This window comes from Paenibacillus sp. NPDC056722 (assembly GCF_042790635.1).
Taxonomy (GTDB): Bacteria; Bacillota; Bacilli; order Paenibacillales; family Paenibacillaceae; genus Paenibacillus_AQ; species Paenibacillus_AQ agri.
Genome location: NZ_JBHTYV010000022.1, coordinates 1 through 48,389 on the forward strand (window position 1 = coordinate 1; position 48,389 = coordinate 48,389).

Genomic DNA, 48,389 nt, shown 5'->3' on the forward strand with positions numbered 1-48,389 from the left:
ATATTATTCTTTATTTTTTTATTAATAAATTTAAGAAATGGTTGCAGAAGTGCTATCATTAAGAAAATGCGTACAATCCAACCATAACCTATAGCACTTCCAGAAGTGGTTAAGGCATATGATAAAAGCACCTGATTTAAGCTCCACAAATAATTTCGATTAAGAAGAAAACATAGAACATATACTCCAAAAAAGATCAGACTTAATACTATATACGTTGGAATTAACAGTTTTTTAACTCTCTTCCATAAATATCTTCCGAAAGAAACCGTTCGTATTTGTGATTCATAACTCATTGAAATTCCAGATAGAAATATTAGAACTGTAACGTCAAATGTCCTCAAATTAAATAGTAAATTCGGTAATTCAACATGAGCTAACATTATAAGTAAGGTACAGATAGATCTCATTATATCTATTGATGTATTTCTTTCAATTTTTTTCTCCAAGAAAATCCTCCTTATGTATAAGCAACTCTATTTCTTTGTATAATTAGAAGTTTTTTTCTTCCTAATTACTAAGTTCAAATATAAAAATGAGAGTGCATAGGCTGATATAACGAATTGCCAACGAACCATTGATGTTAATACACCTTGCATTATTAGTAGATAAATAGCTATGTTCTTGATATTAGGTCTGTATTTAACGTAACTATAAGATAATGAACAAATAATCCCGTATATAGCGGAAAATATAATTACTCCAAAAAAACCAGCATCTGAGTAAAAATAAAAAAACGGAGTCACAAATGCATTAAATGTAAGTTTCTCTCCTATGTTTACAAAATTATCAACATTCAATAAATCTAAAGAGTTCAGGAAAGACTGCGGATAGCTAAACAATCCAGCACTATTCATCACATGAAAAAGAGGTTTTAAATATCCGTTAAAAAAAGCCCAGCCATGTGTAGAAGAATTGGTAGAATCTATTATATATAATCTATAATCTAAATGTGGTATTGCACCTGCTAAGTATAAATACAACTGTTGAATGATAGATACTGAAGGCCCTCTCATTTTGGTTATAATATACATAGCAGATACTCCGAAAACTATTAAAACTATAATGATTCCTTTTATTTTTCTACTGATATTCAAACGTTTTTTGTATATTACAGCTGCGATCATAAAATGAATAAAGATATAATAAAATATAACTCTCCCGCCATCTCCAAAAGCTGATAGGATAGCGACGAAAATTGATAACACCAATAGTTTCTTGTCTTTTTTTCCAGCAAAGAAGTCAATTGCAGCAATAGGCATAATCATAAATATCAGGGCTTTATTAATATAGTTTTCGTAAATAATTGCCCATGTAGATGAACCCAATACTTCACTACTAAATGAACCTCTTATTTCACCTAGCGAATATCCTTGAGTCAAAAGTAAAATTACGTTTGATAACCGAAAAAGCATATATACTATTGTCAGAAAATAAAGAAAATAAAGAAAACCATATTTTAGTTCATACTTAACATTAGAATCAAAATAGTCCTCTTTGTTTTTAGGAAATATTAAGCTCATGATGGCATAACCCACCAGAAAGCTTAATAACCCAATAGATAAAACGTTATATGTATGCTCACGTACAATATACAAGTTATACAAACCCATGGATGCAAGTCCTATCATAAGAGCAAAAAATGCAAATAATATTGATATAGGATTAATTACGTTTTTGTGCATCCTACTAGTAATTATTGATATTCCCATACATGCAAAAGCGATATAAATCCCCAAAAAAACCTCTCCTTTTAAACAAAGCCAGAAAACTCAAATATAATTAGGCTCATTTAGTGCCTCAAGAACAAGCTCTAAAACTGTATTGCTACATTTTCCTTTTGTAAAATTATCAACAGCATAATTATATCCATTCACAGAAATCCTCTCCATTTCTGATCTGGATTCATAAAGATACTTAATATTTTCAGCTAGAGCTTCAATATTTCCGGGCTCATACAATAATCCTGTCTCATTATTTTTTATAAGTTCACTGGTACCAGCACTATTCTGACCTATCATTGCCAATGAGCTAAGCATCCCTTCAACAGTAACTCTTCCAAACGCTTCACTTTTTGATGTCACTAAACCAATATCCATAGACTTTCTTAATTCATTCATATCCTTTCGAAGTCCATGGAATATCACATTTTCACTCATATTATTATCAAATACATAATCTTCTAATATTTTGTAATATTCACAATCCGTATTACCAGCGATGTTTAAAGTAATCTCATATCCACCATCTAACAAAATCTTCAATGCCTTCAAAGCTTCTAATTGTCCCTTTCCCTCGCTCAATGTTCCAGCAATCAATAATTGAATATTGGATTTAGATAAATTAAATTTTTTTTTCGGGTTAATATAGCTTGGTGATATATCATTATAAATAACCTGTAATTTTTCAGGTTTTATATATAACTGATTTTTTTGAAACATACTCTTAGATAAGACAATTATCTTATTCGCATATTTATTTGCAAACTTATAAAAGTATTTTTCACCAAAAAAGAAATCAATTTGCTGATCTTCTCTTCTAAACTCACGGAAATGCCAAATATGGGGGATCTTAAAGAACTTATTCAAAAACCCCCCTACAAAAATAACACTTGTATTCGTGTAAACTGCGTCAAATTTTAAATCACTAATTAGACTTTTTAAACGGTATATGCTGATTATTGATATTAACATTCTTGCAAATCTATATGGAAATGCTACGATCTTTTTAATTAATGGTTGATTTATAGAAGCAACTAATTCTGTATAAAAGCAATTAATAACTTTTATATCTTTTCGAAGCAAATAATCTATCGCAGTACCTTCTGTTTTGGGGAACAACGTAACAATGTTAACTGTTTTTTTGTCCAGATAACTTTCTATAATATCTATTAATGAACGAGTTGCGCCACTATAATAATCAGAATTGTGGAATACAAATAATACTGTAGGTATTTTTTTAGATTTCAAGTTTTCCATGCAAAATTAATTTCCTCCACATTATTTAATAGCTAATCTCAATATTTATCATTCTTTCTCATCAGTTTCAATAAGGGCTTCATTTAGTGCCTCTAAATAACCAAATTTATATTTTTCATCCGGCTCCAAATATCCGCCTTCAGCCCACTCGTTCCATGCAAAGAGAAATATTTTGTCCGTATTATAATGATCTCTCGCATTCTCAATTTGCTTAACCATATATTCTTTAAACAATGTTGGCGTGCTCCCAGTATATATGCTTCCATTTGCTCGTCTGGGAGTATTATCCCAACCTACAAATGCTCCTGGTATTGACTTGTTATTTGTTGGGCGACGATTAATAATTTCTCTCCAAGCTTCATTAAAATCTATCAAGCTCAATTTTTTACCAGCGAATTTTGCTGTAAAGTTTGTGTTAAATGTTTTATCTATTTTATTGATAACTTGACGTATAGTGGTTCGGTATTTGTACATTGCACTTGATTTGTGACTGCTATTTATCTTCAAGTCATGCAATGCATAACCTGGTTGGTATTCTATATTGTATCTAAATCTACTATCGTCTTTATCTTTCATTAGATAGAAAGGCAGTTGTTGATAAGCAAAATTGATACCGTTGAATCCATTAGCCAATGCTAGTTCTTGCCAATAATCAAGCATATCATTTAAACAATCTATTATCTCTGGTCTATAGATAACAAAAAGTGGTTTTCCCTCTTCCTTTATATAGTTATCGTCTAAGAAGTAGGGCAACAGATAATCGAAATGTTTCTTCCATTCTGGTTTTTGACCATATTTTTGAGCCATTAATGTTTTAGGATCTTTATCAGCGACCCAAGCATTTGTCCAATTTTCATTAGCCCAACATATGCAATATGGGTGATTCAATTCAGAATTATCTCTAAATTGTTCTAGTGGTTTTTCTAAAAGCAGCTTCCCATCAAACCAATAATGGTAAAAACAGAATCCGTATACTCCGTATTCTTTCGCCAAAGAAATTTGCCATTTTTTCACTTCATCATCAAGTAAATTATAATAATTTCCATTCAAAGGAACTCTGGGTTGATAGTGATCTTTAAATAATGGCTTCGCCTTCTTCACATTTACCCACTCTGTAAACCCTTCACCCCACCATGCATCATTTTCTGGAATCGTATGGAATTGTGGTAAATAAAACGCTATTATTTTCATTAGATTTCTCTCCTAAGCACTTTGTCCCATTTATTCATAATATCTTCGTTACACCATTCTTCGGCAGTAAGTTGTGCATTTTCACCCAATGATTTCAGATAATAACTTTTGTCATTCAACAGTATAGCCATTTCTCTCTTGTATTCCTCTACGTCATAAGGCTGAATTAGAACTCCATTTTTTTTGTGTACGATCAAATCCCTGGGTCCACTTGGGCAATCAAAGGAAATACAGGGTATCCCGAACGACATTGCTTCTAACAGCACCATGCCAAATCCTTCAAATTTTGAAGTAAAGGCAAAAAGTGATGCTTCTTTATAGAATGTGTCTACACTTTTGGTGGGGGGTAAAATCTCAACACAATTTTGAAGATTATTGGATTCAATATATTTCTTTAAACTAACCTCTTCTTCTCCTTTGCCAACTATCCTTAACTTCCATCCATTTAACATTTTTTCTTTTTCAAGCTCATTCCAAATCTTAAGGAGTAGAAGCTGTTGTTTGTCGGATGTTAATCTTCCAATATTAAGAACTACCTTAGAATTCAAATTATTCCGATGTACAACTGGAAACGTAGAGAGATGCGGAATATATATAGCATTACTCCCCTCTTTAATGTACGCCTTTGTATCCATTGTTGTGGGAACAGATATTACATAAGATTTAGGGTATAAGTATTTTTTTAATATTTTATAGATTTTATTGTAAGCAAATTTTGATCCATGTTCACTGATAATTAATTTTCGTAAATGCTCCCTTCCTGAAAGAAAGATTTCCAAAGCATTAAATGGGGATGTAACATAGATGTAATCAAAATCACCTGAATTAATATATGCTCGTAGACTAATATTTCCTTTGAATAAATTTATTATGAGGCTATACAATCGTTGTATTCGCATATTCATATTCAATTGAAGAGGGGTATCTAAGCTATCAATTTTCACATTAGTATTAAGTTCATAGAACGAATTCACATCATCCTTAACCAAAACAGTAACCTCATACTTCTCACTAAAACTATTTGCTAAATTTGCTACAACTCTTTCAATTCCACCAGCAGGCTGCATACTGTTAATGAAAATCAATATTTTCTTCACTTATTTGTCTCCTGTTGTATTATATTTTCAAGAGTTATGTTTATGTAATTTAGTTAATAATATTCTTCTAATGTATTTTGCCCAATAGAAGAACCTTAGAAAGGTATAGAATGTTCCACTAATTAATGAATCCCTTTTTAATTCTCTTATATTCTTTAGATTACCTAAGTACATACCTTCGAGATTTGCCGAAAGTCCACTAAAGCCGAAAGCAGGCTTACCCCCACCGTAGTATACCATCGGTATAGGTAGATGATAGTAATTATAATTAGCGCATATTTTTAAGAAATAATTACCGTCTTCCGCATACTGCTGTGTTTCATCATATCCGCCAATCTGCTCAAAAATACTTTTTTTAAAAATTGCCACAGAAGTCTGAGGAAACATTTTGAGGCAAATATCCTTTACATTGGCCTTATACAGCCCTTCGATTCTTCTGAATAATATCTTAAGCCCTTTCTCATCTATATCTCCACCCAAAAAGTCAATCTCTGGGTGCTTCTTTATAGTATTAACCTGTATCTCTATTTTCTTTGGCAACCAATCGTCATCTGAATCTAGAAGAGCAATCCAATCTCCCTTAGCTTCTTTCATGCCTAAGTTACGAGCTGTAGAAACCCCCCCATTAGGCTTATCTCTAAGGATGATTGGCATTTCACTGTTTTCCTCGGCATATCTCTCGACCAAATTTAGAGAGTCATCTGTTGATCCATCATTAATTACTAATATCTCTAGGATATACTTAAATGCAGTTTGATTTTTTATGGAATCTAGTGTGCTAATAATTGTCTCTCTACTGTTATACATCGGAATTACAACCGATATTTTCATATTGTTCACCTATTTTAATTTCATGTTTTATTCTCTTATTGAATAAATAATTAAAAAATATATTAAGATTCCTTCTTTTCAACGGTTCCCCATACATTTAAGGAAGCATCCCATTTTTTAATCACCCTTGCTGGTGAACCAGCGACGATACAATTGCTCGGTATGTCTTTATTAACCACGGAATTGGCTCCAATTATGCACCCATTCCCAATAGTAACCCCGAGAAGTATACAAACATTTTCGCCTATCCAAACGTTATTTCCAATGCTAACAGGTTTAGTATATAGAGGTCTCTCATCTGGTGGAGTGTCTGGCCCTGAATCAAGTTCAGCTTTTGAATAATCTCCATGACTCGTGTCACTTATAAATATCTTTGAAGCCATTAAGCAGTTATCGCCAATTACAACCTTTTCACTCGCAACAATATGAACATTATCGCCCAGTTTACAATTCTCCCCTAGAATAAGTTTCTTCAATGTTTTATCGTTCTCTGTACCAAGTAAATCAAATCTGCAATTATATCCTGTAGTAAGTCCCTGAGCAAATTGCAGTCTTGACTTTCCTCGACAATAGAATGGCCTTCTGACTAATCTAGCTCCTCTATAAAACAACTTTGTACATATCAATGCATATGCGGTTGATATAGTCTCTGATAGTGAATACATATTTCTCATAGACTACCTCCATCTAATACTCTCTAAAAATCCCTTTTTAAATATCCATTATCACTTCGGTCTGAAATAATAGTTTCTATCCAACTGTGTAAACTATATTTTCGATAAATATCCTGATCAATGGGTTCATACTCATGCTTCAGAAATATCTCTATAACGTTTAAATCATACTCTTCCAGTACAAGAATATTTTTTTCGTTATAAAAGTCATACTTCTTAACATTAGTGTTAGTTGTAATTAATTTCCTTTTTGCACCGAGTGTTTCGATTGTTCTCATAGTTAAGCCACTCTGTTTATTATGTTGTATATCGAATACTGTGTTTGATTTTTTAAGAACTTCTATATTTTCCTTTTCTGACAATGGTACAAACTTAAATTCGCTACTTTTAGCATCTTTAAAGGCAGGTAAAAAGGCTTTATTATAAAGATATTGCAACTTGTTCAAAAACATATATGAGAAGATACGGATACCCTTAGAATCCAATCGCGGAAATAATTCCTTCAATATACTGTAACGATTTGGATGGGCCGTACATACACTTACGATGTCGTATTGCCTTTCACTGACAACTTCCTTCCCTACATTCTCATAAGTCTTACAATAGAACAGCGGCAAAAAACTTAATCCTTCCAGAGTGTCACAATCATCAGAATCAAAAGAATAGGCTCTATCAAAAAGAGGGATCAGATCTTTGCTATTAGGGTAAAGAGTTAATGAATCCCACATGTACAAAACAAATCTAGCACTCTTTTGACTGTCTTTTAATTTCCGAATCATCAATGGTGTGAACACCTTACAGTTAACAATGAATACTAAATCGTAGCTTTTGTTTTGAGTCTCAGCCATGATTTTATCAAAATACTTCTGTATTAAAGAGTTCAACAAACTTCTTTTGATTTTGATTAACCCTTTCGTTAACGCATTTTCACTGGGTCTGTCATTATAATGATCAATAGAGTAACCTTGTTTCTCGAACTCCTCTATGATCTGTTTATAATATCCAAAAAATGGAGTTCCAATATATAGAATATTCTTATTTCTCATCTGTGCCTAACCCTCAACCTGAACTAACATTCCTGTCGCCTTCATTTCCTCTAGTGAAAGTTCAAAACGATCATTGGATTTCTCAAGTTTATTTCCTTCATCTTGCCCTTTAACCCATGCAGTAAATTCCTCCATACCCTCTTCAAATGTATAAGAAGGTTTGAAATCAGATAGTTGTTGCGCTCTGCTAATATCAGCAATATTGTGTCTGATATCACCAATTCGGAAGTCACCGGAAATCTTTATCTCCGAATTAGAATCATATAATCGCTTCAATGTTTCTGCAACTTGAATAACAGAAATATTCTCACCACTACCTACGTTAATATATTGATTATTAGTTAACTTGTTCTCAAGTGCATCACAAGTGATGGCAGCTACATCCCTAACGTGGATAAAGTCTCTGCTTTCGTTACCATCCTCAAAGATGTTAATGTTCTGATTCTGTAATAATAACTTCGAGAAAATAGAAAGGATACCAGTATAGGGGTTGGTAAGAGATTGGCCTGATCCATATACGTTTTGATATCTAAAAATTGTAAACGGAATATTCATGGTTGGGCACATAACTTCTAGCATCTTTTCTTGCGCAAGTTTAGTATATGCATAATAGGAGATTGGAGATAAGGAACTATCTTCCGTTGTTTTACTTAGTTCGACTTCCCCTCTACAAGCAGGGCACTTCACTTCAAAATCTAAGCTCAACATATCATCAACATTTCTTGATTTTGGTACGACACTCCCATGTTGTTTACAAATGTACATACCTTCACCGTACACTGAACGAGATGAAGATAGAATAATTTTCTTAATAGAAAGCTTATTTTTCAGGATACCTTCTAGAAGATTGGAAGTTCCCTTGATATTAACATCAGTATACCTACTCATTTCGTACATGGATTGACCCGTACCAGTCTCCGCAGCAAGATGTATTATGTAATTGACATCTTCCAATGCCAACAGTACATCTTCATAGTTACGCACATCACCTTTAATCACCTTACATTTATCTTTAATATTTTGATATAAAAACGATTCTTCGTAGTGATCACCATGTATTTGTGGTGAGAAATTATCCAGCACTACAATATCATACTCCTTATAAATCCTATCGATGATTTTACTCCCTATAAAACCTGAACCACCTGTAATTAGTATTTTTTCCATAATTCAATGAATTCCCTTCAGTATTTTCTACGTTTATATTGTTCAACTTCTATTTTAATCCCCTCACTAAGGGGCATTGGATTATAGCCAAAATCTTTAGTCGCATCCTCATGAGGAAAGCTTCGATTCTCTCCCATTCTTTGAACTCTTTCTATATAATCAACTTTGCCAATTGTAACTCCTTTTAACGATTTCGCTAAAAACACACCAAAAGCTAAAGGAACACTAATAAATACTGTTTTTTTATTCAAATTATCGCTAATTAATTTGAATGCATCTATCATTCCAATAGGCTTTTCACCTGATAATACATATTCTTTTTTTGCAACTTCGACTGGCATGCACAAAACTTGATAATAAGCCTTACCAAGATCTCTTGCATTTACCGGTTGAATTAAACTATGACCCTTATCAATCACAGGGAAAATCCTTAAATTATCGACCATTTTTATAAATTTGCTAATGTTAAGATCACATATATCCCCATAAATCATAGTAGGTCTTAATATTGTTACATTAAGTTTTTCACTCTTGTTAACGATTTTCCCAATCTCGATTTCGATATTCTTGTATTCTTCCGAAGCCGACTTAAACTTCGAATAAATTCCAGTTGTATGCACCAATATGGCTCTCTGCACGCCATTGTTTAATGCAGCCTCCATAAGACCCTGAGATTTTTGAATACCAGCAATATGCATTACAGTATCTATATCCCTCATACAAGAACTCAGAAATTCTTTATCTGTAATATCGCCAATAAATTTTTCTATTTTTAAACCGCTGTTATCCAGCATGCTTGAATCAGAAGTATCTCGAATAACAACACGAATAGTATCTTTAAATTTATTGTTAATCAGTTCCTGCAAAAAATATTTCCCCGTATGGCCTGTAATTCCCGTAACTAACAACATTCTTTTAACCTCACATTCGTTGATATCTTCATAAGAACCGATTGTTAGGGCTCAGGCATCGTTATATATCACTACTCTCTAAGTTTCTCGTTCCCCCTTCAACGACCCCATCACTTTTCAACACACTTGATATTGTTATAAAAAAACATTTCAAATCCATTGAGAATCCTTTTTTTCGAACGTATTCTCCATCTAGTTGTGCTTTAATAGCAATCTTCAATTCATCTCTACCATTAATCTGTGCCCATCCTGTTAATCCTGGTTTAATATCATTAGCTCCATATTTATCACGCTCCGCAATCAAGTCATATTGATTCCAAAGCGCAGGCCTTGGCCCAATAATGCTCATGTCGCCCTTTAGAATATTAATAATTTGAGGCAGCTCATCCAGGCTAGTTTTCCGCAGGAACTTCCCAATCTTAGTTATGTAATACTCAGGATCTTTCAGCAAATGCGTGGGCATATCCTTGGGAGCATCTGTCCGCATTGTTCGGAATTTTAGGATATAGAACTCACTTTTGTTCTTCCCTAACCGTTTTTGCTTGAAGAAAACAGGGCCCTTGGAGCTTAGTTTGATTGCCAGGGCAATGATCAAGAAAAAAGGCCATAACAGGAGCATCCCGATTAAAGCCAGTACAAAATCAATTATTGGTTTTATAAAAGTATAGGGTCGCATTCCTTCACCTGATCCTTATTTCTTTGTCTTTATTCTGTCCCCTACTATCTTCTATAGAGTTGAAGGGGACAGCCTTATTCATCCGTTAGATTAACCCGCCAATCCTTCTGCCAATGCCAATCCTTGTTTCAAAGTCGCCTCAAAAGCACTTCTATATTCACTAATGATCGCTGTACTGTAACCGTTCGCGTTCAGTTTTTGTTCAGCATCTGCAATTATGCTATTGAATGTTGCTTTGAAGGAATTCAGTTGCTGCACGCCCTTTGCCTTGATGGCCGTTTTCTTCTCGGCATCATCTTTGGCTGCGATGTACTCCATAGCCGTACTGAATAATGCAGATTCACTCTCAGCTTTGAGCGCATTCAGCTTACCTTCCGTTGCGCTAGTAATGGATTCATAGGAAACTTTATCGCTTCCTGTTCCTCCACCACCTGTACCGCCGCTACCGCCTGCATTACCTGCAGCTGCGCCTGTTGGAGCTGGTGTTGCAGATGGTGCAGTACTCGCTGTAGGGGATTTGGTGCTAGCAGGCTGATTGGAGCCTGGGTTGTTCTTGCCCTCTTGTTCGTTGACGCCTGAAGATGCAGCGGTAATCGTCTTTGTTTTCTGATCCCAGCTAATAGATTTACCGACAGATTCCGATAAAAAACGTAGTGGTACATATACGGAGCCATTCAGGATATAGCTGGATTGGCCCGCAGGCAATTTCTTGGCTGAACCGCCAAATACATAACTTGCATCGATGCTATTTAAAGTAATATTTTTTGCAGCTGCGGAACCGGTTTGATTGCCAGATGCATTCATCAAGAACTCCTTGATGACCACCAACTCAGAACTACTTGGTTCAACTACAGTCACCTTCAGGTTCTTGGCATCCCAGCTCACCGATTTTTGAAGTGCATAAGACATGAAGCGAAGTGGTACATAGGTAGAGTTGTTGTACATGAATACATATTGTCCTGCTGGCGGTTGCAGGGATACGCCGTCAAACACCATTTTCACATCAACAGTCTGTACTTTAATGGAACTAGTCTTGGTTGTTGTGGATGCCGCAGCTACCGAAGCCGGGGCGGATACAGACAATGGTGCGACATTAATTAACACTGCCAGGCTCAACATAACGGCTGAAACTTTTAATTTATTCACTCTTAGTCACGTCCTTCTCTTCTTGGATGACTTGATCACGGGTTTTCCCTTGGCTAATCCCGTATTTCTTGGCGATTTTCGACAGCTCATTGTATTGTTCTTCGCTTACTTTACCAAGAATAATGCTGCGTGCTTCCTTCTTCTTTTCGACGGTTAAGCCGCCTTGTGCAAGCTCTTGCAGCCGTTTAATATCTGAGGCACTGAGTTGACCGAGAACAATAGTAACGACATCGGCTTTATCTTTCACAGTGATACTCTGCTGAATTTCCTTAGCCTTGTCTTTGGAGACTTCTGCGGTATATCCATCTTTGTTTGTTCCAGTAGTACCTTTGTCTCCAGCTGAACCTGTCCCTGAAGCACCTTCAGCAGGCTTCTTCGTTGGCTCAGTTCCATTTCCTCCCTCGGAAGGGCTTGCATTAGAAGAGTCTGTTTCCTGTGCTGGAACGCTAGTGTTAGCTGAGTCAGGCACATCTGGTGATTTATCGTTACCTGATCCATCAGCTACAACAGGGTCTTCTGCATCCAGATCAAATCCATCTGCCATGGAATTCATAAGCTTGTCAACGGCATAATTAGCTGCGAATGCGCCACCAACACCTAGTACAATGATTATGGAGAGAGTCCAGAATACAATTTTCTTCCACTTCTTTTTCTTTACCATATATGGGGTTCCCCCTGCTTTGAAATAGATTAGTCAACTAATCGCCGCTTGTGCGACCGGCTGCATGGGGACAATCTGGTTAATGACTTCCCGAATGGCTTCTGGCTCCTCGGGCAGTACACGCTCCAGCCGCTTGAATTCAAGCTCAAGCTGGTTCTGGTTCATAATCTCCGGTTTTCCTATGAAAATCCGGTTATGCTGGGTCGCGCCCAGATTCTCTTCATCTGTCAGGAGTTCTTCGTACAGCTTTTCGCCTTCACGAATTCCTGAGAACTTAATCTCAATATCTACATACGGCTCGTACCCGGATAATGTAATTAAATCTTCAGCTAAATTAAGAATCTTCACCGGTTCTCCCATATCCAGGACAAACACTTCTCCACCTTTGGCAAAAGCCCCGGATTGGATGACGAGCTGTACAGCCTCCGGAATGGTCATGAAATAACGTACCATCTCGGGATGCGTTACCGTTACCGGTCCACCTGCTGCAATCTGCTGCTTGAATGCCGGAATCACGCTGCCTCGGCTACCTAACACGTTACCGAAGCGCACTGCCGAGAACTTGGTCTGACTCGTCGCACTCAGGCTCTGCACATACATCTCTGCAATCCGCTTGGTCGCTCCCATTACACTGGTTGGGTTCACGGCTTTGTCTGAAGAGATCATCACGAAGCGCTGAGCGCCATATCTGTCGGCACAATCTGCCACGTTGCGTGTGCCGAACACGTTATTCTTGATCGCTTCAGAAGGATTCCGCTCCATCAAGGGAACGTGTTTATGTGCTGCTGCATGAAAGACCACTTGCGGTCTATGACTGCGGAAGACATCCATCATCCGAGTTCGGTCCTGTACATCCGCAATGATTGTAATGATCTGTGCCTCGGGAAAGCTCTTGCGAAGCTCCATCTCAATGGTATAGATACTGTTCTCTCCGTGCCCTAGTAAGAGTAGCTTGTCCGGTGAGAAAGGCAGGATCTGCCTACACAGCTCCGAACCAATCGACCCGCCTGCTCCGGTAACTAATACGGTTCTGCCATAGACATACCCCAGAATACCGTTCATATCTGCGACAATTGGCTCCCGCCCCAGCAAATCCTCTACACTGACATCACGCAGCTTCTTGACAGATATTTTGCCAGCGATGAGATCATTGAGTGCAGGGATAATCTTCAGCTTCGCGCCTGTCTTCTTGGCAATGTTAATGATTTCGGAAATCTCCGTGCGAGAGACGGATGGCATAGCAATGATAATCTCATGGATATTTCGTTCTTTCACGATGCTAGGAATGGAATAACGATTCCCCAGTACAGGAATCCCCAATATCGACATATGATATTTATTCATACTGTCGTCAATGAATCCCACTATTTTGCTGTGAGCAAACATTGGGCCCATCATTTCCCGGGCTATAAGCGTACCGCAGTCTCCTGCGCCTACAATGAGGGTGTGTGTCTGCGTGTCCTTATAATTGATTCGCTCTCTATGAAACATCCTCCATAAGAAACGCACACCGCCTACCAGAACCAAAATGGTCTCCACCGAACGAACTTCCACGCCAAATGGCACACGTTCCGGTAAAATGATGAAGGCTATGCCGTAAGAGAGCAGCGCCCCTACCAGAATAGCCTTGATGACTGATATGATTTCTCCGATGCTGGCATACTGCCACATTCGCCGATATAAGCCAAAGTAAATCAGGCTCCCGCCGAAGGTTACGGTAGAGATCAGCCCGTATTGATACATTTGAATGTAATATTCCCGAGGCATATCATCATAAAAACGGAACAGATAGGATGTCACAATACTGAACCAGATGATGGCAAGGTCTACGAGGAATAATACAACTATTCTAGTTTTCGCTGTCATTTTCAGTGCCTCCAAAAATAACATTTTCCCTACGACTCTGGTCAATTTCCGTAATAGTAATAGTAATAACCCTCGCTGGCCTTGCGTTTGACGTTATTCAACACGACGCCCAGCATTTTCGCCCCTACCCGATCCAGGCCGGACTTGGCTTTCATCGCAATATCTCGTTTAACCTTACCGTAGCTAACTACCATGATTACGCCATCGCTCTTCGAAGCCACAATCTGCGCATCGGTCACTGCCAGTAGTGGAGGCGTATCGATAATCACAATATCAAATACTTCACGCATTTCCTGAAGCACGGTGGTCATGCGGTTGGAGGCCATCATCTCAGCCGGGTTCGGCGGAAGTGGTCCTGATGTGATCAGGGATAGGTTAGGTACACCCGACTCCTGCACTACCTCCTCTAGATCAGCTTGCTTGGACAGTAGAGACGATAGTCCATAGCGATTGCTGAGCTTAAATGTCTTATGGGCGGTAGGCTTACGCAAATCGCCATCAATTAACAGCACTTTCTTGTCAGACTGCGCATATGCGGCAGCCAGGTTGGCCGAAACAGTGGACTTACCTTCTTCCGGACCGGAGGAGGTAATCATAATGATCTGGATCTTCTCATCCACCGAAGAAAAATCAATATTCGTACGCAGCGCGCGGAATGCTTCCGATATAGGCGAGCGCGGATTGGTAACGGTAATGAGGTGACGTTGTTGATTATTTGGTGACTGTGACATGTTCAAGGTCCCCTGCCTTTCCAGAAGTTTGGACTTGAGCCTGTCTTGAAGTGGGCTTGGCACCATTCTCTTGTCCCACTCTTGTAATCATTGCAATTGTAGGCAGACCCAGATATTTCTCAATATCCGCTTCCGTCTTGATGGTATCGTCCATGTATTCGAGTAGGAAGGCGATGCCTAATCCAATCATCAACGACACTACAAAAGCGATGGCGATATTCAACAACACATTGGGTTCGACCGGTCCAGGTTCAACTGGAGGATTCACTTTAGCTTCATTCAAGATCGATACGTTCTGAACATTGAATAGCGATGGAATTTCCTGCTTGAACACAAGCGAAATGGCGTTCACGATTTCTGCGGCTTGTGTGTAGGAATTATCTCGAACGACAAGTGTCATCACCTGCGTATTGTTGACGGAGCTGACATTAACCTTTTTCAGAAGCTCTTCGGTAGTAATGTTGAACTGCGGATAATTCTTGATAACGGTATCCAGAATAGCCGGTGTTTTGATAATTTCTTTATACGTATTAATCAGTTGAATATTGGTATTGATCTGATTAAGATCAAGCTGCGTCATCGCCGACTGGGTCGGAGTCTGGTTGACGATAATTTTGGTGGATGCTTCATACACCGGTTTCTTGATATACAAGCTGTATACCCCGGCAAGAGCACACACGATTACAACAATACTGACGATCATCCACAGTCTCTTCCTGACGATCCGGAAATAATCGCGAAGATCCAATTCTTGTGATGACAAGTGAAATTACCTCCAAGTTGTTTCTAGAATATCCCAGAGAAGGACCTCCTCTCATCTGCATGAAAGGAGGTTCTCCAATTTACTATATTATTTGAAGTTAATAGTGCGGTAGATGATTACAGCTGCTTCAGCGCGAGTAGCTGAATTGTTAGGGTTGAATTTACCAGCATTGCCGATGACCAGATCATGGCTTGCTGCAAAAGCAACGCCTTCCTTCAGAGTAGAACTGATCTTGGCAGCATCACTGAATGCGCTCAGGGCCGACAGCGAAGCTGTGTCCTTGATGTCCTTCACAGATTTCAACGCACGGGAGATCATCGTTGCCATCTCAGCACGGGTAATCGTTGCATTCGGATCGAACTTGTTATCACCACGACCATTGATAATGCCCTTCTCAGCAGCAACTGCTACATAAGGTGCGAACCAGTCGTTAGCTCTTACATCGCTGAAAGATTGGGTAGCAGAGCTGTTCTCCAGGTTCAAGCCACGGATAAGCATCTTCGCGAATTCAGCGCGAGTCACGTTGCTCTTCGGAGCAAATTTACCGTCGCCTACGCCTTCAATCGCGCCCTTGGCAGCTACAACTTGAATTTGTCTTCCAGCCCATGCCTGAACACTTGCAATATCGCTGAAGGAGACTTTGTTCTCAAGTACTGCATAAGAAGAGAACGTATCACGCGGTTCTACGATGTAATCTCCGTCAAGTACACCACCTTGGAATTGGAGACTGTTATATACCAGCTTGGTTACGGAAAGAAGCTCTTTGTCCAGACCTTCAGTATTTTTCAATGGCAGCTTCAGTGTAATCGGTTGTTTGAAAGTAGTTACGGCTTTACCGTCTACAGTCAATCCGAATTCATATACGCTGGAAGCCAGTTTCAGTTTGGTTACGGAAGTTACGACTGCATCGTCAGCATTGGAAACTGTCAGCGCAATTGCAGCATCGAATTGTCCTACAGGAATCGTCACAGTCAGACCGTTGAACGTTACTCCAATGTTAGCGATACCTTTAGCTTTTGCTGCATCGATGATCGCTTTGGACAGCGGCACTTCTACAGTCTTAGCATTCACAGTACCCAGATCCAGAGTCAGTGTCAGATCCTTAGCTTCTTTACCTGCGGCTTTAGCTGCTGCAACAAGTGCGTCAAAGGCTTTCAGTACATCAGCGTCAACCAGCTTCAGCGTAGCTTTGCCGTCAACAATGGATACCAGCTTGGACACATCGTAGACACCGCCGTCTTTAACAACAACTGTAACAGCAGGTGTGCCAGGGGAGCTGTCTCCACCACCAGGGTTAGTTCCAGGAGTTCCTGGAGTTCCAGGATCAACAGGTCCACCATTACCTAGTCCAAATGCGCGAATATATGCCAATACTAGTGATTGTACTGCAGGTTTAGCAGATTTAATCTCTGTATTGAAAGTCTTCAAAGTTGCTTTAACATCAGCAGAAGTGATATTAAGGTTGTAAACAACTTGACTTACTGTTGCTGCACCGGTAGAGCCAGTTCTGGTGTTCAGAACTTTATCAATAGCTTCGTTAAACAGTTCTTCCTGTCCAGCAGGATTCGTTGCAATCGCAATCAATTCCTCTTTGGTTTTGCTGCTTACGAGGCTACGAAGTGTCGCTTCCACACCGTTCTCACCAAAGATGAAATCTACTACATCGTCAAAAGTTAAATCGGCAACATTTGCTTTAACTGCAATTTCCTTCAGCAGTTTAATGTTCTCGGCATTCGTGCGAATCTCTTTAATTTTGCTATAATCGCCATCATATACATCGTAGACAACGCTGGATACACCAACAAATGCTGTATACAGTGTATCTTTGTTGTCTGCACTCAGGCCCAGTTTCTCATTGTTAAGGAATGCAGAGAAGATATTTTCAAATTGAGTTGTAGTAATGCTGCTTGCTTCGGTTTGGTAGGCGAGCAAGTTTTTTCTTCCTGCCTCATCAAGCTCGGCATAAAGTTTCTTGATCTTATCTTTCACAGTATCTTGGGTAACTGCTGAAGCCGCCGCTACTCCTGTAAATCCAAGCTGCTTAGCCAGCCCCTCGCTGCTAAACGGAATTCCTGCAAAAGACGCTGCAGCCAAGCTGACTGCCAAAGTCGATACTGCCAGTTTCTTTTTCAAAGTCACTGTTCATCCACCTCTTCTTATGTATTTTTTTAATTGGTACAACTGGAAAAATCATGGTGTCTGCAACCCAATAAAAACCATTCTACCATCATTCCAGCAATTGGTCAGCCCTTTCGGGAAAAAAAAGCGAACAATTTCTGACGCTTTGTTCGTATTTTTACAAAATGCTGTTGAAATACCTGCTCATTCATGACAATTTTCTGCGTATTTTCACGGAAATAGTCGCAGACCTCTACACCCATTTCTGCCTCCAGTTTCCTGTATGCCTCACTGAGGCCGAACGGGCGGTGCACGCTGTCATGGGCATCGGAGGCGATCATATGCACAGCCCCCATACGGCATAGCTCTAGCGACAGCTTTTGCAGCTTGCTCCCAAAGGTACCCGCAAGACTCTGCGCAGTCAATTGACCCAGCACACCTATTTCAGCCAGTTTTTGCAGTTTGGCTGGCTCTGCCGCAACCTCGGCATTGCGCTCCGGATGTGCAATAATCGGAACGATTCCCTGAATGATCAGTTCATGGCAGACTTCCTCCATGTTGCGGGGGATTCGTGAGGATGGCATCTCTAGCAAAAGATAACGGGAACCTGCCAAAGTTAATAGCTCTCCCTGCTCCAGATCAGCCAGAAGATCACCATAAACACGGACTTCCTGACCCGGAAGAACGTTAAGCGGGTTCCCGGCCCGCCGAAGTCTCTCATTCAGCTCCTCCACAGCTAGCAGTGTATGACTTGCAGGGTTCATATATTGTCCGTTGGCATGATGTGGTGTGGCGACTACACTGGTGATTCCATCCGCCAGGGCATCACTCGCCATCGCTAGCGCAGCATCCCAGTCACTAGCTCCGTCATCCACGAAGGGTAAGATGTGGCAATGTATATCTATCATAAGTTCTCTATCGGTCCTTTCTTCCTATATCTTTAGTTTTTCGACAAAAAAATACAACCATTTCGCTTGGAAATGATTGTACCTTTCAGTAACACTTTCATTAGGCTTCCAATTGGAAAAACCTTGCGGCAGCAGCGCTCAATTCACCATCAATCTCTGCAATCCGGGACAACGATCCCGCGTCATTGCGTGCATCCAGCAGCCTATCCACTTGCCGCCTGAGGCTAGCAATCTCCTCTTCTACGAGGTTGGAATGATACATTTTCAGCATTTCCGCAGCCGTATGCTTGTGCTGGTAGATCAGCTTGCTGCCACTAGACGTAATTTCCGAAATTTGGCGGACAGAGCCAGCCACATAGTAATACATCATCGTGAAGCCCTTGTATATTCGGTTCACCGTTCCTGTTCCCTTGTAGGTCACGAACAGCTTGCGGACCGCATTATTCAAATGGGGGTTGACCACCCTGCAGGATAACTTGCAGACATAAATGCTACCTTTGCGTTCAAAGGACAAATGAACTTCCTCTCCACCAGCTTCCTCCAGCACAATCTCCTGTTCTCCGCCGCCGAGCACTTTCACACGGTGACTGATATAACTGGTATCTGCCGAGAGTAGGAACTGATTCATCTGAAATTCCGTCATTTGCAAAGTCGCATTCACATATTCCGTAGCCAGACGCTGAGCCATCTTGATCCCTCAATTCTTGGTAACACTGTTTAGCAAGATTATACAATGAACACGAGCTTCATTCCACATCTACTCTGCACGCTCTACGCTTCGGAAGCTTCACCAGCATCCGGCTCTTGAACGGCAGCTTCATCCTCTACCACTTCTTGCTCAGTAGACTGGATATACTCGGCGACCAGTGCCCACAGCTCCTCACGGCCAAGTCCGATTTCCGATGAAAATGGAATGAACAGATCACCAGGCAGTACGCCCAGTTCCTGCTTCATGATCTTGACATGCTTCGGCCAGCGCGTCTTCGGAATTTTGTCCGCCTTGGTGGCTACCACACAAAGTGGAATGTCATAGTGCTTCAGCCAGTCGAACATCATCTTGTCATTGCTCGTAGGCGGGTGACGCAGATCCACGACGAGCAGGACGAGCTTCAGCGTATCCCGTTCGGCCAAATATTTTTCCACCATTTTGCCCCAGGTCGCACGCTGGGTCTTGGACACCTTGGCATACCCGTATCCTGGAAAGTCCACAAAATACATGTTCTCATTAACTAGGTAATAGTTCATATGTTGCGTCTTACCCGGGGTAGAGCTTGTCCGGGCCAGATTCTTGCGGTTAATCATACGATTGATCAAAGAGGACTTTCCTACATTGGAGCGCCCTGCCAGAGCAATCTCTGGCAAGGCGTCATCAGGGTATTGATCAGGGCCGACGGCACTGATAATAAATTCGGCATTGTTAACTTTCATAGGACTTCCTTTCTAATGCACACTACTTCGTGGCTCACTGCTGATTTTCAGGTCTGATGCTCGACAAGCGCATGATGCAGCACCTGGTCCATATGGGACACCGGCACGAACTCTACATCTTTTTTGACGCTGTCGGGAATTTCTTTCAAATCGCGTTCATTGTCCTTAGGCAGCAGAATCTTCTTGTACCCGGCACGATGCGCCGCAAGCGATTTCTCCTTCAATCCACCGATCGGCAGGACACGGCCGCGGAGCGTAATCTCACCGGTCATGGCAACATCCTTCGAGACATAGCGTTTGGTCAACGCAGAGATTAGCGCCGTGGCGATCGTGATACCTGCGGATGGTCCATCCTTCGGAATGGCACCTTCCGGGATGTGGATGTGAATATCATTTTTCTCGTAAAAATCAGGCTCCAGCCCCAGCTCCACCGCTTTCGAACGGGTGTAGCTGAAAGCAGCTTGCGCCGATTCCTTCATGACATCCCCTAGCTGTCCGGTCAGGATCAGCTTGCCAGCGCCCGGAACTACCGTCACCTCAATCAGCAGCGTATCTCCGCCAACCTCGGTCCAGGCCAGACCTGTGACCGTTCCGATCTGGTCCTCTAGCTCGGCCATGCCATAACGATATTTGGAGGTCCCCAAGTAATCCTTGAGGTCTTCCTCAAGAATGACTACAACATCCTTCTCTGCCGAGACCAGCTGCTTCGCAGCTTTGCGGCACAAGGCGGCAATCTGCTGCTCCAGGTTACGCACCCCGGATTCCCGCGTATATTCGCGGATAATCTTAAGCAGGGTCTCCTCCGGTATGCTCAGCTGATCTTCTTCCAGACCATGATTCTTCTTCTGCTTCGGCATAAGATATCGACTGGCAATCTGCAGCTTCTCCAGCTCCGTATATCCTGGAATAAACAGCATCTCCATCCGGTCCAGAAGCGGACGCGGGATGTTGTGCACCGCATTAGCTGTTGTGACGAACATGACGTTGGACAAGTCAAATGGCAGCTCGACAAAATGGTCGCTGAACGTATTGTTCTGCTCCGGATCTAACACCTCCAGCAGCGCGGCTGAAGGATCGCCGCGGAAGTCCGCAGCCATCTTATCGATTTCATCCAGCAGGAAGACCGGATTCGTACTGCCGGCTGTCTTCATGCCTTGAATGATACGACCTGGCATGGCACCGACATACGTGCGGCGGTGGCCGCGAATCTCAGCTTCATCCCGCACACCGCCGAGCGAGATGCGGACGAATTTGCGATTCAGAGAACGGGCGATCGAGCGGGCCAGCGATGTTTTGCCGACACCCGGAGGCCCTACAAGACAAAGAATAGGTCCCTTAAGCTTCTTAACGAGCTGTTGAACCGCCAGATATTCCAGCACCCGCTCCTTCGGCTTCTCCAGACCATAATGGTCGGCATCCAGCACCTCTTCAGCCTTCACGATATCAAGATCATCCTCGGTCCAGTCATTCCATGGGAGGCTAAGCAGCCAATCCACATAGTTGCGGATTACGCCACCTTCTGCGGAACTGGCTGGCATTTTCTCCAGACGGTCGATCTCCTTCTCGATCTTCTCTTTGACACGTTCCGGAAGATCCTTCTCTTCCATCTGGGCCCGCAACTCTTCCGCTTCCCCTGCCCGGCCTTCCTTCTCGCCAAGCTCTTTCTGGATCGCTTTCATTTGCTCGCGCAGGTAATACTCCTTCTGTGTCTTCTCCATCTGCTTCTTCACACGCTGGTTGATCTTGCGTTCCAGTTCCAGCACTTCACGCTCATTGTTGAGAATATCGAGCAGCTTCTCCAGACGTTTGCGAACATCAATGGTCTCCAGGATCTCCTGTTTATCCTTGATCTTCAGCGCCAAATGACTGGTGATCACGTCAGCCAAACGCCCAGGCTCTTCAATATCCGACACCGCAGCAAGCGTCTCTGGCGTAACCTTCTTGGAAAGTGTGATATAGTGCTCGAACTGATTCAGAACAGTGCGCATCAGGGCATCGCTCTCCTGATCGGCTCCCTCTTCCTCTGGCAGCTCGCGCGCCATTACTTCATAATACTCTTCATTATCCGTATAATGAATGATTTCGGCCCGTTCCACACCTTCTACCAGCACACGGATTGTGCCGTTTGGCAGCTTCAGCATCTGCCTTACGTTGGCGACGGTACCCACCCGAAAAATATCTTCCTGACCCGGTTCCTCAATATTCACTTCTGATTGAGAACAAAGGAGGATTAAATTATCTTCAACCATAGCCTTCTCCAGCGCTTTGACTGACTTCTCGCGGCCCACGTCCAGGTGAAGCACCATGCTTGGGTACACAAGAAGGCCTCTAAGCGGCAATAAAGGAAAACGACGACCTTTCGATTTGTTCTGTATCATCGCTTTCACACCCCCAATGGCTCTCAAGTAATGTCATATGCATTCATTTTAACAAAAGCAGCATCAAAACACCAACGGGCCGCTTTTATGCGGCCTGCCGGTGTTTGCTATGTTTGTACATCAATCTATTTTGCAAGCTACTGGCGGTGATATTGGATCTGCAAAATAAAAAAATCTACAGATTGGCGCTTTCGCCGGAAGCATCGGCTTTAAGCAGCGAGGGCGCTCCGGAGAATGTTTCCCCGGATACGGCCGGCAGTCTCACATCGGCGATATGTGCGCCGAAGAGGTGACGGAACACTTCCTCCACGGTCTCCACGGGAATGACCCGCAGTGGCGAGAGATCCTCGAACAGGGATTGCCAGTTGTCCTTGGGAATCAGAACCGTGGTGGCTCCAGCCTGGAAGGCGGCTTCCACTTTGGCAATAACGCCACCGACCGGCTTCACCCGGCCATGAATCCCAATCTCTCCGGTAATCGCCACCGTGTTGTCCACGGGCAGCCCCCGGATAGCCGAGACAATTGCCACAGCCATCGCCACCCCGGCGGAAGGCCCGTCGATGGGTGTGCCCCCCGGGAAATTAACGTGTAGATCATAGCGATCCGGCTCCAGGTTCATGGTACGCAGCACGGTCAGGACATTCTCCACCGAGCCCTTAGCCATACTCTTGCGCCGGATCGTGCGGGAGCCACCACGTGTCTCTTCTTCATCGACAACGCCGGTAATGTTGAGCCGGCCCTGACCACCCGTAGCGGGTGCCGCCGACACTTCAATTTCCAGCAGCGTACCCATGCCCGGCCCGTAAACAGCCAGCCCGTTGACCAACCCCACTTGCGGAGCTGTGGGAATCTTGCGCTCGGTGCGCAGCGGGAGCTGGCTGCTGCTTGCCACCCACTCTACATCAGCCGCGCTTAGGGTTTCGCGCTGCTCTGTCAGTGCAAGACCAGCCGCCAACTGGATCATGTTGACGGCTTCCCGACCGTTGGTAGCATATTGCTGGACAACGGTGACCGCCTCAGGGCTCGGCTTCAGCCCGATTTTCTGAATAGCATCACGGGCAATGACGGCAATCTCCTCCGGCAGCAGCGGCCGGAAATAGATCTCCATGCAGCGCGAGCGAAGCGCAGGCGGAATTTCCTCCGGCGAGCGCGTTGTTGCGCCTACCAGACGGAAATCGGCCGGCAGGCCATTTTGAAAAATATCATGAATATACGCAGGTGTATTACTGTCTTCCGAATTGTAATAGGCGCTCTCCAGCAGCACCTTCCGGTCCTCCAGCACTTTGAGCAGCTTGTTCATCTGGATGGGATGCAGCTCCCCGATCTCGTCGAGAAATAGAATTCCCCCATGTGCCTTCGTGACTGCACCAGGTTTGGGCTGCGGCACTCCGGCCACACCCATGGCCCCGGCTCCCTGATAGATAGGATCATGCACGGAGCCGATCAGCGGATCGGCAATTCCCCGTTCATCAAAACGGGCCGTAGTAGCATCAATCTCTGTGAATTTGGCATCGTTTTTAAACGGGGAGAGCACGTTCTTCTTCGCCTCTTCCATCACTACACGCGCTGCGGCCGTCTTGCCAACACCCGGCGGCCCGTAAATGATGACATGCTGCGGATTCGCACTGCACAGCGCGGCCTTCAAGGCCCGCAGGCCATCCTTCTGCCCGACAATATCTCCGATAGAGGCCGGACGTGTCTTTTCCGATAACGGCTTGGTCAGCGAGACCATCCGCATTTTGCGCAGCTTATCCAGCTCTTTTCGCGATTCCCGGTCTACCGCCGTCTTATTGGTCTTCTGTCCCCGCAGCAGATTCCAAAAATAAACGCCGATAACCAGCGCGAAAAAGAGCTGCACGATCATCAGCAATATACTTAATTCCATAGGTCATCCTCCTGTTCGTTCTGAATACCTCTCTTGCACCCTTGGCTACTACTAGGTAGTATAGCCGTTTCGGTCATTCATAAACGCTCGGAGGAGATGATTTCTGTATGCAACTCTGCTTTCCGGTTATATCCGTGCCTATTATCTGTCCTAAAGTCCGACTGGCGACGAAGTGCTCGTGTCCCCTTGTGATCTCTGCTTCGATTTCGACCTGCCCCAGTGCCACTACAGTTCAAATCAACTAGATTATTCGCAGCTCCATTAACGCCAATACCATTAGCCACAGCATCATTATTCACAGACTCTTTGCTACCCCATCACTATTCGTAAACCAGTTACTTCCCACCATTAATCCCAGTAATAAAAAATTTCACGCCCTAACGCATACTCTACGTTTCGTATCCCCTCTCCCTTTTTCACCGGAACGAGCCAACCCTTGACACTTAATTCTGACAGCAGAGTACGCGCCCGCCTTGAGTCCAATGCAAAAAAATCAGCCACCGTCTTAGGTCGAACTCTTCCTCCTTGCCCTACCACAAAACGCATGATTTCTTTCTCCAGCAGACCCATTCTACCTTCAGGTAAACTTATCGTCTGATGGCGGCTTAATGCTAATTTTAATAGGGTGATACAAAGCTCAGGGCGCTGCTCCACATCATCATAAGCAAATGAGAGCACCTGATAGCCCATTCCATACAGAAAAGTCTCTCTGTTCAGCTCATGACTATACTTTTGACGATCCATGTCTCTCACGTGCGCCGCGTATCCTTTAATCTCGAACAAAAGCTTGACCGCTCCGGGCAAGTAGGCAAAATCCGCAAAATAAGAGCGCCCCCGCCAGTCCAACACTTCATATTCCGGATGCAAATGGACAAAATCTCCTCTCAGTGGCCACCATACATTCTGAAGAAACAGTTTCTCAGCATGCCCATACCCCCGCTTCAGCCGTCCAAGCCGCTCACCCGAACGTGCAGCTAGATGGCTCGTCAAAAACATTTCTTGCGCTTGCTCATAGTCCATCCCAATTACCTCCTTATTGTAATATAAAAAAACGCCCCGCTTGCGCCGCCGGATCATTCCGGAGTGCGTGCAGGGCGTTCTTCGCCTCTAGCTATCTCGCTATAAAATTAGCCTAAACTTTAAATAAGGACAAAAATGTACCTTAATTCCATTATAATCATGCATATTATTAATATAAGTGCATTTTTGTATCTTATTTGAGACCAAAACTCTCTAATCGGGAATAATGGACAAATTAGAGTACAAAAATGTCCTTATTTCCCATTCACCGCGTTTCTAATCCAAATTAAGGTACAAAAATGTCCTTAATTAGAATGGCGGGACAGTCTTTAACAAAGTAAGTATGGGTAGCTACTGCAGACGCGATCAGTTACTGTTAGCGCAGCCGATTACTGTTAGGTGATCTGCTACTGCAGACGCGATCAGTTACCGTTAGCGCGGTCAGCTACTGCTGGCGCAGCCGGTTACTGTTAGGTGATCTGCTACTGCAGACGCGATCAGTTACTGTTAGCGCGGTCAGCTAATGCTGGCGCAGCCGGTTACTGTTAGCGTGGACAGCTACTACTGGCGCGATCAGTTACCATTAGCGCGGTCAGCTACTGCTGGCGCGTGCCCCCCTATAGTTACCTGACACCGGCTGAGAAATTACCCTTTCAGCCTATTATGCCGTTTCAATCGGCCCTAATTGGGCATGCTTGCGGCCAGGGATTTCCCCGGTTCTTTCAAAGTGCTCGACGATGACATCGATCTCTTTCTTCAATTCATCGACGAGGTCGGCTTCAGGCACTTTGCGGATCATCCGGCCGTAGCGGAACAGCAAGCCTTCTCCGCGCGCACCGGCAATTCCGATATCCGCTTCACGCGCTTCGCCTGGACCGTTAACGGCGCAGCCCAGCACGGATACTTTGATCGGCACCTTAAGCTTGGAGATGTACTCTTCCACTTCGTTGGCAATCGAGAACAGGTCGATATCCAGTCGTCCGCAAGTCGGACAAGAAATCAACGTGGCCGCATTAGAGATCAGACCGAAGGTCTTCAGCAACTCACGCGCTACCTTGACTTCTTCCACCGGATCGGCGCTCAGTGAAATCCGCACGGTGCTACCAATTCCCATGGAGAGCAATGCGCCGATTCCGGCGGAGCTCTTCACTGTTCCGGCGAACAACGTGCCGGATTCAGTGATACCAAGGTGCAGCGGGTAAGGGATGACTTCTGCCGCCTGGCGATAGGCTTCGATGGCCATCGGCACATCAGACGCCTTAAGCGATACGATAATATCGTGGAAATCCAGCTCTTCCAGAATCCCGATATGATACAAAGCGCTCTCGACCATGGCTTCCGGCGTTGGATAGCCGTACTTCTCAAGCAGGTGATTCTCCAGCGAGCCGGCGTTTACACCAATCCGGATCGGAATCCCTTTTTCCTTACAAGCCTTAACTACCGCTTCAACCTTCTCACGGCGGCCGATGTTACCCGGGTTAATCCGCACCTTGTCAATGCCGTTCTCAATCGCCATGAGTGCCAGCTTATAGTTAAAATGAATATCCGCTACAAGCGGAATATGAATCTGTTTCTTGATTTCCTTGATGGCCTCAGCAGCTTCTTCATTGTTAACGGTGACGCGCACCAGCTGACATCCGGCTTCCTCAAGCCGCAGAATTTCCGCTACAGTAGCTTCTACATCCGCAGTTTTGGTAGTACACATGCTTTGAATCGCAACCTCGTTATTACCGCCAATAATGACTCCGCCTACATTGACGGGACGGGTCTGGTGTCTCAAGAACATGATTTCTCCCCCATAACGCCAAAGCTCCACCCCTTCGCTCCCGCCAGTGAAGCGGGATAAGCGGAAGAAAGGTGGAGACGATGGCATGTATTGTTAAAGAAGCGTTACGCGCTTTCCTCTTGTTTCTTGTCTTTCTTAACGTTCAATTCCGGCAGAGCCTTCTCTTGAACTACCTGCTCGGTAATGACACAATCCTTGATGTCATCGCGAGAAGGTACTTCGTACATCACGTCAAGCATAATGCTCTCGATGATGGCACGCAGGCCGCGGGCACCAGTATTGCGTTTGATAGCTTCCTTCGCGATCGCTTCAAGCGCTTGTGGCTCGAACTTCAACGCAACGTTATCCATCTCCAGCAATTTGATGTATTGCTTGGTGAGTGCATTCTTCGGTTCGGACAAAATCCGTACCAAAGTCTTCTCATCCAGCGGCTCTAGAGTCGAGATGACCGGCAAACGGCCTACGAACTCAGGAATCAGACCAAATTTGAGTAGGTCTTCCGGCAATACCATGGACAGGTATTCTCCAGGTTTCAGATCTTTTTGACCTTCAGCTGCAGCGTTGAAACCAATGACCTTCTTGCCGATACGGCGCTTGATCATTTGCTCCAGGCCATCAAAGGCACCACCAACGATGAACAGGATGTTCGTAGTGTCGATTTGGATGAATTCTTGATGTGGATGCTTGCGTCCGCCTTGCGGTGGAACAGAAGCTACTGTGCCTTCAAGAATTTTCAGCAGGGCCTGCTGTACACCTTCACCCGAAACGTCACGGGTAATGGACGGATTCTCGGATTTACGTGCCACTTTATCAATTTCATCAATATAGATAATACCGCGTTCGGCTTTTTCCACATCATAATCGGCCGCTTGGATCAGCTTCAGGAGAATATTCTCCACGTCCTCACCAACATAACCGGCTTCGGTCAAAGAAGTCGCATCGGCGATAGCAAAAGGTACGTTAAGAATCTTCGCCATAGTCTGTGCCAAGAGGGTCTTACCGGAACCTGTCGGACCAAGCAATAGAATATTACTCTTCGTCAGCTCGACATCTTCCACCTTGCTCTGACTGTTCACACGTTTATAGTGGTTGTATACCGCTACCGACAGGGATTTCTTAGCTTGCTCCTGACCGATAACATATTGATCAAGAATATCGCGAATTTCCTTCGGTTTCGGAATATCCTTCAGATCCAGCTCTTCCTCATGACCGAGCTCTTCTTCCACGATTTCCGTGCACAGCTCGATACATTCGTCGCATATATAAACGCCAGGTCCGGCTACTAGTTTGCGTACCTGTTCTTGCGATTTACCGCAAAAAGAACATTTCAATTGTCCTTTTTCATCATTAAACTTAAACATCTAACCACCCCTTTAAGATTTGATCGGTGAAGTGAGGACCTGGTCAATAAGCCCGTATTCCTTTGCTTCTTCCGCGCTCATGAAGTTATCGCGGTCGGTATCCCGTTCGATTTTTTCAAGGGGCTGACCTGTGCGATCTACATAAATTTGATTCAGCTTCTGTCTGGTCTTAAGAATCCAGTCTGTGTGAATCCAGATATCGGAAGCCTGGCCTTGAACGCCGCCCAGCGGTTGGTGAATCATAACCTCGCTGTTAGCAAGCGCAAAACGTTTACCCGGCGCACCCGCCGTCAAGAGCAGCGACCCCATACTTGCGGCCATGCCCACACAAATCGTTGAAACATCCGGTTTGATGTGCTGCATCGTATCATATATACCCATGCCGGCTGTTACAGAACCACCGGGTGAATTGATGTACAGGTGTATGTCTTTTTCGGGGTCATCCGCAGCCAGAAACAGCAACTGGGCGATAACCAGATTGGCGACATCATCGTCAATCGCATTGCTCAGGAAAATGATGCGGTCCTTAAGCAACCTGGAATAGATATCGTATGAGCGTTCGCCCCGACTTGTAGATTCCACAACCATTGGTACCAGACTCATGTCACCAACCTCTTTTCTCTGTATAGATTAGTCTTTCCGTTTCAGAAATATTTTAACACGTTCAAGGCGCGATGTCATTTTTTCACTGCCGTGGTCCATTACAATGCTTAAGTGTATGACATTACCTCGCAATTATATCCGTATTGACAGGGTTTCATAACCGCATCCCGAAGCTTCTGAGAATTATAATCTCTGACAGGCAGTGAAAAACATGTCATATGTAAAAAATAAGGCACGTAGCTAAATATACGTGCCTTATCTTCTGTGTATGAAGGCCTGCTAACAGGCCATTATAGGTAGATCAGTCCGCGCGGGAATTACTCAGCGCTTTTATCTTCAGCTGCTTCTTCAGTAGCTTCTACTTCTACGCTGCTCTCAACAAGCAAATCAATGGTTTTGCGCAGGGAGAGCTCTTCGCTCAAGCTGCCCAGGGAACCGTTCGCTGCAAGAATGCTGCGGATTTCCTCAGGAGTACGTTTGAAGGATTCAGCCATAGTAGCCAGCTCTTGGTTAACTTCTTCTTCGGACACTTCAATGTTCTCTTGCTTCGCGATAACTTCCAGAACCAGGTTGTTGCGAACGCGTTTTTCAGCATCGCCCTTCATTTGGTTTTGCAGGTCTTCACGAGTTTGGCCGGAGAAGCTCAGGAACATGTCCATGTTCATTCCTTGTTGACGAAGACGGTTGTCGAAATCGCGAACCATGTTCTCAACTTCGCTAGCGATCATCGCATCTGGAATTTCAACTTCAGCGTTAGCTGCAGCTTTATCAACAACAGCGTTCTCACGAGCGCCTTTCAGTTCATCCGCTTTACGGGATTCCAGTTGTTTCTTCAGGTCTGCTTTGTACTCATCCAATGTATCGAATTCACTTACATCTTTAGCGAACTCATCATCCAGAGCTGGAAGCTGTTTGCGTTTGATTTCGTGCAGCTTCACTTTGAATACAGCAGCTTTACCTGCAAGGTTCTCAGCATGGTAAGCTTCAGGGAAAGTTACTTCAACATCTTTGAAGTCTCCAGTGCCCATGCCTACAACTTGCTCTTCAAAACCTGGAATGAAGGAATTGCTTCCCAGTTCCAAGGAATGACGCTCAGCTTGTCCGCCTTCGAATTGTACGCCATCAACAGAACCGTCGAAATCAATCACGGCGATGTCGCCCAGAGCTGCTGTTTCGTCTTCAACGACAACCAGCTCGGCATGACGCTCTTGCAGACGAGTCAATTCTGCATTCAGCTCATCTTCTGTAACTTCAGCTTTTTGAGCTGGAACTTCCAGACCTTTATATTGACCAAGGACTACTTCTGGTTTCACAGTGATTTTCGCTTTGAAAATGAAGGATTGACCTTTAGCGAATTGCTCAATGTCCACTTCAGGACGGTCTACAGGGAAGATATCGGTTTGTTCAACCGCTTCACCGTATGCTTCAGGAAGAAGGATGTCAATTGCATCCTGGTACAGGCTTTCTACGCCAAAACGGGATTCGAAAATCGGCCGTGGCACTTTACCTTTACGGAATCCAGGCACGTTTGCCTTCTTTACTACTTTATTAAAAGCTTTGTCGAGTGCTGCAGCTACACGGTCTGCTCCGACTTCGACTTCAAGAACGCCAAGGTTCTTCTCTATCTTTTCCCAAGTTGCTTTCATGTTATACTTTCCCCTCCAAAAATAGGTTCACAAGTTTACTCAAATATTCACGCAGTTCACGCACAGAATAACCATTATATTATATACAACATCACTTCATTTATCAAGTAGAGAAGTCTTTACAAATCCTTTCAGAGTGCGGTACGCTCCTTCAAATTGAAAGCGCATGCTATCTGTGATCCCGTACATGGCCCGGGTTTCCTCTTCCTGCCGAGCGCCATTCAGACTCTCGGAGACCATCTGGTGCAGCGCTCCGGCCCATATGTCCAGCATGGCGTACTCGCCTTCCAGCAGCGTCCGGTAATCTCTGGAGCCATAGATAGACATCACGAACTGTCCCCAGAGCTCCTGGGCAAAATAATACAGCGTAGGCTCATGTACCTCGGCCTGCTCAGCCACTCGTTCCAGAACCTGACTTATCTGCGGCGGGAATTCCTCGTTCTGTAGCGGCACACTCTCGATCTCGACAACGGCCGTTTCCGAGCCCCGGACCAGATGGATGCTTCCCTGGGCGCCACGTCGGCGCAGTGTCTGCAGCGTACGGAATTGCAGGAGTGGATGGACATTGCTCTGCTGAAGCCAATGACTCAGTGCCTCATCGATTCCTTCCCCTTCCAGATAGGAGAGCTGTTCCAGCGCCAGAATTGTCGATTCGGACAGTGGTTCTTCCATAATCTTTCTCAGTAGCTTGATGGGGTAGTCAGCATCTTCCTCCAGCTTGGATCTCGCCAGCACCCGGGCCATATCCTCTTCCTGGAGCTCTTCCTCTTCTTGCCGGGAACTGCTGTCCGATTCTCCGCTGCCGGAGGCATAAGGAAAAGCTGCCACCAGCCAGTCAAGCAGGGACTGCCATTCCTCATAGTGCCGCTCTTCCTGTCCCTGGCACTGCAGCAAAAACCGCAGCAGCTCCATTGCTTCCCCGTAACGCTCACTCTCCAGCATGACTGTCAGCTGAATCTGGTAATAATCCAGCGTGCGCGGAAATAACACGATATTGTCTTTGGCAGGGGAATTTGATTGTTTAATGAGGGCACCTCCTTTTTTTCAAAACGATATCTTGGTTGATTATAGCATATCCTTGGCCACGTTTAAAAAAACCGCTTGAAAAACACTCTTATGTATGATAACATAATTTTTGCTTGCTTTTCACTCATTAGACGTGTCCCGGTAGCTCAGCTGGATAGAGCATGCGCCTTCTAAGCGCACGGTCGGGGGTTCGAATCCCTTCCGGGACGTCATGCAGAAGCCTTCCTTTACGGAAGGCTTTTTTGCGTTCTCATTCAGAAAACCGACAAAAAATGCCCGGGTTGCCCCGGGCATTACCAATAGATCTGCTATTGTAGCAACGTTGTACTAACCGCTTAAAACAGCAGGTCTTGTGAGTAATTCTCACCTTCCAGAATATCGTACTCCACAAGCCGATAATCCTCTAAAAGCGCCTTCTGCTTCTCATTCAAATCCTTAATAGGATCGGAAGAACCGATGAGCACACTTTTACTCAGGCCCGGAATCTCTGCCTGCACCTCTCGCAGAAGCTTATAGAATACCGGCATCTCCTGACCCGACAACTGAAATACCGTGGGCCCGATGAACGCAGGGCTCATCGTTCCCGCCGATTCTTTTCCAATATCAAAATTAGCCAAGTAGATTAGCTTCGTCTCATGCTTCAACCTCGGATCGTTGTCCCATCCCGCCTGGGTGTAAATATCAGCCGACAGCGCCGGCAGGTGATCGCCCCAGAAAGCAACGATTGTCGGACGCTGGATTGTCTTTAGCTCCTTGGCCAGATAAGCCACCGCCTCATCCGTCAGCTTCGTGTCATGGACATAGGTCTCCAGTTCGTCCTTCCAGGCCGGCTGTGTGCCGCCTACACTAATGGTATTCTCTCCATTTAATCCTTTAATAAAGGGAAAGTGATTCTGCATGGTTACAAGATGCAGGAAGGTCGGCTGCTTCGCTGCCTTCAACTTATCCACGGCCTCCTGAACGGCAGACATATCGGAAATATAGCCGTTTGGCGTGATCCGCTCTGAGTTCTCCATTTCCTTCTCACTGGTGAATTCGTCGAAGCCCAGGATCGGATAGACCCGGTTTCGATTATAGAAGGTATCGTCAAAAGGGTGAACGGCAAGCGCCTGGTAGCCTCTGTCCTTGAGTATGCTAACAATGGAAGGCATCCCTGACATTTTGACAATCTTCTGTTGATAGGGAATCGAGCCGTCTTTAAGAAAATACATCGACAGGCCGGTCAGCGCCTCAAATTCGACATTGGCTGTGTTCCCGCCAAACTCTGGCGAGAGCAGGTAACCGGACGGTGTGTTCTGCCCCTCCTGATGAATGTACGCCAGCGGATCTTCACTGAAGGTGAAGCCCGGCAGACGGGTCACATCAAAGAACGCTTCGTCCATCATGTACATGATGTTAGGACGCTCCGCCAGCGCAGCAGTCTTATCTTTATCAGCCGGTAAGGCACCATATTTCTTAGCAATCCGGGCAATAGACTCCTGACTGTAGTCGTCCGGCTTCTCGATCAGCTTTTGCTTGAGATTGCCCGTGAAGGCGAACACAAAACCATTCTGGCTGTAATTGACCTTCTGGTTCCAGTAAATATTCTGGTACTGAATAGAGGTCGCCAGCGCATGCTGACCACTAACCATCCAGATAAATCCGGCGATCATAGCAGCAGAGAGAACCGTTAAGGCTGCGCGCAGTGAGAAGCGAATCTTCACTTTAGGCAGCTTCCAGATTAAATAAACTGCTACGACTAGCAGGACGACTGCCAATACCACCGCGAGCGGGGAGATCATCCCTGATGTGATTTTGCTCATCTCACGAGCGTTTTTAAGCTGCATTAAGTCCCAGGGAAACAGCGGCTCCCCAGTCGTGGACAGCTTCTTGTAATCCGCTATGCCAATCAGGAGGCAACCTGCGAACGCCAGTAGCGTTCCGGCATAAATATTAGGGATGATTACAGCAAAGCAAAGCAAAACAAAGAAAAAGAATAAGCTACCAAATATATAAAGCCAGTAATATTGTGAAATCCAGGCCAAAGCACTGCCGGCATTCATTCCGAGCGAAGCGGTCTGCATGAAGAAATTAAGCAGAAATCCGCCGAGCAGCAGCAGTAAAAGTAGCATATTCAGTCCTTTGGAAGACGTAAAACGGCGCATACATATCCTCCTCTATCTTTTCTAAACGAACAGTATACGCCATTTTGATTAAATAAACCTTAAATTTGCAACTGCGCTTCTGTGACGGGGACTTCTCCACTCTTCCGCAGAACGCTGAATTCCTTGCGAACCATCCACGCCGTCCATAGTACGACAATGGCATCAATCGCCAGCGTCCCCCAATACACCCCGGAAACTCCCATGATTCTTGGCAGCACAAGCATCACCGGAACGTAGAACACGAGCTGTCTGGCAATCCCGATGATCGCAGCCGGTTTTCCTTTATCAATTGACGGGAAGAAGGTCATCGCCATAAAAATCATCGCCAATAGCGGCAGGACCGCCATGTTGATTCGGAAATACGTCAGCTCCGGCCCGCTAAAGGTCTGATCAGGTAGCATAAGCCCCAGAATCATCTGCGGATTCCACATGGCGATTATCCAGAATGGCAGGGTCAGCACCATGGAAGCTAATGTGAATATTTTGTAGGATTGAATGACTCGCTCGTATTTCTCAGCCCCGAAGTTAATTCCAATGACCGGCTGGAGCGCACGCATAAGACCGAAGATCGGTGTGAGTAAGAACGTGAACACCCGGAAAACAACTCCGTAGAAGGCCACATCGGCAACGGTACCGTATTTGGACAGAGCATTGAACACAATTACAGCCTGTACCAGGTTCATAAAATTCATAATGAAGGAGGACATGCCCAGACTGAAAATGGATTTTAGCGTGGCTCTATCCCGATAAATCGCAAAGGCTTTGGTCTTGAAAGAAGACCATCCTCTGCCGAAATAAATCCAGCCCAGCAGTGTATAGACGAACATACCGATATTGGTTGCCCAGGCGGCACCCTCCACCCCAAGCTGCAGGACGGCCACCAGCAAATAATTGCATAGAACATCCGCCACCAAGCCAATGCCCATCACTACTGCTGCAGATTTCATCTTGCCCTCAGCTCTGACAATCATATTCGCGGCCAAACCGTAGATCCAGAAGAAAGACCCCCAGACGGTAATTCTGAAGTAGCTGTTACCCAGCGTCAGCGTTTGCCCCTCTCCCCCCATAATTGACACCAATTGGGTAGAAAATAATAGGCCCAGCACCATGTAGACTACGGTCACAATGACCGTCAGGTAATTCACATTACCCATCAATCGCTGCTGGGTGTGCTGATCCTGCCTTCCAATGGCAATGCTCAGCGCCGCACCCGCCCCAACTCCGATCAGGGAGCCTAACCCCAGGCTGATCTGAGTCAATGGGTAAGCTACGGAAACACCGGCTAAGGCTGTCTCGCCTACATAGCGGCCCACAAATACAGCGGCGATCACCGCGTTTAACCCGTACAACACCATGGCGATGATAGCTGGCCAGGAGAGCCGGTACATTATTTTCCACAGATTCTCGTTCAAGATTAGAAGCTTCTGCTTCTCTTTCCCATCTGTGGTTTGTTGTATCGTTGACATAGAAGGAAACCTCTTTCTTTAAAAGGATAGAAATCGTGATTCCGAGCCAGACTTAAAGCCCTTCTCGACTTCTATATAAGTTTAGAAGGTGAAGAGTGCCCTTCACCACCCGTAGACGGAGTCTTATAACCCGAAAAAGGATTATTGTATCTCTACTAAAGCGCAACGCAAAAAGCCGCCCCCAGGCAGTATGAAAACTACCGGAGACAGCTTTAGATTGAGGTAATAAGTTATAGCACTATTGAATAGAAGTCTTCACTTCAACTGGGATCAGCGTCCCTGACGGCGGTTGTTCAGCCACAGCGGGAAGCGGAAGGCCAGGTTGATGAGCAGGACGACAATAACCAGCACAGCTGCTGACCGGTCAGCAATCTGACGTGCATCCTCGACGATCGCTTCGGATTGGACGTACCACAAGTGCACCGCTAGCGTCTCGCCCGGCGAGAACAGGTTAAAGTCCCACATTTCGCCCGAGGTACTCAGACCGGCAGTCAGGATAATAACCGCAGACTCCCCGAAGGCACGACCGGCAACGAGACAGATACCTGTCACGATAGACCGCAGAGCAACCGGGAGCACGACCGTACGAATGACATGGTACTTAGTCATACCAAGTGCATAGCCCGCTTCACGGATATCGCCAGGAACGGCACGTACCGCTTCTTCTGTAACACGAGCCAGCATCGGCAAGTTCAACAGCGCCAAGCTGACGCCCCCGCCCAGAATCGTAAGTCCAATACCGAAGTATTCAGCGAAGATCGCTAGACCGAGCATACCGAATACAATGGAAGGAACCGAGGACAAGGCTTCTACACAAATCCGCAATCCACCGGTAAACTTGTTATCCGGCGCGTATTCTGCCATGTAAATCCCTGCACCCAGTCCAATTGGAACCGAGATGATAAGTGAGATGAACAGAATATAGAAAGAGTTGAATAGTACAGGACCAATACCGCCGCCAACATCCATTTCCTCTGGCTGCTTAATCAGGAAGTCCAGACTCAGGGATGGCAAGCCTTTGCTCATAATCGAGATCAGCAGCCAGAAGATCAGCAACAGAATCAAGCCGCCCAGCGCATAAAATCCGTATGTAGCCAATTTATCGCGCCGCTGAGCCCGCGCCGTATGGCGTGTCCGTGTGAAGCTGGTCATGCTGCATCCCTCCGCTTTCTTCCGAGAATCCGAATGATCAGAATCAGCACGAACGAGATCACGAGCAGCAAGAAGGCCATCATGTGCAGCGCATAGTTCCAGGTCGAGTCAAATTCCACATTAGAAATTTGCATTACGATGTTACTTGTCAGCACCGATGAAGGTGTGAACAGTGTTTTGGCCAATTGGGCCGTATTCCCGATAACCATAACCACAGCCATTGTCTCACCAACAGCACGGGTCATCCCGAGAATAACCGCAGAAATAATCCCCCGGCCTGCAGCAGGCAGGACTACGCGCATGATCACTTGCAGACGGGTGGAGCCGAGAGCATAAGCTGCATCACGGTATTTGCGCGGCACAGCCACAATGGCATCATCGCTGATCCGGCAAATGGTTGGTAGCACCATCAAAGACAGGACAAGTGCCGCGGCCAGTATTCCGTCACCGAGACCCTGACCACTAACGTCACGCAGGAAGGGAAGCAATACGGTAAGGCCCAGATATCCATAAACAATGGAAGGAATCCCAACCAGCAGGTCAAGCACTGGGCGAATAAAGGTCTTCAGCCAGTTCGGGGCGATCTCGGCAATAAGCACCGCCATCCCTACCGAAACGGGAACTGCGATGACCATCGTAAGCGCAGTTAGCGAAAGTGTATTCACAATAAAAGCGGCTGCCCCGAAAGCATCCTCTTCCGGACTCCAATTAAAAGAGAAGAAGAAGTCAGCCAATGAGACCTGGCCGAACATTAGCATCGCCGTTTTGCCGATAAATAAGATAACCATGCCCAGTACAAAGCAAAGCGCCAGAATACTGAACAAAAAATAATACCGGAATATTGAATTGCTTAGCAAATGCCTGCCATGACGTTTTGCATTAGCGCTGACCTTAACTGAGCTTTGTTTCAGCCTGGATTCCAGGTTGTGGACTGGTGCCCCCATACGTTCCCTCCTGTAAGCGGCCAGCCCCCGCTGATTCTCCAGGAGCTGGCCGCTGTTACCGTTCAATATAATCTTTGGATATTACTATTATTTCATCGAAGCGATTGGAATAAATTTAAGCTTCTTCAGGGAACCTTGTTGGAACTTCTTGCTTTGTACGTAATCGATAAATTCTTTAGTTGCGCCAGTAGGTTGGCCTTTAGTCATGAAGTAACCGTAAGCCCAAATCTTGTAAGAACCGTTGATTACGTTATCTGTAGTAGCTTCAACGCCGTTGAATTTAACAGCCTTCACATCGCCACTTACATACACCAAGTCAATGTAACCGATAGCGTTAGGAGTTGTAGCTACAGCCGTTTTCATGTCACCGCTGGAACCTGTTTCTTTGTAGTTCTTTTCTTTCTTCACGATATCGCCACCAGCCAAAGCTTTAGCTTGATAGTTAACGCGTGTACCGGAACCGAACGCACGAGTGATTACAACGATATCAGCATCCGAACCGCCAACTTCTTTCCAGTTCGTGATTTTACCGGAGAAAATACCTTTAAGTTGATCAGTAGTCAGGTTGTCTACACCGACATTTTTGTTAACGATTGTAGCAAATGGAATAACAGCTACTTTGTTAGCTACTTGGCCGTCAAAAGCTTTGAAGCCTGGAACGTCAATGCTGGCATCCCAGTCGCAAGCGCCGATGTCAGCGATGCCTTTTTTTACAGCTTGCGGTCCAGTAACGGAACCTTTACCGGAAGCAGCGATTTTCACTTTAGGGTGCAGTTTTTGGAATTCCTTAGCTGCTTGCAGCGTTAGTGGAAGCAATGCTGTGGAACCATTAACCGTAATTTTACCGGAAAGATTGCTGGCTGCAGAAGCAATTCCTGCAAAAGCTGTTGTTACAGCAAGAACTGCTGTAAGTGCAGTTACTGTGAATTTTTTAAAAACTTTCATGAATTATTTCTCCTCTCGGCTATTCGCCGTTAAATTAGTAAGGACTATGAAGTGCAAGCGAATTAATATTATTTAGTCAGTTCGAGAGCCTTGCCACCTTTGATGACAACCACTTTACCATCGCTGATGATTGCCAGCTTGCTGCCATCTTTAGATACAGCTACTTCAGATACATCTTCTGTAGAACGGTACAATTCAGTTTTCGCTCCGCTAGCATTGATGGAGTAAACCACTGTAGCGCCATCAGCTGTCGTACCGGATACCACCAGACCATCGTTCACACTGCTTACCCATGTAGGTTCAACATCAAGAGCGATATTCGTACTAGTTCCGTCTGCTTTCACACTCTTCAGTGTGTTCGCAGCCTTACCGTCAGCATCTGCACTCAGGTAAGCTACATTGCCATCAGCAAGAATTTCAGGGTACAGCTTGTTGTCTGCGGAAGTAGTAAGTGCAACAGGCTTAGCGTCTTTCACAGTCAGATCCAGCTTATACAGCTGCTCTCCCGCTTTGCTGAAGTCTACTGTAAGAGAATCTTCTGTGCTGTCAGCGTCATTCTTGGCTACACCAGTCAGGTTAACGATGTACGCAACACTCTTCTCGTCAGCAGACACGCGCAGCTCGGATTTGTTCTCGACTTTATCAGCAAGCACAGTAGCTACAGTTCCCGATTCCACGGAGATTGAAGCAATCTTCTCCTGCTTGTCCCCTTGGATAAAGTAAATTTTCTTACCGTCTTTAGACCAGATCAGATCAGTCTTTACACTGTTGTCTGTACCCAGTGCTTTAATGGCTCCACTGTTCAGGTCGATCAGACGAAGTTGGCCAGTCTCATCATTGAAAGCGCCCCAACGTTGATCTGCGGATACAGCGAAATCTACTGCGCTGTCATCGGTAGAGAACAATTGGTAGTTACCTTGATCCCCACCAAACTTAAGAAGTTGAGTAGTCTCGGCATCACTATGGTTAGCGATTACGGTACCGTCTGCTGCCCAGTGAAGTGTATCGAATAGACCTTCAGGACGAGCAAAGCTCAGGATAGAAGTACTTTCAGCATCCAGTTCACCGCCCAAGGATACGACAAGCTTGGTCAGTTCTACATAAGTGCTGTTCTTGTATGTTACAGGCGCAATGGTGAATGATTGTGCTTCACCATCTACTTGGAAGCTCTTGGAGCCTGGTTTGATTTGAAGGGTATGTAGGCCTTTGCTGTCGTTCAGCTCAATGCCGCTTGCGCTAGCTGCTACGTGAGCTCCGATCTCGCCGGCTACTTGGCTAAGTGCATAAAGTTTATAGCCGCCGCTGTCAATAGTATTGAATGTCACTGGCGTGCCGTTTACAGTCCATGTAGCGGTACCTTCCTTGACTTTTACCGGCCCGGAGACTGCTGCACTTACTGTTCCTGTCTTACTACCACCTGCACTGGCAGCTAATGCGCTCCCTGCCCCTGCGGTTACTAGAAGTGCCGAAGCCAAGGTTGCGCTTATCCATTTACTGTTTTTCAATTAGATTCACCCTTTTCCTATAGGTAACTGCTAATGTTATTTTCGTCTACAATTGTCAATGGCGTTGCAGAGGAATGTTTTGGAATTATTAATTTGGGCATATTTTGGTAGTTTTTTGTTAAGAGAGTGTAAAAACCCGCAAAATGAGTCTATTAGTCCCGTTTCATTAGTGGATATAGCTTATAAAAAATAGACCACAGCGCCTTCCGCTGGGTCTATTTGCACAGTAATAGTTACTGGAGAGCCCTCCCTTTTACCTGGAGATTGCTGCTGTCAACAATTCGGGAAGTATACTCTGGCGCTGAGGCGCTAATGAACATCATGATCTGCGGTCAGTTCCCCATAGAATTATGTCGAACCGGCAGGAATTTACTGGAGTCCCACCGAATGTATAGAACGCTAAGCCGTCAGACACCGGTTAAAGCATAATACATTGGGGGAAGAAAATTTATGAAAAGATTGGTCGTAATCCTAACTGCCCTACTGCTCGTTGTCGGGCTGGGCAGCCCTGCGGGAACAGGGAAAGCCGCTGCGGCAGCGGCACCAGCTTATAACGAAATCTCTACGTTTGTGGACGGCAAGCTGATTATCTCAACTGCCAAATCGGTCCTGGTCAATTCATCAGCATATGTACCTGTAAAGCTACTGGATCAAATTCCGGGAATCAGCATGACCAAGACAGCTACAGGCATCAGTGTGAGCGGCGCCAAAGGTGCCACTACACTAAACAAGGACAACTCCGTCCTGTACAACAATTCCAACTATGTTGCTTTCAAGACATTGCTGAACATCGGCGCGATTGATGGCAAGTACGCCTCCAGTGCCTACTCACTGTTCATCTGGAGCGGAGATGAAGGCAAGGCGAAGAGCAATGCCACACTGACAGCGCTCAGCAAGCTTCCAAGAAACTTTGGCAGCGTTGTAGGCAAGAAGGTCTATGTCTACGGTTTTCCAGGTACGCATTGGATTACTGACGTCCAGTATGATGGAAGCTCCTCGATTGAGTATTCAATGCTCAAGGACGATGGCACAGCATGGACCCTTGATCAAGACATCTATGACGAGGCTATGATGTATACGGTGGAGTACCTGCAATACTTGAAAAAGACCTTTAATGGCACAGTGGCTTGGGTGCGGAATTCCCAGATCGAGGATAGCCCGTTCAAAAATATGGAGAAGGTGACGATAAAGAGCGTTCAGGCGGACAATGAAACTGGCGATGTTGACGTTGTCCTGCGCCGGGCCAGTGGTGAAGAAATCACCATTACTTTGGCGCCTGTAGGGGATCAAATCGGTAATATCAGCAGCACTTTCCTCTATAAAAGTCCTCGTACACTAACTAATAGCAGTGATAAAATGTGGGCAGCTATTGTTGCTGAAAAGGTAGTTGTCGGTATGACTTTCGATGAAGTTTACTTCTCATGGGGCGATCCAGACCGGACTAATGAATCTCTTGGATTGGTAGTATACGGTAATGTCTACCTGTACTTCTATAATGGAAAATTAAAGTCTATTTCTGAGTTATAGAGAACGTACTAAAATAGCGGAGATTCGGCAGTAAAGCCGGAACTCCGCTTTTTTTTGTGTAGGTTCTTTTCGTAAAAATTATTGCTCATAAAGCTGACCACAACTACCGTTTGTCAAGACTTCGAATGAATGTAGTGACATTACCTAAACAACAGGCTCCTTGCGGGTTATTAACCTCACATCCACAACGATTAGCTTGAACTTGTTCTCGTATATGTACAATTGGATTCTGATTTACTTGAACAGCTGTTATTAAGCGTTCTCTAGTCCACCCAAAGCAGTAACAAACAGGCACATCCAACGCCTCGTCCTTTTGGAACACCGAGACTTTGAGCATATCTTTGCCAAAGGTCTGCTCGTTACTAAAATAGACAACTTCGCAAAACGGATTAGTGCAAAAAGCGTAAGCCGATTCGGGGTGAATGGTTTCTAACGCTTCTGGTTGAAGCAACGCTTTGAGCGTAATCAATTGAATACCTTTGCCTTTTTGGTGACAAGCAGGGCATTGAGTGGGTGTTGTTGTTTTAGTGGATGATTGACAACAGCTATCCATTTTTCATCTCTCCTTATGCAGTTTTGAATATACCAACAAATGTAGATCTCCGCTGATATGCGTTAATGTGTTGGATATGACAAACACTCTTTTTGACATTATAGCATACGCCAATTCTTTGAATGCGCACGCTTGTTCTGTTAATATAGGACTAGATTTGTAACGGAACGTGAACAAACCGATGTACAAAAGAAAGGAACAAAGGCATGGGATACAGTGTACCGGAACGGGTAATCCAGCTGCTGTGCGGCAAGTCCGTTCTAGAAGAAGGAGCCATCCTCTTCCACAGCGACAAGGTTCAATTAACCTGGGAAGAACAACAAGAGGATCGCGGCGGAATCGTCAGCCGGACAGCGTATGAGGCCATCGTACAGGGGCATCTCAGCTATGACGTCAAGGTTGCCGTGGACAGTGATGGAGACGTCAGGGCGGAGTGCAGTTGTCCGGCCTATTCACACGGCGGGCCTTTCTGCAAGCATATCGCTGCCGTACTGATTCATATCCACGATCTGGCGCATGCTGGTCATTCGGATCAGCGTTCCGGGGGCTCTGCCCTGCATCAGCAAAGGCAGTCGGACAGGGAAGACAGCAGGCTGACACCGCGCAATCTTCATCATTCCTCAGGAAGCCCTGCACAAGACAATCAATTGGTTAAAAGTATGCTGGACATGTTCGGGAATTCGCGCCTGCGCCCCCGCCCCAGCGGCGAGGGGAGCTATGTGGACACCAGAGATACGCTCGTTGTGGAATGGATAGTGAGACCCATGCTCTCTGGCTACGGCAGCGCTGAAATGCTGGGTATCGAGCTGAAGGTAGGACCCAGACGTTTATATATTGTGCAGAAGATCAGAACCTTCCTGGAAGCCGTTCATCGTGGGAAGAATTTTGAATTCTCGCGGCATTTTATTTATAATCCCTCGCAATACAGCTTTGTTCAAAAGGATAATGAGGTTATCCAGAAGCTCCTCCAGATCGTGCAAAGTGAGAAGGTCTACCGCGAGAGCATGGGGATTAATTCGCACTATGGGAATAGATCTAACGGGGAGCGGGAGCGGTTACTCCCTATTCCGCCTTATTTCTGGAAGGAACTGCAACCCTTGCTGGCATCGGCATCATCGGTCTACCTCCAGCAAGAGGATAGTCTATACGAAGGCGTGAATCTTTCGCAGGAAGCACCTCCACTGATGTTTCAACTGGATCAGGCGGGTAGCGGCGGCTACCGTCTGGAGGTTCAGGGACTGGACAACATCACGGTGTTGGAGGATTACAATTTGGTGCTGTCCGCAGGCCGGCTGCTGGAACTACCCTCTCAAGAGTGCGGGCGGCTCGCCGGGATCAAACGAATGCTCGGCGCTTCCCGCCAAGGTAGCCTAGGCATTGCGCCAGAGCAGATCGAGTCATTCATGGACAAGGTTATTCCTGGTCTCTTGAAGCTGGGTACAGTCACGGTCGCCGACTCCATCTCGGACAGAATCCTCCATAGCCCTTTAAAAGCCCGGCTCTATCTGGATCGGATCAGGGACCGGCTGCTCGCCGGTCTGGAGTTCCAGTACGGGGATATCGTCCTGAATCCGCTGGAAGAACAGCGCAGCCGCGGGACAGACCTTATCCTTATGCGGGATGGCGAACGGGAAGCCCAAATCATGGGGCTGATGGAGAAAGCAGCTTTCGTCAGAACGGAGAGCAGCTTTCTCATGAGCAACGAAGATGACGAATTCGATTTTCTGTACCATACAGTTCCACTATTGGAGGATTTGCTGGATGTCTATGCAACCACCGCTGTTAAAGGGCGGCTGCTCACAGGTAATCCACCTCCTAAGGTCAGCGTCCGCTGGAATGAAAAAACGGACTGGCTTGATTTCAAGTTCGATATGGGTGGCATTCCTGACGATGAGATCGCCACCCTTCTGAAGGCACTTCAAGAAAAGCGCCGGTATTACCGTCTTCCGGACGGGGCCTTGTTGCCACTGGACACCGAGGAGCTTCAGGAAATTATCACTTTTATGAACGAAGTGGGGATCAAAACTGGAGAGATTCAAGGCAAGGAGTTCTCGTTGCCTCTTCTTCAGGGGTTGCATCTCGGTTCAACCAATCATAAAGGTGATGCGGTCAAGCTCGACAAAAGCTTCCGCAAGCTGCTGGCCAATCTGCAAAATCCAGACAATCTGGATTTCCCGGTACCGGACAGCCTCATTCCTGTGCTGAGGGATTATCAGCAGCTCGGGTTCCAGTGGCTCAAGACACTGGCCCATTACCGATTCGGTGGTATTCTGGCCGATGATATGGGTCTTGGCAAAACACTGCAAAGCATCGCCTTCCTGCTCTCTGAACTGCCGGACATCAGGGACGGAGGACGCCCGGCGCTGATCGTCGCCCCCGCCTCACTAATCTACAACTGGCTCAACGAGTTGAAGAAATTTGCTCCGGAGATAAAGGCGGTCATCGCAGATGGCAGCCTGACGGAACGAAACCGTACGCTTAAGAACACTGCCGGAGCAGATGTGATCATCACTTCCTACCCGCTGCTGCGCAGGGATGTGAAGCTGTATAGCGGGCGATCCTTTCATACACTGATTCTCGACGAAGCACAATTCATCAAGAATGAAGTCACCCAGACGGCCCGGGCGGTTAGAAGTCTGGAGGCCCGCTATCGCTTCGCTTTGACTGGAACGCCTGTAGAAAATGCGCTGGAAGATCTATGGTCTATCTTTGGCGCTGTTTTTCCTGGATTATTCCCGGGGAATAAGAAGACTTTCCATGATTTGCCGAGAGAAGCAGTTGCTAAGCGGGTAAGACCATTCCTGCTGCGTCGCCTGAAGCGTGATGTATTGAAGGAACTGCCGGACAAGATTGAGTCTGTACAAGCATCCGAGCTGCTGCCAGACCAGAAGAAGCTGTATGTGGCTTACCTTGCCCGACTGCAAAAAGAAGCACTCAAGCATCTGGACAGCGACGGCTTCGGCGGATTTGGGGAACACCGGATCAAAATTCTGGCCGGACTGACACGACTTCGTCAACTCTGCTGCCACCCTTCTCTGTTTATCGAAGGCTATCAAGGCAGCTCCGGCAAGTTCGAACAACTGCTTGAAATCATCGATGAATGCCGCAGCTCCGGTAAACGAATGCTAGTCTTCTCACAGTTCACAAGTATGCTGGATCTGATCGGTCGTGAGCTTGGGGTGCAAGGCATTCCCTATTTTTATCTCGATGGCCAAACGCCACCTGCCCAGCGGACTCAGCTATGCCGCCGCTTCAACGAAGGGGAAGGAGACCTGTTCCTGATCTCGCTAAAAGCAGGCGGCACCGGACTGAACCTGACCGGAGCGGATACCGTCATCCTCTATGATCTCTGGTGGAACCCCGCTGTAGAGCAGCAGGCCGCCGACCGTGCTCACCGCATCGGGCAGAAGAATGTAGTACAGGTAATCCGGCTCGTTGCTCAAGGTACCGTAGAGGACAAGATGTACGAATTGCAGCAAAAGAAGAAGAATTTGATCAATGAAGTCATTAAGCCCGGACAAGAGAGCTTGTCCGCACTAACTGAACAGGATATCCGGGAAATTCTGCGGATTTGATGCAATATTAATCAACAGGACAGCCTGTCAGATAAAAGAAGAGAGAATTGACAATCCCCCTACGGCGATTACCCCGTGGAGGGATTGTCATTTTATTTTTCATTTCCAATACCAGTTCCCGTGCTATAAGCAGGACCCAGAAGTGTCTTAAAATACTTTCGGTTATAGCGCATGCTTGGATGGGACGGGGCATATTTTAAGGCCAACTCATTATGTGTATTCGCCTGCAGGTGCTCCCCTATCCGGTCATAGCACAGACAGAGCTGCAGATGCGGTAGCCAGGTTGAATAAGCCCGGTTGGTGAAGCCCATATTCTCTGCTTGCTCTGGCAGTTCGACCGCCTGTTGGTACCAGTAAATAGCTTCCTTGCAGTGGTTTTTTTCTAGGAAAAAAGCACCGATCCGGCAGCAGAATTCCGCACGGGGAGCGTCGTACTGCAAAGTTTTGCAGAGCGCCTGGAACTCTTTTTCCTTATCGCCCAATTGTCCATAACACTCAGCTAATTTGAGGCAGGCCTGAATGTTGTCCTCGACCCATCCCTCTGCTGTATTCAGAAACTTGTTATAGTACTCCACAGCTTCCTGATGCAAGCTATGATCGCGAAGCTCATTGGCGTAATAATACAAGTCGCGAGGGGAGAATTGTTCTCCCTGTTCTGCTCTTTTGCGATAAATGCGCAGATTGCGGTCCGTATGCTCTTTATCCTTTTGATGCGTGATGCACACTTCGCTGTGATGAATGTTCCCACCGACCGCCAGGTATTCATGCACAGGTCCAATCCACTGAAAGTTGCTGTCCCGCCTAACCAGCCGGTTGCGCCGCAAGCTCGAGGTCACATTCCCATCTCGGTCAAACGCCAAATTATAGGGCATGGTTACGCTGTGAAAATGGGGGAGCAACGTCTTTTTTAGCTCTTTAAAAAGAATCTGATCCTTTTTGGAAATCGTATCATCGGCATCCAACCACAGAATATATTCTTTCGTCGCCTGCTTGAAAGCATAGTTTCTTGCTGCAGCAAAGTGGTCAATCCATTCAAAATCATAAATCTTGGCTCCGAAACTTTGTGCTACTTCCTTTGTCTTGTCCGTGGAACCTGTATCCACAATAATAATCTCATCGGCGATTCCCTTAATCGTTGAAAGACAGCGGAAGAGTCCCTCCTCCTCATTACGCACGATCATGCATAGACTTATTGAAACCATAGATATCTCCTTTCTTGAATGGTGCATAGGGACAAAAACAAGCAGGGGCTTGTAACAAGCCCTTGCTTGTTTAAGATTTTGAACCGAACCAGATGAAGATTAGCTGATAGCGACACCGGCACTCGCGTAACCGGCAACCGTAGTGGCCACATCAAGCCCTGCCGTTACCGTTGAGGAGAAGACCAGGATCAAACGGTCTCCCTGATTGACCGGAATCGAAAGGCCAGTAGTTGTTCCGCTGCTGATGGTGCCGAGTGCCAAAACACCTGTGAGCGCAGGAGCCAGTGTTACAACTGCTCCTGGCACTGCCGTAAAGCTATTGTTAGGCGCTGTCGAACGGAACAGTCGGGCAGTAATAGTGAGCGTGCTGCCTAACAAGCTTAGTGCAGCTGTTGTACTGAAGAAAGCAGCCATTGAGGTAATGGTACCCGCACGTGGAACGGAGAACGCTTCGTTGACCAAGAGCCCTGCACCGCCGGTAAGATCAATCGTACCACCGGCAATCGTCAGACCTATGGAGTTCGTACCAAAACCAATCAAGCTCGAGGTGTTCAGCAGACCACCCAGTACTGTAGTCAACGTAGTTGGAAGGCCTGAAGCATAAGGAATGATCGCACTGGAACCTGCGGTTCCTGTGGCACCAGTGGCTCCGGTGTCACCAGTTTCACCTGTTGCACCTGTGGCTCCTGTCGCTCCTGTTGCTCCTGTTGCTCCTGTTGCTCCTGTTGCTCCTGTGGCCCCGGTTGCACCCGTTGCTCCTGTCGCGCCTGTCGCACCAGTTTCACCGGTCGCTCCTGTTGCTCCTGTTGCACCCGTTGCTCCAGTTGCTCCTGTCACTCCTGTCGCGCCTGTGGCCCCGGCTGCTCCTGTTGCTCCTGTTGCTCCTGTCGCACCTGCGTCACCTGTTGTACCAGTCGCTCCAGCTGCTCCCGTTGCTCCTGTCGCACCTGCGTCACCTGTTGCTCCAGTCACTCCAGCTGCTCCCGTTGCTCCTGTCGCACCTGCGTCACCTGTTGCACCAGTCACTCCAGCCGCTCCCGTTGCTCCTGTCGCACCTGCGTCACCTGTTGCACCAGTCACTCCAGCCGCTCCTGTTGCACCAGTCGCACCTGCGTCACCTGTTGCACCGGTCGCTCCTGCTACTCCTGTCGCACCTGCTTCACCTGTTGCTCCTGTCGCACCTGTGTCACCTGTTGCACCAGTCACTCCAGCTGCTCCTGTTGCTCCTGTCACACCTGCGTCACCTGTTGCTCCAGTCACTCCAGCCGCGCCTGTTGCTCCTGTCACACCTGCGTCACCTGTTGCACCAGTCGCTCCTGCTGCTCCCGTTGCTCCTGTCGCACCTGCGTCACCTGTTGCACCAGTCGCTCCTGCTGCTCCTGTCGCTCCTGTCGCACCTGCGTCACCTGTTGCTCCAGTCACTCCAGCTGCTCCCGTTGCTCCTGTCGCACCTGCGTCACCTGTTGCACCAGTCACTCC

Annotated in this window: 39 protein-coding genes and 1 tRNA gene; 3 read left to right on the forward strand and 37 right to left on the reverse strand. The window is 45.8% G+C overall.

The features are described 5' to 3' along the window. From ACFRAM_RS27660 to ACFRAM_RS27795, 28 genes are all read right to left on the reverse strand, one after another. The coding region (locus tag ACFRAM_RS27660; RefSeq protein WP_379470161.1) for an acyltransferase family protein at positions 1-449 on the reverse strand (449 nt) is incomplete at its 3' end. 27 nt (positions 450-476) lie between these two features. Further along, positions 477-1,739 carry an O-antigen polymerase gene (locus ACFRAM_RS27665; RefSeq protein WP_379470163.1) on the reverse strand — a complete coding sequence of 421 codons (1,263 nt, stop codon included), beginning with the start codon at positions 1,737-1,739 and terminating at the stop codon, positions 477-479. A 33-nt stretch (positions 1,740-1,772) separates the two neighbouring features. Then, positions 1,773-2,978, reverse strand: coding sequence for a glycosyltransferase family 4 protein (locus ACFRAM_RS27670; protein ID WP_379470165.1), 1,206 nt, complete (start codon positions 2,976-2,978; stop codon positions 1,773-1,775). 48 nt (positions 2,979-3,026) lie between these two features. Then, entirely contained in the window at positions 3,027-4,169 is a 1,143-nt protein-coding gene (locus tag ACFRAM_RS27675; RefSeq protein ID WP_379470167.1) for a glycosyltransferase WbsX family protein, read from the reverse strand. Then, complete coding sequence (locus tag ACFRAM_RS27680) at positions 4,169-5,266, reverse strand: glycosyltransferase family 4 protein (protein WP_379470169.1); 1,098 nt, start codon at positions 5,264-5,266, stop codon at positions 4,169-4,171. Before ACFRAM_RS27680 ends, ACFRAM_RS27675 begins: the two co-directional genes overlap by 1 nt. Positions 5,267-5,293: 27 nt before the next feature. Then, on the reverse strand, positions 5,294-6,097 hold the full coding sequence (locus ACFRAM_RS27685) for a glycosyltransferase family 2 protein (protein WP_379470171.1): 804 nt from the start codon (positions 6,095-6,097) through the stop codon (positions 5,294-5,296). Positions 6,098-6,159: 62 nt separating this feature from the next. Further along, on the reverse strand, positions 6,160-6,771 hold the full coding sequence (locus ACFRAM_RS27690; protein WP_379470173.1) for a DapH/DapD/GlmU-related protein: 612 nt from the start codon (positions 6,769-6,771) through the stop codon (positions 6,160-6,162). 23 nt (positions 6,772-6,794) lie between these two features. Beyond that, positions 6,795-7,817, reverse strand: a complete 1,023-nt coding sequence (locus ACFRAM_RS27695; RefSeq protein WP_379470175.1) for a WaaS/CpsH family glycosyltransferase — start codon at positions 7,815-7,817, stop codon at positions 6,795-6,797. Positions 7,818-7,823: 6 nt separating this feature from the next. Next, positions 7,824-8,984 carry an NAD-dependent epimerase/dehydratase family protein gene (locus ACFRAM_RS27700; RefSeq protein WP_379470177.1) on the reverse strand — a complete coding sequence of 387 codons (1,161 nt, stop codon included), beginning with the start codon at positions 8,982-8,984 and terminating at the stop codon, positions 7,824-7,826. Positions 8,985-9,001: 17 nt separating this feature from the next. Continuing rightward, a complete protein-coding gene (locus ACFRAM_RS27705) occupies positions 9,002-9,895 on the reverse strand; it encodes an SDR family oxidoreductase (protein WP_379470179.1) in 894 nt (297 codons plus the stop codon). A gap of 61 nt (positions 9,896-9,956) precedes the next feature. Further along, a complete protein-coding gene (locus tag ACFRAM_RS27710) occupies positions 9,957-10,571 on the reverse strand; it encodes a sugar transferase (RefSeq protein WP_379470181.1) in 615 nt (204 codons plus the stop codon). 90 nt (positions 10,572-10,661) lie between these two features. After that, complete coding sequence (locus ACFRAM_RS27715; protein WP_379470183.1) at positions 10,662-11,717, reverse strand: copper amine oxidase N-terminal domain-containing protein; 1,056 nt, start codon at positions 11,715-11,717, stop codon at positions 10,662-10,664. Then, positions 11,710-12,378: a hypothetical protein gene (locus ACFRAM_RS27720; RefSeq protein WP_379470185.1), complete on the reverse strand. Its 669-nt coding sequence runs from the start codon at positions 12,376-12,378 to the stop codon at positions 11,710-11,712. Before ACFRAM_RS27720 ends, ACFRAM_RS27715 begins: the two co-directional genes overlap by 8 nt. A gap of 33 nt (positions 12,379-12,411) precedes the next feature. Continuing rightward, positions 12,412-14,244, reverse strand: coding sequence for a polysaccharide biosynthesis protein (locus ACFRAM_RS27725; RefSeq protein ID WP_379470187.1), 1,833 nt, complete (start codon positions 14,242-14,244; stop codon positions 12,412-12,414). A gap of 41 nt (positions 14,245-14,285) precedes the next feature. Then, complete coding sequence (locus ACFRAM_RS27730; RefSeq protein ID WP_175370302.1) at positions 14,286-14,975, reverse strand: CpsD/CapB family tyrosine-protein kinase; 690 nt, start codon at positions 14,973-14,975, stop codon at positions 14,286-14,288. After that, positions 14,956-15,738, reverse strand: a complete 783-nt coding sequence (locus ACFRAM_RS27735) for a YveK family protein (protein WP_175370303.1) — start codon at positions 15,736-15,738, stop codon at positions 14,956-14,958. The genes ACFRAM_RS27730 and ACFRAM_RS27735 overlap by 20 nt, the downstream gene beginning before the upstream one ends. Positions 15,739-15,825: 87 nt before the next feature. Continuing rightward, on the reverse strand, positions 15,826-17,877 hold the full coding sequence (locus tag ACFRAM_RS27740) for an S-layer homology domain-containing protein (protein ID WP_379470190.1): 2,052 nt from the start codon (positions 17,875-17,877) through the stop codon (positions 15,826-15,828). Positions 17,878-17,981: 104 nt separating this feature from the next. Further along, a complete protein-coding gene (locus ACFRAM_RS27745) occupies positions 17,982-18,764 on the reverse strand; it encodes a tyrosine-protein phosphatase (protein ID WP_379470192.1) in 783 nt (260 codons plus the stop codon). 100 nt (positions 18,765-18,864) lie between these two features. Beyond that, entirely contained in the window at positions 18,865-19,452 is a 588-nt protein-coding gene (locus ACFRAM_RS27750; RefSeq protein ID WP_175370306.1) for a non-ribosomal peptide synthetase module, read from the reverse strand. An 83-nt stretch (positions 19,453-19,535) separates the two neighbouring features. Further along, positions 19,536-20,192: a ribosome biogenesis GTP-binding protein YihA/YsxC gene (gene yihA / locus ACFRAM_RS27755; RefSeq protein WP_379470194.1), complete on the reverse strand. Its 657-nt coding sequence runs from the start codon at positions 20,190-20,192 to the stop codon at positions 19,536-19,538. A gap of 47 nt (positions 20,193-20,239) precedes the next feature. Then, positions 20,240-22,570 (reverse strand): endopeptidase La, encoded by a 2,331-nt coding sequence (gene lon / locus ACFRAM_RS27760; RefSeq protein ID WP_379470196.1) that lies wholly within the window; start codon positions 22,568-22,570, stop codon positions 20,240-20,242. Positions 22,571-22,745: 175 nt separating this feature from the next. Beyond that, positions 22,746-24,455 (reverse strand): ATP-dependent protease LonB, encoded by a 1,710-nt coding sequence (lonB, locus tag ACFRAM_RS27765; RefSeq protein ID WP_379470198.1) that lies wholly within the window; start codon positions 24,453-24,455, stop codon positions 22,746-22,748. Positions 24,456-24,803: 348 nt separating this feature from the next. Further along, positions 24,804-25,475: a hypothetical protein gene (locus ACFRAM_RS27770; RefSeq protein WP_379470200.1), complete on the reverse strand. Its 672-nt coding sequence runs from the start codon at positions 25,473-25,475 to the stop codon at positions 24,804-24,806. Between the two features lie 661 nt (positions 25,476-26,136). After that, positions 26,137-27,261: a flavodoxin-dependent (E)-4-hydroxy-3-methylbut-2-enyl-diphosphate synthase gene (gene ispG / locus ACFRAM_RS27775; protein WP_379470202.1), complete on the reverse strand. Its 1,125-nt coding sequence runs from the start codon at positions 27,259-27,261 to the stop codon at positions 26,137-26,139. A gap of 104 nt (positions 27,262-27,365) precedes the next feature. Continuing rightward, complete coding sequence (clpX, locus tag ACFRAM_RS27780) at positions 27,366-28,622, reverse strand: ATP-dependent protease ATP-binding subunit ClpX (protein WP_175370312.1); 1,257 nt, start codon at positions 28,620-28,622, stop codon at positions 27,366-27,368. 12 nt (positions 28,623-28,634) lie between these two features. Next, positions 28,635-29,225 (reverse strand): ATP-dependent Clp endopeptidase proteolytic subunit ClpP, encoded by a 591-nt coding sequence (gene clpP / locus ACFRAM_RS27785; RefSeq protein WP_066376827.1) that lies wholly within the window; start codon positions 29,223-29,225, stop codon positions 28,635-28,637. 317 nt (positions 29,226-29,542) lie between these two features. Next, positions 29,543-30,871 (reverse strand): trigger factor, encoded by a 1,329-nt coding sequence (tig, locus tag ACFRAM_RS27790; RefSeq protein WP_175370313.1) that lies wholly within the window; start codon positions 30,869-30,871, stop codon positions 29,543-29,545. A 96-nt stretch (positions 30,872-30,967) separates the two neighbouring features. After that, on the reverse strand, positions 30,968-31,861 hold the full coding sequence (locus tag ACFRAM_RS27795; protein WP_379470205.1) for a hypothetical protein: 894 nt from the start codon (positions 31,859-31,861) through the stop codon (positions 30,968-30,970). A 171-nt stretch (positions 31,862-32,032) separates the two neighbouring features. On the opposite strand from ACFRAM_RS27795, the gene ACFRAM_RS27800 reads away from it, so the two are divergent. Continuing rightward, positions 32,033-32,106 (forward strand) — tRNA-Arg (locus ACFRAM_RS27800). A 126-nt stretch (positions 32,107-32,232) separates the two neighbouring features. Here ACFRAM_RS27800 and ACFRAM_RS27805 read toward each other — a convergent pair. From ACFRAM_RS27805 to ACFRAM_RS27830, 6 genes are all read right to left on the reverse strand, one after another. Beyond that, the gene (locus ACFRAM_RS27805; RefSeq protein WP_379470207.1) at positions 32,233-34,041 is read right to left on the reverse strand and encodes an LTA synthase family protein; all 1,809 of its coding nucleotides are present in this window, start codon (positions 34,039-34,041) and stop codon (positions 32,233-32,235) included. A 59-nt stretch (positions 34,042-34,100) separates the two neighbouring features. Beyond that, entirely contained in the window at positions 34,101-35,507 is a 1,407-nt protein-coding gene (locus ACFRAM_RS27810) for an MATE family efflux transporter (protein WP_379470209.1), read from the reverse strand. Between the two features lie 270 nt (positions 35,508-35,777). Further along, positions 35,778-36,659, reverse strand: coding sequence for a phosphate ABC transporter permease PstA (gene pstA / locus ACFRAM_RS27815; protein WP_379470211.1), 882 nt, complete (start codon positions 36,657-36,659; stop codon positions 35,778-35,780). Beyond that, positions 36,656-37,603 carry a phosphate ABC transporter permease subunit PstC gene (gene pstC / locus ACFRAM_RS27820; RefSeq protein WP_175370318.1) on the reverse strand — a complete coding sequence of 316 codons (948 nt, stop codon included), beginning with the start codon at positions 37,601-37,603 and terminating at the stop codon, positions 36,656-36,658. Before pstC ends, pstA begins: the two co-directional genes overlap by 4 nt. Positions 37,604-37,690: 87 nt before the next feature. After that, complete coding sequence (locus ACFRAM_RS27825; RefSeq protein ID WP_175370319.1) at positions 37,691-38,548, reverse strand: phosphate ABC transporter substrate-binding protein; 858 nt, start codon at positions 38,546-38,548, stop codon at positions 37,691-37,693. 68 nt (positions 38,549-38,616) lie between these two features. Then, positions 38,617-40,053 (reverse strand): TolB family protein, encoded by a 1,437-nt coding sequence (locus ACFRAM_RS27830; RefSeq protein ID WP_175370320.1) that lies wholly within the window; start codon positions 40,051-40,053, stop codon positions 38,617-38,619. A gap of 450 nt (positions 40,054-40,503) precedes the next feature. On the opposite strand from ACFRAM_RS27830, the gene ACFRAM_RS27835 reads away from it, so the two are divergent. Beyond that, positions 40,504-41,580, forward strand: a complete 1,077-nt coding sequence (locus ACFRAM_RS27835; RefSeq protein WP_379470214.1) for a hypothetical protein — start codon at positions 40,504-40,506, stop codon at positions 41,578-41,580. Between the two features lie 103 nt (positions 41,581-41,683). Here ACFRAM_RS27835 and ACFRAM_RS27840 read toward each other — a convergent pair whose 3' ends face one another. Beyond that, positions 41,684-42,133 (reverse strand): putative iron-sulfur cluster-binding metallochaperone, encoded by a 450-nt coding sequence (locus tag ACFRAM_RS27840; RefSeq protein ID WP_379470216.1) that lies wholly within the window; start codon positions 42,131-42,133, stop codon positions 41,684-41,686. Positions 42,134-42,339: 206 nt separating this feature from the next. Here ACFRAM_RS27840 and ACFRAM_RS27845 point away from each other — a divergent pair, with 206 nt between their 5' ends. Continuing rightward, complete coding sequence (locus ACFRAM_RS27845; protein ID WP_379470218.1) at positions 42,340-45,708, forward strand: DEAD/DEAH box helicase; 3,369 nt, start codon at positions 42,340-42,342, stop codon at positions 45,706-45,708. A 92-nt stretch (positions 45,709-45,800) separates the two neighbouring features. Here the strand turns inward: ACFRAM_RS27845 and ACFRAM_RS27850 are convergent, their stop codons facing one another. Together ACFRAM_RS27850 and ACFRAM_RS27855 are read right to left on the reverse strand one after the other, a co-directional pair. Beyond that, positions 45,801-46,910 (reverse strand): glycosyltransferase, encoded by a 1,110-nt coding sequence (locus ACFRAM_RS27850; RefSeq protein WP_379470220.1) that lies wholly within the window; start codon positions 46,908-46,910, stop codon positions 45,801-45,803. A 99-nt stretch (positions 46,911-47,009) separates the two neighbouring features. After that, the coding region (locus ACFRAM_RS27855) for an exosporium glycoprotein BclB-related protein (RefSeq protein WP_379470222.1) at positions 47,010-48,389 on the reverse strand (1,380 nt) is incomplete at its 5' end.

Bases quoted from the DNA above. Each gene is read 5' to 3' on its own strand.
- ACFRAM_RS27670 (WP_379470165.1), bottom strand. From the start codon at position 2,978: ATGGAAAACTTGAAATCTAAAAAAATACCTACAGTATTATTTGTATTC.
- ACFRAM_RS27675 (WP_379470167.1), bottom strand. From the start codon at position 4,169: ATGAAAATAATAGCGTTTTATTTACCACAATTCCATACGATTCCAGAA.
- ACFRAM_RS27685 (WP_379470171.1), bottom strand. From the start codon at position 6,097: ATGAAAATATCGGTTGTAATTCCGATGTATAACAGTAGAGAGACAATT.
- ACFRAM_RS27690 (WP_379470173.1), bottom strand. From the start codon at position 6,771: ATGAGAAATATGTATTCACTATCAGAGACTATATCAACCGCATATGCA.
- ACFRAM_RS27695 (WP_379470175.1), bottom strand. From the start codon at position 7,817: ATGAGAAATAAGAATATTCTATATATTGGAACTCCATTTTTTGGATAT.
- ACFRAM_RS27700 (WP_379470177.1), bottom strand. From the start codon at position 8,984: ATGGAAAAAATACTAATTACAGGTGGTTCAGGTTTTATAGGGAGTAAA.
- ACFRAM_RS27705 (WP_379470179.1), bottom strand. From the start codon at position 9,895: ATGTTGTTAGTTACGGGAATTACAGGCCATACGGGGAAATATTTTTTG.
- ACFRAM_RS27710 (WP_379470181.1), bottom strand. From the start codon at position 10,571: ATGCGACCCTATACTTTTATAAAACCAATAATTGATTTTGTACTGGCT.
- ACFRAM_RS27720 (WP_379470185.1), bottom strand. From the start codon at position 12,378: ATGGTAAAGAAAAAGAAGTGGAAGAAAATTGTATTCTGGACTCTCTCC.
- ACFRAM_RS27725 (WP_379470187.1), bottom strand. From the start codon at position 14,244: ATGACAGCGAAAACTAGAATAGTTGTATTATTCCTCGTAGACCTTGCC.
- ACFRAM_RS27730 (WP_175370302.1), bottom strand. From the start codon at position 14,975: ATGTCACAGTCACCAAATAATCAACAACGTCACCTCATTACCGTTACC.
- ACFRAM_RS27745 (WP_379470192.1), bottom strand. From the start codon at position 18,764: ATGATAGATATACATTGCCACATCTTACCCTTCGTGGATGACGGAGCT.
- ACFRAM_RS27750 (WP_175370306.1), bottom strand. From the start codon at position 19,452: ATGGCTCAGCGTCTGGCTACGGAATATGTGAATGCGACTTTGCAAATG.
- yihA (WP_379470194.1), bottom strand. From the start codon at position 20,192: ATGAAAGTTAACAATGCCGAATTTATTATCAGTGCCGTCGGCCCTGAT.
- lon (WP_379470196.1), bottom strand. From the start codon at position 22,570: ATGATACAGAACAAATCGAAAGGTCGTCGTTTTCCTTTATTGCCGCTT.
- lonB (WP_379470198.1), bottom strand. From the start codon at position 24,455: ATGGAATTAAGTATATTGCTGATGATCGTGCAGCTCTTTTTCGCGCTG.
- ACFRAM_RS27770 (WP_379470200.1), bottom strand. From the start codon at position 25,475: ATGGACTATGAGCAAGCGCAAGAAATGTTTTTGACGAGCCATCTAGCT.
- ispG (WP_379470202.1), bottom strand. From the start codon at position 27,261: ATGTTCTTGAGACACCAGACCCGTCCCGTCAATGTAGGCGGAGTCATT.
- clpX (WP_175370312.1), bottom strand. From the start codon at position 28,622: ATGTTTAAGTTTAATGATGAAAAAGGACAATTGAAATGTTCTTTTTGC.
- clpP (WP_066376827.1), bottom strand. From the start codon at position 29,225: ATGAGTCTGGTACCAATGGTTGTGGAATCTACAAGTCGGGGCGAACGC.
- tig (WP_175370313.1), bottom strand. From the start codon at position 30,871: ATGAAAGCAACTTGGGAAAAGATAGAGAAGAACCTTGGCGTTCTTGAA.
- ACFRAM_RS27805 (WP_379470207.1), bottom strand. From the start codon at position 34,041: ATGCGCCGTTTTACGTCTTCCAAAGGACTGAATATGCTACTTTTACTG.
- ACFRAM_RS27810 (WP_379470209.1), bottom strand. From the start codon at position 35,507: ATGTCAACGATACAACAAACCACAGATGGGAAAGAGAAGCAGAAGCTT.
- pstA (WP_379470211.1), bottom strand. From the start codon at position 36,659: ATGACCAGCTTCACACGGACACGCCATACGGCGCGGGCTCAGCGGCGC.
- pstC (WP_175370318.1), bottom strand. From the start codon at position 37,603: ATGGGGGCACCAGTCCACAACCTGGAATCCAGGCTGAAACAAAGCTCA.
- ACFRAM_RS27825 (WP_175370319.1), bottom strand. From the start codon at position 38,548: ATGAAAGTTTTTAAAAAATTCACAGTAACTGCACTTACAGCAGTTCTT.
- ACFRAM_RS27835 (WP_379470214.1), top strand. From the start codon at position 40,504: ATGAAAAGATTGGTCGTAATCCTAACTGCCCTACTGCTCGTTGTCGGG.
- ACFRAM_RS27840 (WP_379470216.1), bottom strand. From the start codon at position 42,133: ATGGATAGCTGTTGTCAATCATCCACTAAAACAACAACACCCACTCAA.
- ACFRAM_RS27845 (WP_379470218.1), top strand. From the start codon at position 42,340: ATGGGATACAGTGTACCGGAACGGGTAATCCAGCTGCTGTGCGGCAAG.
- ACFRAM_RS27850 (WP_379470220.1), bottom strand. From the start codon at position 46,910: ATGGTTTCAATAAGTCTATGCATGATCGTGCGTAATGAGGAGGAGGGA.